The sequence below is a fragment of the Allobosea sp. LjRoot237 genome, assembly GCF_964253285.1.
In the GTDB taxonomy this organism is placed as follows: Bacteria; Pseudomonadota; Alphaproteobacteria; order Rhizobiales; family Beijerinckiaceae; genus Allobosea.
In genome coordinates this window covers 1282951-1336614 of the sequence record NZ_CAXUQP020000001.1, presented here as the reverse complement: position 1 = coordinate 1336614, position 53664 = coordinate 1282951, and the positions used below count along the sequence as shown (strand labels likewise).

Genomic DNA, 53664 nt, shown 5'->3' with positions numbered 1-53664 from the left:
CGACAGTCGGCACCACGCCCTCGGCTGCTCAGCCGGCACCGCAATCGCCGCTGGCGACAGCGGCCGCCGCAACGGCCCAAGCATCGACGGCCCCCGCCACTTTGCAGGTCGGCCGCACGATCCCTACCACTGTGCCGCTCGCTCCGCAGACCGTGCCCGCTTCGCCCCGCGCGATCGCCGGCCCGCTGCTCGGCCCCGCGCTCGGGCGGCAGGACAGCCTCGCCCCGCTCTTCGCCAATCTCGGCGGCCTGGCGCAGGGCTCAGTCGCGCTCACCTTGCCGAAGCCATTGATGACGCTGGTCGACCAGATCCTCGCCCAGCGCCTGCCGGCAGGCGGAAAGCCCGTCACAGCCGAAGCGCTGAAGGCCGCCATTGCCCGCTCCGGCGTCTTCCTCGAAGCGCGTCAGGCGGCGGGAGAAGCTCCGACACCGCGGACCGACCTCAAGGCGGCGCTGCAGAGCCTGCGCGACCTGCTCAAGCCTGCTGTCGAGGGCGCGCCGGCAGCAAAGCTTCCTCTTCCCGGCGAGAGCACAACTGACGCGGCGCCGCAGCCCAGGCGTCCGGCCATGCCCGGAGCGCCCGAGCAGGACGCCGCGGCCCAGATGCCGGCCAAGGCGCGCCCTGCCCCGCCGCGCGATGGATTACTGACGCCGCAACCGGCCACCGAAGCAAGCCTGACCAGCGCCGCCCGTCCGGCCGTGATCGCGCAGGCACTGTTCAGCCAGGCGGAAGCGGCGCTCGATCGCATCGCGCTCGCCCAATACGCCTCGCTGCCGCAGGAAGCCGCGCGGCTCGACCAGCAGCCGCCGGCGCGCTGGCTCACCGAGATCCCGCTCGCTTTGCCGAATGGCACGGCCGTGCTGCCGCTCGAGATCGAGCGTGACCCGCCGCAACCCGGCTCGGCGACGCCCGACGCGCCACTCTGGCGGGTGCGCTTTGCGCTCGATGTCGAGCCGCTCGGCGCGCTTCAGGGCGTAGTGACGTTGCAGGGCCGCGCCATCGGCGTCTCCTTCTGGGCCGAGCGCGAGGACACCAGCCGCCTGCTGCGTCAGGCGACCCCCGATCTGGAGACCTCGCTGCTCAGGTCGCGCTTCGACAGCGCCGAGTTCGAGGTCTTCACCGGCCATCCGCAGCAGGCCAAGGCGAGCGCAGGCCAGTTCCTGGATCGCCGCTCATGACCCAGCCGCTGCCGCTCGCCGTCGCGCTCGAATATGACGGCCAGGGCGCTCCGCGCGTCACCGCCAAGGGCCACGGCATCGTCGCGGAGAAAATCATCGAGACCGCGCGCGAGCACGACATCGCGGTCGAGCAGAACGCCGTGCTGGCGCAGGCGCTTTCGGCGGTCGAGCTTGAGGACACGATCCCCGAGGAACTCTATCTTGCGACCGCGCAGGTGATCGCCTTCGTGCTCGGCCTGCGCCGCCGCGGTGGCGGCCCGCCGCGCCCATGACCTCAGCTGTCGCGGTCCGCCGCCTGCCGGCCGGGACCTATGGCACAACCTTCGCCGAAGCCTTCGCCGATCTCTGCCGCCGCGCCGAGGCGCCTAATCTGCATATGGCCCCGGCGGCTGTCGCGGCTGCACTGAACTTCGGCATTCCAAGCGAGGATGTCGTCATCCTTGCGGCTCACGAAGCAGGCGAGCAGCGCCTGCTCGGACTCTGGGCCCTGCGCCGAACCCGCAGCTTCCACAGCGGCTTCGCGCCTGTCCTCGAAGCGCCCTTGGTACCGCTCTATGAGGTCTCCTCGGCCCCGGTTCTCGACCGCGAACGCGCCGGCGACGTCGCCGTGGCGCTGGTGCAGGCGATCGTCGAAGCGCCCGATCTGCCGAGCATCCTGAAGCTGCCTCTGTTACCCATGCAGGGTAACGTCTTTGCCGCCATCGAGTCCGCGCTGGCGGCAACCGGCAGCGCCATCACCACCTTCGAGCGCTGGCAGCGGCCGATGCTGACCCCCGAGCCCGGCGACGATGCCGAGCGCTATCTGCGCCGCGCCCTCGGTCAGGGCTACAAGAAGCGCATGCAGCAGCATCGCCAGCTCGAGAAGGCCGGCACGCTCGCCTTTGAACGCCATCGCGGCGCGAACGCCGTCGCCGCGCTGGAGGATTTCCTCGCGCTCGAAGCCGCCGGCTGGAAAGGCCGCAGCGGCACCGCGCTCGCTGGCCTGCCGCGGCACGGCGCCTATATCCGCGAGATCGTCGGAAATTTCGCCGCCATCGACGGCATCCGTATCGACCTGCTCCGACTGGATGACGCGCTGATCGCCGGTGGGCTGCTGCTCGATCTCGCCGGGCAGTCGCATTTCCTCAAGATCGCCTATGACGAGGACAAGGCCCGCCTCTCACCCGGCCGGGCACTCGCCATCGAGATGCTGCGCGCCGACTTCGCCGCCGGTCGCCCGTTCCAGCTCGACAGCGGCGCCAGCGACCGGGTCGATCCATCAGCCTATCCCTGGGGCGAGCGGCAGGAGATGGCGAACGCGATCGTCGCGCTCGCAGGCGGCTCCGCCATCTTGCCCCGGCTCGCAGCGACGGCGCGCCTGCGGCTGAGGCAGTGGCGCGACCGCGGCCCGCGTTGACCGGGGCGGCAAGCTGCTCGATAGACGTACCCTGAAACAGCGCGATTGGCGCGAGGAGGAACATGCGCGTTCTGGTGACGGGGGCTGCCGGTTTCATCGGCAATGAGACAGCCCGGGTTCTGCTCGAACGCGGCGACGAAGTCGTCGGCATCGACAATCTCAACGCCTATTATGACCCCGCCTTGAAGCAGGCGCGCCTCGCCCGTCTTGCCGGCCATAACCGCTTCAGCTTCGAGACGCTCGACCTCGCCGACCGCGACGGCATGGCCAGGCTCTTCAGCGAAGGCCGCTTCGAGCGCGTCGCCCATCTCGGTGCCCAAGCCGGCGTGCGCTTCTCGATCGACAATCCGCAGGCCTATCTCGATTCCAATCTCACCGGCTTCGGCCATGTCCTCGAAGGCTGCCGCCGCAACGGCGTCGAGCACCTGGTCTATGCCTCGTCGAGCTCGGTCTACGGCGCCAACACCCGCACGCCCTTCCGCGTCGAGGACAATGTCGACCACCCCGTCAGCCTCTATGCCGCGACCAAGAAGGCGAATGAGGGCATGGCCCATGCCTATGCCCATCTCTACGGGCTGCCGACCACGGGCCTGCGCTTCTTCACCGTCTATGGTCCCTGGGGCCGGCCCGACATGGCACCGATGATCTTCACCAAGAAGATCCTCGCCGGCGAGCCGATCGAGGTCTTCAACGAAGGCCGGCACGAACGCGACTTCACCTATGTCGACGACATTGTGGAAGGGGTTACCCGCGTACTCGACCAAATCGCCGCGCCCAACCCCGCCTGGTCGAGCGACGAGCCCAGCCCCGCGACCTCCTCGGCGCCCTGGCGGCTGTACAACATCGGCAACTCCGATCCCGTGCCGCTGATGGATTTCATCGCCACCATCGAGCAGGCGGTCGGCAAGAAGGCGGTGATGGAGATGAAGCCGCGCCAGCCCGGCGATGTGCTGCGCACCGCCGCCGACGTCTCGGCGCTGGAGGCGGCGGTCGGCTTCCGGCCACATACCCCGCTTGCCGAGGGCATCGGGCGCATGGTGCGCTGGTATCGCGACTTCTACCGGGTTTGAAACGTCGCTCCGATCAACAAGCCCTCATCCTGAGGAGCCGCGCAGCGGCGTCTCGAAGGATGCTCCAGGAGGCTCCGGAACTATCTGGAGCATCCTTCGAGACGCAAGCTGTGCTCGCTCCTCAGGATGAGGGCTGAGAAAAGTTCCGAACAGGCATAAAGGAGTGGCTATGGCGTCCCCAGCGAAGATCGGCATCGTCACCGTCTCCGACCGCGCCTCGGCCGGCGTCTACGCCGACGAGGGCGGTCCCGCCATCCTCGACTATCTCGCCAAGGCGCTGACCAGTCCCTGGCAGGCGATCACGCGCGTCATCCCCGATGAGCGCGGCGGCATCGCGCAGACGCTGATCGAGCTCGCCGACACGGAGGGCTGCTGCCTGATCGTCACCACCGGCGGCACCGGCCCCGCCCCACGCGACGTCACGCCCGAGGCGACCGAGGACGTGATCGACAAGCTGATGCCCGGCTTCGGCGAGTTGATGCGCCAGGTCAGCCTCGCCAAGGTGCCGACCGCGATCCTCTCGCGCCAGCTCGCCGGCATTCGCGGCAAGTCGCTGATCGTCAACCTGCCCGGCCGCCCGCGCGCCATCGCCGAATGCCTCGACGCGGTGATGCCGGCGATCCCTTACTGCATCGACCTGATCGAGGGGCCATATCTGGAAACCGATCCGGCGGTGATCGTCGCCTTCCGACCGGGGCAGAAGCCGAAAGAGTGAACGATACCTCGAAGGACACCACCGGCCTCCCCCTATGCGCGTTTATCGGATAGTAGCTTCGGTGCTGTAGAAATCAGGGGTCAAATCCCGCCGGAAACCCGTTCATGGCAGCAAAGATCGTTCCCCTCGTCATGGCCGGCGGCTCCGGCACGCGCCTCTGGCCGCTTTCGCGCGACACCATGCCGAAGCAGTTCATCCCGCTGCTGGAGGATGGTCTCTCGACTTTCCAGGCGACGCTGCAGCGTCTGGTCGACCCGGCCTTCGGCGCGCCGATCGTCATCACCAACAATGATTTCCGCTTCATCGCCGCCGAGCAGATGCTGGCGCTCGGCATCCAGGGCGAGATCGTGCTCGAGCCCGAGCGGCGCGATTCTGCTGCGGCCATCGCGGTCGGCCTGGTCATGGCGGAAAAGCGCGATCCCGATGCGGTTTGCGTTGCCCTCGCCTCCGACCATGTGGTCGGCGATGCCGAGGCTTTCCGCCAGGATTGCAAGCGCGCCGCCGGCCTCGCCGCCACCGGGCTGATCATGACGCTCGGCATCAAGCCGACGCAGCCTTCGACGGCTTATGGCTATCTCGCCCCCGGCGAAGCGCTGCCCGAGATCGGCGCCAGCCGCCTCGCCCGCTTCGTCGAGAAGCCCAAGCTCGATCTGGCCAAGCAGTACCTCGCCGACGGCTATCTCTGGAACAGCGGCAATTTCCTGTTCTCGGCCGGCACCATGCGCGAGGAATTGGCGCGCCACGCGCCGGCGGTGCTGTCGGCCGCCGAAGCCGCGGTCGGCCGCGCGAAGCGCGACCTCGATTTCCTCCGGCTCGACCCCGAGAGCTTCGGCCGCGCCACCAAGATCTCGATCGACTATGCCGTGATGGAGCGCACCGCCCATGCCGGCATGCTCTCCGCCTCCTTCGACTGGTCCGATGTCGGCTCCTGGGACTCGATCCACGCGATCAAGCCGCAGGACGACAACGGCAACGTGCTGGAGGGCCCGGCGGTCGCGCTCGACACCCGCCGCTCGCTCATCCGCAGCGAGGACGTGCTGACCACCGTGGTCGGCCTCGACGACGTCGTCGTGGTCTCGACCCGCGATGCCGTGCTCGTCGCCTCGATGGCAGCGGCCGGCAAGGTCAAGACCCTGGTCGAGCAGATGAAGGCGGCGGGGCGTCCCGAGGCCAGCGAGCATTTGCGCATCTACCGGCCCTGGGGCTGGTACCAGCGCATCGACATCGGCAGCCGCTTCCAGGTCAAGCACATCCACGTCAAGGAGGGCGGCCAGCTCAGCCTGCAGAAGCATTTTCACCGCGCCGAGCATTGGGTGGTGGTCACGGGCACGGCCGAGGTCACGCTCGACGGAACGGTCAGGTTCGTCCACGAGAACGAGTCGGTCTACCTGCCGATCGGCTGCACCCACCGGCTGAAGAACCCGGGCAAGATCGGGCTCGAGCTGATCGAGGTCCAGGTCGGCAGCTATACCGGCGAGGACGACATCATCCGCATCGAGGACATCTACGCGCGTAGTTGAGGAGCGCGCCTCTCCCTTCTCCCCTTGCGGGAGAAGGTGGCGCGAAGCGCCGGATGAGGGGTCGCTCAGGTCGGCGTCGATGGCGGCTTTTGTCCAAGAGCTGGCAGCGTCGCGAGACCCCTCACCCTAGCCCTCTCCCGCAGGGGGAGAGGGGATAGCGCGCTGGAGCCTTTTCGCTCAGCCCTTCTCCAGCTCCTGCCCGATCGCGCGGATGAGGTCCGGCGATAGCGGATCGCTGCCCGAGCTGAAGCTGCCGATCAGGCTGCCGTCGCGGCCGATCAGGTATTTGTGGAAATTCCAGCTCGGCAGCTCGGTCGGGCGCTGGTTCGCCGCCCAGCGATAGAACGGATGGGCATCCGGCCCGCGCACGACGTTCTTCTGGGTGATCGGATAGTTCGCGCCATGGCTCTGGCGCACCGCCTCGGCGATCGCGGCGCCATCGAGCGGCTCCTGCCCGCCAAAGTCGTTGCTCGGCACCGCGATCAGGACGAGGCCGCGGTCACGATAGCGCTGCCAGAGCTGTTCGAGCCCGGCGAACTGCCCGGCAAGACCGCATTGCGTCGCCGTATTGACGATCAGGATCGGCTTGCCGCGATAGGCCGAGAGCGGAATGCGCCCGCCTTCGGCCCGGTCGAAGCTGAAGGCGTAGGCATTGCTCTCCCCCTGCGCGGCCAATGCCGGAGCAGCTGGTGCGAGGGCGAGCAAGGGGAGAATCTGGCGACGATTGAAGCGCATGGGCAGGCTCCGCGGCTGCGACAAGCTAGCCCTTTACCGAGCTCCCCGCCAAGTAAGATATCCGCGAGCGGAAACGAAAACGCCCCGGAGCGGGCCGGGGCGTCGATCGTTCGCGAGGATGCCGGCCACTCAGCAGGCCAGCACTTTCTTCACGCGGACCTCGAGATCGCGCAGCTCATAGGGCTTCACGACGTAATGGTCGGCGCCGTTGGTGGTCGCCTCGTCCATCTTGTCGACCGAGCGCTCCGAGGTCGCCATGATGATCTTGATCTGGTTGAGCTCCGGCACCGAGCGGATGGCGCGCAGGAGGTCGATGCCGCTCATCCCGTCCATGTTCCAGTCGAGCAGCAGAAGATCGTAGCGCTTGGTCTGCATCTTCATCAGGGCCTCGCGGGCGTTCTCGGCCTCGTCGATGTCCTGAAACTCGATCTGCTTGAGGAAATAGGTGGCAAGGCCGCGCATGCTCTTCTGGTCGTCGACCACAAGGATGCGATACTCGCTTCTCGCCTTTGACATGGCACTCTCCCTAAGCATCGGACCGAAAAGTGGAATCCACTTTTCGGAAAAATCCGATGCGATAACAATGCGATAGATCATCGTGACCGCGTCCGTTCGGACGCGCGATGATCTATGCGGTGCGCTGCTGCGGGCGCTCGCCCAGCAGTCCCGCGATGGCGCCTCCGATCTGGTCGAGCGGCACGACCCGGTCGGCGGCGCCCAACTCGAACGCGGCTTTCGGCATCCCGTTTACCACACAGGTCTCGCCACTTTGGATTAACGTCGCAGCACCGGCTTTGCGCATGGCTAACAAACCGTCAGCACCATCGCGACCCATGCCGGTGAGCAGCACGCCGATGGCGTGAGCGCCGAGCGCGCGCGCGACCGAATGGAACATCACGTCGACCGAGGGGCAGTGCCCGCTGACCGGCGGCGCGTCCTTGAGATGGCAGATGAGTTCGCCGCGCCGTTCCTCGATCTCGAGATGCTTCAGGCCGCCCGGCGCCACCACCGCCATGCCCGGCCGCAGGCGCTCGCCATCGGCGGCCTCGCGCACATCGAGCCCCGTCGCGGCCGAAAGCCTCGCCGCGAACTTGGCCGTGTAGCCCGCCGGCATGTGCTGGACCACGGCGATCGGCAGGCGCAAATGCGCCGCATCGCGCATCACGGTCTGCACCGCCGGCACGCCGCCGGTCGAGGCTCCGATCGCGATCAGCGCGACCTTGCCGTGGTTGGCAGGCGTGTGCATCGCGACTGGCCGGGCCGGAGCGCTCTGGGGCCGCTGCTGCGTGACCATCTCCTTCGCAGCCGCCATCAGGCGCCGGCTGGCCGAGGCGCGCTGCAGCGCCGCGGCGACATGCTTCATGAAGCCTTCGAGCGTGTGCGTCGCCCCATCCGGCTTTTCGATGAAGTCGATCGCGCCGAGCTCCAGCGCCTGGATGGTGTTGTCGGCACCCGGCCCGCCAAAGGCCGAGACGATCAGCACCGGCAGCGGATCCTGCTTCAGCACCCGGGCCAGCAGCTTGAGCCCGTGACGGCCGGGCAGCTCCATATCGAGCGTCAGGATATCGGGCCGCAGGTCCTGGATCGCGTCCCAGCCCTCCTCGGCGCTGCCGGCGACGCCGATCACCTGGAAGCCGGGCGTCGAGTTGACGATCTGCGTCATCAACTTCTGCATCAGGATGGAATCGTCGACGACGAGGACTTTGACCGGGCCGCCGGAGGTCAGCATGCTCATCACCAGATCTCCACTTCGCCGGCAACAGGCTGGGTCTTGAGGCGGTTGAGATAGGCCATTTCCTGCTCGCGTTCGGGATCGCGCGCCGCCTGCTGGACATGCTGGACCCAGGCCCGCCCGGTCGCGGGCTGGTAGTGGATCCGGCGCGAGCGCGTGCCGCCGACATCCCTGGAGACGACCGGGATGCCCTCGCGGGCGAGGAACTCGTTGACGAAAATGATGTTGCCCTCGCCGATCGCCAGCATGGTGGCGCCGGAGAGCACGCGCGCCCCGCCGAAGACCTTGGCCTCGAGCTGGCCGCGCCTGGCGCCGCGCTTGAGCAGCCCGTTGATCAGCACCTCCATGGCGGTGTCGCCATAGCGCTCGCCGGCATGGGTATCGGTGCCGCCGTTGTTCTTGGGCAGCAGGAAATGATTGAGCCCGCCGACGCCGATCTGCGGGTCGCGCATGCAGACCGAGATGCAGGAGCCGAGCACGGTGGCGACGATCTCGTCCTTCGCCGAGGTGATCTCGTGCTCGCCCGGCGCGACCGTGATGATGGTGGCGTCGAAGCGCTGATCGAAATAGCGCCGTGAGGATCGGTTCAGGCTCATGGCGTGCGCTCGTAGATCGTCCGGCCGATCAGCCGCAATTGCGGGTGGGGCTGGGGCAGTGATTCAGAATGGCCGAGATAGAGGAAGCCGCCAGGCTGCAGCAGCGCGACATAGCGATCGAGGATCGCAGCCTTGGTCGGCGTGTCGAAATAGATGAAGACGTTGCGGCAGAAGATGACGTCGAACGGCCCCTTCATCGGCCAGCTCTCGATCAGGTTCAGCCGCTTGAACGCGATCAGCCGCTTGAGCTCTTCGGCGATGCGCGCTTCGCCGCGCCCGTTCTGGCCTTCCAGCTTGAGCAGCGGGCGCAGATCGGCTGGCAGCCGGTCGAACTGGTCGGTCGGGTATTGCCCGGCGGCCGCCCGGTCGAGGATGTCGGTGTCGATGTCGGTCGCCAGGATCTTGAAGTCGAGATCGGTGCGATGGCCGATCACGTCGCGCGAGATCGCGGCGGCGCTGTAGGGCTCCTCGCCCGACGAGCAGGCTGCCGACCAGATCCGGATACGACCGCGCCGGCCGGCCCGCTCCTGGATCAGGCCCGGCAGCACGTCCTTGCGCAGATGGTCGAAATGGTGGCGCTCGCGGAAGAAGGCGGTGTGGTTGGTGGTGACCGCGTTGATCAGCTCCGGAATCTCATCCACCGCCGACGCTGTCCGCAGATAGGCGCAGTACTCCGCGATCGAGCCGAGGCCCAGCACCTTGACGCGGCGCGCCAGCCGCCCGCGCGCCATCGCCTCCTTGTGCTCGCGGATGACGATGCCGGCATGCTCGTAGACGAGCTTAGCCACGAGGGCCATGTCGTCCCGGCTGAGCGTGGTGTCCGACTGGACGGTTTGAGGCGCAAGCATGCTTCGGCCTTGGCGATGAGAACTAGAACTCGGCCCACTCGTCCTTCCGTCCACCGGCGACGCGGCGGCGCGGAGTGACAGGGCGGGATTCGGTGGAATGGATGTCCTGGCGGGCGGGCGAGCGCCGCGGCTCGGTCGGCGCCTTCGCTGCGGGCGGGCGCTGCCAGGCCGCTTCGACCGAGGCTGGCCGCGCCTGGACCGGCGCCCTGCCCAGATGGAAGAAGCCGGCGAGCTCACGCAGCGCCTGTGTCTGCTCGGCGAGGTTCGCAGCCGAGCCGACGCTCTGCTCGGCCAGCGCCGCATTCTGCTGCGTCGCCTCGTCCATCGCTGCGACGGATCGGCTCATCGCCGCGATATCACTCGCCTGCTCGGCGCTTGCCTGCGAAATCTCCGAGATGGTGGCGGAGACCTGCTCCACCGCCGTGACGATGCGGCCGAGCGTCTCGCCGGTCCGGCGCACCAGGCGCACACCCTCGGCGACCTCAGCGTTGGAGTTGGCGATCACGCCCTTGATGTCCTTGGCGGCCGTGGCCGAGCGCTGCGCCAGCGTGCGCACCTCGCTGGCGACTACGGCGAAGCCCCTGCCGGCGTCGCCGGCGCGCGCCGCTTCGACCGCGGCGTTGAGCGCCAGCAGATTGGTCTGGAAGGCGATGCCGTCGATCACCGAGACGATCTCGGCAATCCGCGCCGACGACTGCTCCATCCGCCCGATCGCGCCGATCGTCTCGGCCACGGCCTGCTGACCGCTGCCGGCGACCGCCATCGCCTCGCCGGCAAGCTCGCTGGCCGCGCGCGAGCGGCTGGCGCTCTGTCCGATCGAGGCGGCGAGCTGTCCGGTGGTCGCCGATGTCTCTTCCAGCCCGGCAGCTGAATGCTCGGTACGCTCGGCGAGATCGGCCGCTCCCGCCCTGATCTCGATGGCCGTCGCCGCGACGTGAGCCGCCGCCCCCTGGATGCCGGAGACCGTCTGCGTCAGCCGTGCCAGCGTCTGGTTGAGCCCAGCCTTCAGCTCGCCGAGGCAGCCATCATAGGCGCCGTCGACGCGGCCGGTCAGGTCGCCTTCGTTGAGCCCGGACAGGACCGCGGCGAATTCGTTCGTGGCCGCCTCGACGATCGTATTGATCTCGTTGATGCCCTCGGCGATGCGCTGCAGCGCCTCCGGCTTGCCGGCGAGCGGCACGCGCCGGGAGAAATCGCCTTCGGCCGCCGCGGCGACCACTGCCGCGACCTCGTCGGCGGCACGCAGTTCCTCGGTCAGCTCGCGCCATTCGATCGTCGAGCCGAGGCGCTGGCCATCGGGCTGCGTCATCGTGGTCAGCGTCAGCGCGACCATGCGCCGGCCGAGCGGCACGCGCATGGTGCGGGCTTCGGGGACGCCCTGCGGGCCTGCGAACAGCTCCAGCACCTTGCCGAGCATGTCCTTGGCCGAGACGCCCGGGAAGGCTGCGCGGAAATCCTCCTGCGCTCCACTGAAGAAGCTCAGCAATGACTTGTTGACGTAGACGACACGGTCCTGCGCATCGCAGACCATGATGCAGGTACGGCAGCCGTCGAGCGCGGCGCGGATGCGCCCTGCCTCGATGGAGTCCTCCTGGACTTGATGCAGTGCCCGGGACAGATCGCCGATCTCGTCGCGGCGGGCGAGCCCGGGCACAGTCTCGGCCGCTCCCTCCGAAAGCTTTTCCATGCCCTCGCGCAATGCCGCCACTGGCCGCGTCAGCGAGCGGGCCGTCAGCCAGCCAAGGCCGGCGGCGATGGCAAGGCCCGCAGCGCCGAACGGCAGCGCCAGGCTCGTGAGCGCCGACATTGTTGCATCGGCCTGCTGGCTGGACAGGCCGAGCGCGCCAAGCCGGGCCGCCGCGCCCTGCTGCACGGCGAATGCGACCACACCACCTGAAACAGCGGCGGCGCCGGCAAAGAGCGCCGGCAGTTTGACCGAGAGTTTCGAGAGGGCGCCCAGCTGGTTCATCGCTCGTTTTATGTTCTCTCAGGCGGTCCTGATCATCCCTTGACGGTTCCGGCTGGGCGCTGCCGGAGGAGGCCGCCGGATGGTCAGGCGACGCGCAGCTGCTTGTCCTGGTTGTCACCGCCGTCACGGATCACCGCCGCGAGGTCGAGCAGGGCGACGATCTCGGTGTCGAGCAGGACGAGGCCTTCGATCAGCCCGTGCTCGTCACGCTCCAGGTCCGGCGCAGGCCGCACCGCGCTCACCGGCACGTCGACGATGTCCGAGACCGAGTCGACCAAGAGGCCGGCGGTCTTGTCGTCGATATCGACGACGACGATCACATGGGTCGCGGTGGCATCCGTGGTGCCGAGCCCGATCGCGGTACGCAGATCGTAGACCGCGAGGATGACACCGCGCAGGTTGAGCACGCCGCGCACATGCGGGGCCGCATGCGGCAGCGGCGTCGTCGCCTGCCAGCCCTTGATCTCGCGGACCATGCCAACATCGATGCCGAAGGTGCGGTCGCCGACCCGGAAGGTGACGATCCGGCGCACTGCGGACTCAGGCTGCGCCGAGGTGAAGTGCTTTTCGCTGAGCTGCAGGGACATGGTTCATCCAGCCAGTTTGAGTTCGGGAACGGGTTGGCGGACGCCCGAGGCCGCCACGCGCAGCATCGAGTCGACATCGAGAATGAGCGCGACGAGGCCGTCGCCCAGGATGGTCGCGGCGGAGGCGCCGTTGACCGTGCCGTAATTCGACTCGAGGCTCTTCACTACGACCTGCTGCTGCCCGACGATCTCGTCGACGGCGATGCCGACATTGCCGCCGCGCTCGGTCTCCGCGATGATGATGATATTCTCGTCGCGCGTGCCGGCCGAGCCCATCACAGCCCCTAGGCGGTGCAGCGGCGTGATCTCGCCGCGCCAGCGCAGCACTTCCTGGCCAAACGTCAGATGCTCGATCGGCGTATTGGCGAGGTGCTGGGTCTCGATCACGCTGGCGATCGGGATGACGTAGCGATCGACGCCGCAGCGGATCACCATGCCTTCGAGGACGGCGAGCGTCAGCGGCAGAGCGAGCGTGAACTTGCAGCCGCGGCCGGGCTCGGAGTCGACGCTGATGCGGCCGCCGAGCGATTCGACGTTGCGGCGAACCACGTCCATGCCGACGCCGCGACCGGAGATGTCGCTGACCGCGTCCGCCGTCGACAGGCCCGCGGCGAAGATCAGCTGGTCGATCTCCTCCGGTGCGAGCTTCTCGTCGGCGCCGACAAGGCCGCGGGATTTCGCTTTGGCCAGCAGCCTGTCGCGACCGATGCCGCGCCCGTCATCGGTGACCGAGATGACGATGCGGCCGGCGCGATGCTCGGCGATCAGCCTGATCGTGCCTTCCGGATGCTTGCCGGCAGCGATGCGCTCCTCCGGCGTCTCCACCCCGTGATCCATCGAGTTGCGGATCATGTGGGTGAGCGGATCGGCCAGTTCCTCGATGATCGTCTTGTCGACCTCGGTGTTCTCGCCCTCGAGGACGAGCTTCACTTCCTTGCCGAGCGTCTGCGCGAGCTCACGCACCAGGCGCGGCATGCGCTGGAACACCGCCTTCACCGGCTGCGCGCGCACCGCCATGACATGGTCCTGCAATTCGCGCGTCTGGCGCGACAGGGTCAGGATGCCCTCGGCAGTCTTGGCATAGACGTCATAGGGCAGCGAGCGCACGCACTCGACCAGCATGGACTGGGTGATGACGATCTCGCCGACCAGGTTCATCAACCGGTCGATGCGATCGAGATCGACGCGAACGCTGACGGCCTGGCGCTGGCGCGCAGCGACATCGTTGGCGGCAGGCCGCATCGCGGCGCGCGACGCTGCCGGAGCAGTTGCGGCTGCCGGCGCGGCGGCGATGGGAGCCACTACGGATGCAGCGACGGGCTGGATATCGGGCTGCGGCGCGGCATCGGCGCTCGGCCCCAATCGGGCAAGGATCGCCGACAGGTCGGCGGCGACGCTTTGCGGCACCTCGGCCGGGGCCGCCGGGGCGGTCTCTTCCTCGGCATCCGTCAGGACCTCGACCTCGAACTCCTCATTGGCGAGGGTGAAGTCGAATTTCGAGACGATCTCCTCGGCCGACAATGCGGTCCGCAACATCACCTCGAAGCGCATATGGCAATCGGTGACGTCGAGGACTTCAAGCGGCGGAACGTGGCTGAGATCGCAGGCGACCGAGACGATCTCCTCCGCCGGCAGGATGCCAATCGCCACGCGCGGCTCGATCACCCGGCGGAACAGGTCGGCTTCCGGCGTGATCTTGATGCGCACGTCATAGCCGAGCCTGCGGACCGGCACGGCGGCAACGGGCTCGTCATCCCAGCCATCATCCTCCTTCGCGGGCGCAGCCGGTGCCGGCGCGCCCATCTTGGAGTCGACCAGGGCGAGGAGGTTGCCGAGCGCGGCGATGCCGGGCGGTGCATCGGCCGCGGGAGCGGCCGGAGCGGGAGCTGCCGATGGGGCCGCCTTGGCCTGTCCGACCTGCTCGAGCGCCGCGAGCAAATCGGTGCGCACCGGCGCGATCTCGTCGTTACGCGCGGCGTTGACGAGATCGGAGACGGCGTCCGAGCAGCGCAGGAACAGGCTGAACGGTGCGTCCCCGAGCGCAACGCGGCCCGAGCGCAGATGGTCGAGCGCCGCCTCGAAGACATGCGCGAAACCGACGAGCTCCGTGCAGCCGAAGGCGCCTGCGCCACCTTTGATCGAGTGGATGGCGCGGAAGGCGGCGTTGACGTCCTCAGGATCGGTCGAACCTTCATCGAGCAACTGGAGCTTCTGCTCCAGCGCGCCGAGGAGTTCATCACACTCCTGGAAAAAAGTCTGCTTGAGTTCCGCCAACGGATCCATAGACCGCCTCAGTTCTGGTAGCGCGCGACGAGGCCGAGCAGGGTGTTGGGCTCGAACGGCTTGACCATCCAGGCGCTGGCGCCGGCACGGCGGCCTTCCGCCTTGATCTCGGCGCCGTTCTCGGTGGTCAGCACGATGATCGGCGTGTTCTGCCCGGCCGGCCGCGAGCGGCAGGCGCGCGTGAACTCGATGCCGTCCATGATCGGCATGTTGAGATCGGTGATGACGAGATCGGGCTTGAACTGGTCGAAGCGCGCCAGCCCCTCCTCGCCGTTCTCCGCCTCGGCGACCTCGTGGCCGGCATTGCGCAGCGTCATGCTGAGCAGGCTGAGCAGTGTCTTGGTGTCGTCAATCGCGAGGATCTTCATCGCGGCATCACTCCAGAACGAGAGCGCTTTGCGCCGGGTTGAACCCGATCGCCTGAAAGGACTGGCGGCATTCCTCGGAAGCCGCCTTGAGCGTGACGCTGAGCCCACGCGCCTGGGCGCTGGTCGCAGCCGCATGCAGCAGCTGGATCCACAGGCTCGGGAACGGGCCGGCCTCGGCGCATTCGACCGCGATGCTTTCCTTCTGCTCCAGCGCGACAAGGAGCTGATTGCGGAACGCAGCAGCCTCTGATCGACCGAGAAAAGGCGGAAGGGAGACGGTGATGACCACGGCGGCACGCCCTGTGATTGGTGACTAGGCAGAATCTGCACGATTAGTAAAAATTTCGCTAAGCTCGCGCTGTCGCGGCAAGGATTATGGCCATTCCGGGGCAGCCGACCGGCCTCAAAACAGGCTGTTGCTGATCGCGCGCGGTACCAGCGTGATCGCGCCGCTCGCTTCCTTGTACTTGCGCGGCACGTTGATGATGCCGGACAGGTGCAGCCAGAGATTATTGGGCGAGATCGGCTTCACGATGATCTCGTGCGCGCCGAGCTTGGCGGCCTGCACCACCGAGCGCCGATCGGGCTTCTCCATCATCACCAGCACCGGCGCCTTGGCGAAGGGCGAGGTCTTGAACGAGCGGATCGAGGCCAGGCATTTCAGGCTGTCGCCATCAGGCAGGTCCCAGTCCAGCATCACGATATTGGGTTGCTTCTGGATGAAGGTCGTCGCGGCGGTGGCGAGATCGGCCGCCTCGAAGACACGCTGCAGCTGCGCCTGGTAGAGCATGGTGCGGATGATCCGCCGATAGTGCGGGCTGGGATCGATCAGCAGCACCGAGAGATTGGGGAAGGATGGCGCGATATGCATGTCAGCAACTCGAAACCCGTACTCAACACAATCTCGAAAACGACGGCCGCAATCCCCGTCCGGTCCCTCAGACGCTGAGGCCGAACCGGACCCCGCCCCAGTGGCGGCCCCGGACGAAGATCGGTGCCGACAGGTCTTCCATCACCAGGAAATTGCCGCCGCCCATGTCGCGCCGGTAGGTCTGCAGCAGGAACGGTTTCTGGTTGCGTCCCGCGGCAAGGCCGGTGCGATCGTTGAAGATCCGGCGGTTGCGGCAGTTGGCGTTGTTCCAGACCGGGTCCGCCCCTTGCGGCTGCGAATATTTGCGGTTGTGCGTCGGCAGGTAGCCATTGCGGTCGATCGCCGCGCAGAAGACGATGCGCTTGTTCACCGTCAGCAGCCTCTCCTGCACCGGCGGCAACACTCGGTCTGTCAGCGCGGTGAAGCGGCTGATGAACTGCTGTGGGTCGCTGCCCGGAACCGGTCGATAGGCTTCGTCGAACAGCTCGGCCAGGCCGACCTCGCCCTTCGCGACGGCCTGCTCGAACAGGTCCGAGATCGTCGCGGCCGCCTCGACAGCGATCTCGATCATGTCAGATTGCGGCGTACGCACGCCCGAGCCCGCGATCGCGCCGAGGATCGCCTCGCTGGTCGAAACCAGCGACGCCCCTCGCCGCGCCGCGACCTCGAGATTGCGGCCGGACTGGTCGACCCCGGCAACGAGGTCCCTCAGCTCGTCGCCGACCTGGGCGAAGGCGACGGCGTTCTCGCGCGCCGGCGCCGAGATCGAGTCGATCTCGCCGATCAGGCCGACCACCGATCGGCCGAAATGGTCGAGTTCGCCGATCTGCTGCGAAATCCCCTGGCTTTCTTCGCTGGCGCGCCGGGCCGCCTGCGCATTCGCCTCGCTCTGCTTCGCCAGCTGGTCGACGGTCGCGACCAGCGCGTCAAGCTGCTTGGCGCTCGCGGAGGTGGCGTCGCGGGTCTGCTCGGCGAGCTGCTTCACCGCCGCGGCAATGACGGCAAAGCCGCGCCCGGCGACGCCGCTACGCGCCGCCTCGACGCCAGCATTGATCGACAGCAGCTGGATTTCGCGCGTGATCGTCTGGATCGCTTCGCTGGCCTCGCGGACCTTGTGCGCCCGGCTCACCGCCTCGTTCAGCGCCTGTGAGATCGACTGCGCGCCGTTCGAGAGTTCGGCGATATCGTTCTGCGCCGCATTGAGGCCCTGCCGGACCGCACCAGTGACACGTTCCAGCCCACTCTTGACCACGGACGCCGCCTCCTGGGCGGCCTCGGCAGAGTGCTGGATCGCCTGATTGGAGCGCGCCACCTGGTCGACCGAGGCGACGACGCGGTGCAACCCGTCGGTCTGCCTGTCGAGCTCGGCATTGACGTCGCCGATGCGGCCGGACATGTCGGTGATCTCGGCGCTGAGCTTGCCAAAGCGCTCGGCGATCTCGAGCACCGCGCGCGATGCGGCCTCCGCCCCGGGCGCATCCTCATTGGCAGGATCAGGCAACTTCAGGGCCTGGGCGTGCATCGACGCTGCGCATCCTTCTTGGAGTTCTGCCCAGCGAACCTAAAGGAACGCAGTAAAGCTGCCGTTAATGGCGCGGGCGCCCATTAAGGACATGCAGTTCCCTCGGCCCGGCGCCACGGTTAGGTTGCCGGCGGGACGACAGCCTGGGACGCGCCGCTTGAACAGTCGACAGCTCGAAACCTTCGCCGCGGTGATGAAGGCCGGCACGATCTCGCGTGCTGCGGAGTTGCTCGGCGTCACCCAGCCCGGCGTCAGCCGCACCATCGCCGAGCTCGAACGCTCGCTCGGCTTCCTGCTCTTCGACCGGATCCGCAACCGCATCGTCGCCACGCCCGAGGGCAAGCTGTTCTACGCCCAGGTCCAGGCTTCCTTCCTCGGCATGGACACGCTGCGTGCCACCGCCGCCCGTATCCGCGACCACGGTGCCGGCCAGCTGCGGATCGGCTCGCTCTCGGCGCTCGGCTCCTCGCTGGTGCCAAGGGCGGTGCGCCGCTTCCGCGACAGGCGCCCGGACATCGCGGTGACGCTGATGGTCCTGCCCTCGCGCGATGTCCGCGACGGCGTCGCCTCCGGCGCCTTCGACATCGGCCTCGCCGCCGACGAGATCGACACATACGGCGTACTGCACCAACCCTTCGTCCAGCCGCGCGCGCTTTGCGCCCTGCCCCTTGGCCATCCGCTCGCCGAGAAGGACCTGATCGGTCCGGCCGACCTCGATGGCGTCCCGTTCGTCGCCTATGTCCCGGAAGACCGCGCCCGCCAGCGGCTCGACCGCATCTTCGCCGAGGCCGGCGTCAAGCCGCGCATCGTCGTCGAGACCATCTACGCCGCGACCGTCTGCGCCCTCGTCGCGGAGGGGGTGGGCGTCGGCCTGGTCAGCCCCTACGCAGTCGCTGGTGCCGACCCGTCGCGACTGGTGCTGCGCCCCTTCGAGCCGGAGGTGCAGAGCCGCAGTCTGCTGATCCTGCCGCTCGACCGGCCGAAATCGCAGCTGGTGCGCGACTTCATCGACTGCCTGATGGAGGTGCGCTGACCGGAAACTTCCGCGTCATTCCGGGGCAGCCCGCAGGGCTGAGCCCGGAACCCATGACCACGCGGATCGGAAGTGGGGCACCTCGGCAAACGTGGCGACCATTCGGGACTATCGTGGTCATGGGTTCCGGGCTCGGCGCTGACGCGCCGCCCCGGAATGACGGGTTGATCTGGTCGCGAAACGCCCAGCCCATAACATCCAGGCATCGAGTCATGAGTTTCGACTGATTGTCCGCAGGGCCTTGCGGAGGGAACCTCCGTTCAAAGGAGCCCCTATGCACGACACCACCCGCTGCGTTCACCATCCGGCCGTCAACGAGGAGGGCTATGCCAGCCTGACGGTGCCGACCCACCGCGCCTCGACCATCGTCTACCCTGATGCAGCGAGCTTCTTCGCCCGCAGACATCGCGGCTTCGACGGCTATACCTATGGGCTGCACGGCACCCCGACGACGCGTACGCTGGAAGCGCAATTGACCGCGCTCCATGGCGGTGTGCGCACCGTCCTCGTCCCCTCCGGCCAGGCGGCGGTCACTATCGTCATGCTCTCGGTGCTGCTGCCGGGCGACAAGGTGCTGATCCCCGACCAGGTCTACCAGCCGGTGCGCAGCTTCTGCGAGGAGTACCTGACGCCGCGTGGCATCGACTACGGCGTCTACGACCCGCTGATCGGCGCCGGTATCGCGGCGCTGATCGACGACCGGGTCAAGCTGGTCTGGGTCGAGTCGCCGGGCTCGAACACGATGGAGGTGCAGGATGTGCCCGCCATCGTGAAGGCAGCCAAGGCCAAAGGCGTGCTCGTCGGCTGCGACAACACCTGGGCGACGCCGCTGATCTTCAAGCCACTGGCCCATGGCGCCGACTTCGCCTGCGAGGCGCTGACCAAATATGTCGGCGGCCATTCCGACCTGCTGCTCGGCTCGGTCACCGTCGCCGATCTCGGCTTGCGCGAGAAGCTGAAGGAGACGCTGCGCGGCTTCGGCGTCGGCGTCTCGCCCGACGAATGCCAGCTCGCTCTGCGCGGTCTGGAAACCCTGGCACTGCGCCTCGCCCATATGGGCAAGGTCTCCGAGGATTTCGCCCGGCGCCTTGCCCGCTCGCCCGCGGTCGAGACGGTGCTGCACCCGGCCCTGCCCTCCTGCCCCGGCCATGAGTTCTGGCAGCGCGACATGGGCCGCTCCTCGGGCGTGTTCAGCGTCGTGCTGAAGCCCGCGCCCCACGCCCTGTTCGAAGCGGCACTTTCGGCGCTCAAGGTCTTCGCCATCGGCGCCTCCTGGGGCGGCACGCGCAGCCTGATCGCGCCGTTGGCGCTGGGTGGCGAGCGCACCGTCAATCTCTGGCCCCATCCCGGTCCGGCGCTGCGCATCAGCATCGGCCTCGAGGACCCGGACGACCTCTGGAACGATCTCGACACGCTGCTGGTCGCACTGGAACGGCCGGCGGCCGCCAAGGTCGCCTGAGGCCGAGAGACCAAAGACGACGGACGCGGCGGGGCACATCTCCGCCGCGGCGGGAGAATTGTGCCTAAAAACAACAGGGGATCGACGATGAAACGGATTTTGCTTCGCCTGACCGCCGCGCTGGCACTCGCCGCCGGCTTCGCCGCGCCCGCCGGCGCCGATACGATCAAGATGATCCGCGACCGCGGCAAGATCATCTGCGGCACCAGCCCCGGCGTCGCCGGCTTTTCGACCCAGGATGCCAATGGCCGCTGGCAGGGCTTCGACATCGACATCTGCCGGGCACTCGCCGCCGTCATCTTCAACGACACCGAGAAGGCCGGTTTCGTCTCGCTGACCTCGAAGGACCGGCTGATCGCGCTGCAGGCCGGCGAGATCGACGTCCTGCCGCGCACCACCACCTGGACGCTGTCGCGCAATGCCGGCCAGGGCGTCACCTTCACCACCGTCAACTATTATGACGGCCAGGGCTTCATGGTCTCGAAGAAGCTCGGCGTCTCCTCCGCCGCCCAGCTCGGCGGCGCCTCGGTCTGCGTCGCCCAGGGCACCACCAGCGAACTCAACCTCGCCGATTATTTCCGCAAGCTCGGCATGAAATACGAGGCCGCCGCCTTCGGCACCTCGGAGGAAGCGCTGAAAGCCTACGAGTCCGGTCGCTGCGACGCCTACACCACCGACATCTCGGCGCTCTCGGCCGTCAGGATGAAGCTGCAGGACGTCGACAGCCACGTCATCCTGCCGGAAGTCGTCTCGAAGGAGCCGCTCGGCCCTTGGGTGCGCACCGGCGACGAGAGCTGGTTCAACCTCGTGCGCTGGACCGTGCTCGCTCTGATCAACGCCGAGGAGCTCGGAATCACCAGGGCCAATGTCCAGGAGATGCTGAAGTCCTCGAACCCCGAGGTGAAGCGCTTCCTCGGCCTCGACGGCAAGATGGGCGAGGCGATGGGCGTCAGCAACGACTGGGTCGTGCGCGTCATCTCCGCCGTCGGCAATTACGGCGAGAGCTTCGAGCGCCATCTCGGCAAGAGCTCGCGCCTGCAGCTGGCGCGCGGTCCCAACGAGCTCTGGAGCAAGGGCGGCATCCAGTACAGCCCGCCATTCCGGTAGGCGGCGCGGCGGGCAGACGGAACTGCCGGGCGTCCCGGCAGTTGTAGACTCCGTTGCATCACCAAGGAGTACTGACCGTGCCCGCCATCAAATCCCTCCTCGCTGGCGCCGCTGCGCTTGCCCTCGTCACCGGCACGGCCGTGGCCCAGCCGCGCACGCTCGGCCCGCAGACCGGCACGGTCAAGATCGAGCAGGTCTCCGTCGCCTTCATCGCCTCCGGCGAGCTCGGCGGCGGCACCTTCACCTATCGCGGCCGCTCCTATCCGATCTCGGTCGGTGGGCTCGGCATCGGCGGCATCGGCGCCTCGCGCGTCGTCGCCAGCGGGCGCGTCTACGGCCTGACCACACGCAACGACCTGGCCGGACCTTATGTCCAGCTCAAGGAAGGCTGGGCCGTCGGCCGCGCCGGCCAGGGCCGCGTCTGGCTCAAGAACGACAAGGGCGTGACCATCAGCCTCGACACGCGCCGCCAGGGCCTGCAGGCCACGATCGGCGCCGACGGCGTCGTGATCGCGTTCAAGTAAGATTGATCCGTCGGCGCGAGCCGCGATTGCAGCGGCCGGGCATCGCCCGGCCGTCTTGTTGTCGGCTCCCCGCTCCGACAGCCTGGCCAGAGAAGGATGATTCCGATGACGAAGATTCTGGTTCTCTACTATTCCAGCTACGGCCATATCGAGACGATGGCGCAGGCTGTCGCCGAGGGCGTGCGCGAGGCCGGCGCCGATGTGGTGATCAAGCGCGTGCCCGAACTCGTCCCCGAGGATGTCGCCCGCAAGTCCGGCTTCAAGCTCGATCAGGTCGCTCCGATCGCCACGGTCGACGAGCTCCCCGAGTACGACGCGATCATCTTCGGCGTGCCGACCCGCTTCGGCAACATGCCGGCGCAGATGAAGAACTTCCTCGACCAGACCGGCGGCCTCTGGTTCCAGGGCAAGCTCGTCGGCAAGGTCGGCAGCGTCTTCTCCTCCAGCAACACCCAGCATGGCGGCCAGGAGAGCACGATCCTCTCGACCCACACTGTCCTGCTGCATCAGGGCATGGTCATCGTCGGCCTGCCCTATGCCTTCCAGGGCCAGATGGAGATGGCCGAGATCAGTGGCGGCTCGCCCTATGGCGCCAGCACCATCGCCGGCGCTGACGGCTCGCGCCAGCCCTCGCAGAACGAGCTCGCCGGTGCCCGCTATCAGGGCCGCCACGTCGCCGGGATCGCAGCGAAGCTGGCGGCCTGAAGGCTCGGCGCAGCGCAGCTAGCCCGGCATCGGAGGGTTCACCGCGTCAATGCCGGCCTGCCTTGCCTCTTACCGCGCCACTGCTCCAGACTGCCGTTGATCCGGCGCCCGCATCCGCGGGACCTACGACTGAAAGAGGATGATCCGATGGATACCGGCGTCGTCGACCGGCCCGACCAGAACCGCTTCGAACTCGCTGTCGGCGACGAACTCGCCCTCGCCTACTACCGCCTCGATGGCGACCGCGTAGTGCTGACCCACACCGAGGTTCCCCAAGCTCTCTCGGGCCAGGGGGTAGGCTCGCGGCTGGCCAAGGGCGTCTTCGAGCAGATCAAGGCCTCGGGCCGCAAGGTCGTCCCACGCTGCCCCTTCATGGCCGGCTGGGTCAGCCGGCATCCCGAATACGACGACATCGTCGCGGGCTGAGCCAGGCCGAGCGGCCGCGCTCGGCCGGGCGCGCAATCCTACTTCACCGCGTCCGGCTGCACTGCGGCCGCCTCCGTGATCGGCCCGACGCTCTTGGTCGGCAGCGGGCGGTCGCGCTGCGGCCATTGCAGCGCGAACATCGCCGCGGCCAGTCCCAGCCCGAGCAGGTCCGTCAGCCAGTCAGGCTTCACCAGGCAGAAGGCCGCAGCGACGAGAAGCGCGCGCTCCCACGGGGCGCAGCGTCGCAGCAGGTAGCCGTGCAACCCGGCGGCGAGCAGCGCGATGCCGAAGCAGGAGGCGATGAAGCGCCAGATGATCGTCGGCCAGTCGCCGATCATCAGCAGCGCCGGCTCATAGACGAACATGAACGGCACGATGAACCCGGCCGCACCGATCTTCACCGCCGCCCAGCCGCTGGCCCAAAGATCGGCCTTCGCCAGCCCCGCCGCGGCATAGACCGCGAGCGCAACCGGCGGCGTGATCGCCGACAGGATGGCGAAGTAGAAGGCGAACATGTGCGCCGCCGGCATCGCGACGCCGAGCTTGATCAAGGCCGGCACCAGCAGCGAGGTCATCACGATATAGGCCGGGGTCGTCGGCATCCCCATGCCGAGCACGATCCCGGCGACGCCGGTCAGGATCAGAGCGAGCAGCAGATAGTTCTGCGACAGGCCGATCACGGCTTGCGTGAAGACGATGCCGGCACCGGTCAGCGCCACGACGCCGATCACGATGCCGGCGCAGGCGCAGGCGAGCGCAACCGCGAGCGCGTTGCGGGAGCCGTCGATCATCGCGTCGATGATGATCGGGATGCGCACGTTCCCGCGTGTCGAGGCACGCAGCGCCGCGACCGGGAAGCACAGCAGCGTCCCGGCCAGCGCCGCGAGCGGCGCGCTGTAGCCGGAATAGAGCACGCCGAGGATGGTGATGACCGGCAGGAAGAGATGCCCGCGCTCGCGCAGGGTCGTGCCGAGCTTGGGCAATTCGCTGCGCGGCACGCCCATGATGCCGTGGCGCTTGGCCTCGAAGTGCACCGCGGCGAAACAGGCGACATAGTAGAGGATCGCCGGGATCAGCGCCCAGATCACCACCTGGCCGTAGGAGACCGAGAGGAACTCGGCCATGACGAAGGCGGCCGCCCCCATGATCGGCGGCATGATCTGGCCGCCGGTCGACGCCACCGCCTCGACGCCGGCGGCGAAATGCGCCTTGAAGCCGGTCCGTTTCATCAGGGGGATCGAGATCGGCCCATCGACCATGACATTGGCGACCGCGCTGCCGGAGATCGTGCCGAACAGGCTCGACGACACCACCGAGACCTTGCCCGGCCCGCCAGCCGTGTGGCCGGTCAGCGACAGCGCGAAATCCATGAAGAGCTGGCCGGTGCCCGTCCGCTCCATGAAGGAGCCGAACAGCACGAAGATCATGACATAGGCGGCCGAGACGCCGAGCGGCGCGCCGAAGATGCCTTCCGTCGTCATGAACAACTGGTCGAGCAGCCGCATCGGCTCGACCTTCGCGACGAAGAGGCCATAGGCGAGGAAGACCAGCGCCGTGATCGGCAGCGCCCAGCCGATCAGCCGCCGCGTCGCCTCGAGCAGCAGCACGATCAGGATCACCGCCATCGCCATGTCGGCCGGCGTCATGTCGTCGACATAGTAGATCCGGTTGACGATGTAGTCGTAGTTCCAGAACAGATAGGTGATCGGCGCCATGGCGAGCGCGAGCAGGGCATAGTCGAGCAGCGAGGGCGCCGCGTCGGTTCCGGCCCGCCGATAGATCAGGAAGGTCAGCGTCAGCGCGAACAGGAGGTGCGTGCCGCGGAAAATGATCGCTTCCGGCGTGCCCTGCCCGCCGAGCGCCGGCGGCAGGATCACCCACATATGATAGAGCGCCATCGCGACCGCGATCACGGCGGTCACCAGCCGCACGACGCCGGCATGGCTGAAATCGAACCTGAATTCGGGCTTCGGAACGCTGATGTCCACTGGCATGTCCCGGCTCTAGGGCCGATCCACCGCAAGGCGGCAAGCCGCGAGCCTGCGCGGCTGGATCGGGGCATTCTTGAGGAGCGCGCGCCGGAGGCCCGGCGCGCCGGGTGTCAGTCCGTCTTCAAGGGAACCGCCGACCGCTCACTTCGCGGCGACGGTGATGCCCTTTTCCTTGTAGAAGCGCGCCGCGCCGGGGTGGAACGGCACGCCGACATCCTCGGCCATGATCTGCGGCGTCAGGCCATCCATCGTCTTGCTGGTCGCCGCGAGCGATGGGACGTTGTCGGCGATCGCCTTGGTCATCGCGTAGATCTGGTCGGCCGGCAGCTTGCAGGAGGCGACGATATGGGTGGCGTAGCCGATCACCTTCACATCCTCGCCCTGCTTCGGATAGGTGCCCTTCGGCACGGTCACCAGCGTGTAGCCGGGATTGAGCTTCCGCATCCCGTCGAGATCGGCCGAAAGGTCGAGGAGCTTGATGTCGCGCGCCGAGGCGAGGTCCATCACCGCGCCGGACGGGATCGCGGTGCCGAGCGTGAAGGCCTGGGCATGGCCGTCCTTCACCTGCTCGACCGAGTCCGTATAGGAGACGAAGGACACCTTGACGTCGCTGTAGCTCAGGCCATGCACCTTCAGGAGCTGGCCGGTGATGAGCTCGCCGGTATTGCCGCGCGGCTGGGTGGTGATCGCCTTGCCCTTCAGGTCCTTGACCGTCTTGATCCCTGAATCCGCCGGCACCAGCATCTGGAAATACTGCGGATAGAGCGAGGCGATATTGCAGATGTTCTCGTGCTTCTTCGGGAACGGCGCGTTGCCGGCGAGCCCGTCGACCGTCGAGATCGAGTTGCCGAAGCCGACCTCCGCCTTGCCGTCTTCGATGGCGCGTACATTGGCGATGCCGGCGCCCGGCAGCGACTGCACGCTGAGGCCCGGAACCGCTTTCTCCCAGATGTCCTTGAGTTGTCCGCCCAGCGGCACCCAGACCCCGCCCTGAGGGCCGGTCATCAGCCGCATATCGGCAGCGGCGGCCGGCGCGCAAAGCGCAGCCGTAGCGGCAAGACACAAAGCTGCACTGCTCAGTCTCGTCATCGGATTTCCTCCCTCTGAAACGATTGAACCTCGCCGCCTCTTGAGGGCGGTCGGATCAACGCCGGCAGAACCGGCGCCTACAACCATCGCGTCAAAGCTAGCGATTGGGGGCTGGCTGGCAAGTCTGGTTGTGGAGGAGGTCAGGTGGCGATAGCGCGGGAGAGGCGTCTCGCCTCGCTCCGGCTTGCAGCCGTAGCCCGAAGGGCCAAGGCTGGTGGGCCGGGCCGGAGCGCCCACCACCGCTTCAAACATAAGCCCCGCCGACGTTTGCATCGGATAAGCGTGAACGAATGTCACACAGATCTAGCTGATCGTGGAGTGGCGGGCCCACTACCCCCGGAATCGACGATCAGGTATACCGAACCAAGCGATTATCTGATGCTAGGTGCAGCGTCTTGCCGCTCCCACGGTAGATTCAGTTGAAGGCAGACATTCTTTGATTGCGAGACCCGCCGTATTGCACCACACATCCTCTAACGTCGTGCTTGTTTTGCACGCCATTGTCGCCGTGGCGGAACGCGATTGATTTAAGCCGACAGAGGTCTAACTATCCGAAAAGCTTATCCGGGGGATTCGTGTGTGCTTCTGCAAGTTCACAGCTACGGATGCGCCTGGGTTCCAATTGGTAGTGACGGAGCGTGACAATCTCCGCGATGAATGGTTCCAAGCAGCTCTCGTCGAGGGCTCGTGGACCAAGCCGCCAGCGCTTGTTCATGTTGACTGGCCCGATCTCCCGTTGGAATAGCGCTGCTGCGTTTTCACCTCACAAACTTCCCTGCCCTCGGCAATCATAATTCGGTTAAGGACTATGTCTCAGCAGGATTTACCAAGCTTACTCTGGGAAATTAACTATATTATTCCCGTCGAGGATGGCGACCCGTACAAGGCTAGCTTTTTTCAGGGCTTCGCCAGATCACTGATACGGAACACACCGATCATTCGGCTAATAAATACGCTACCTAGCGACCTTCTGGAACTCACCCCTGAAGGGCAAGACGTCCGTTTGGCTCGCCGGATGTCGGGACAGGCGGCAGTTATGTGGCATGGACAATCCCTCAAAGCGCTTACCGCGATGGTTACACCAGCATTTGCGCCTTGGACTGTACTTTTTATTGGCCCAGATCATAGTATTGAAAAGTATCGTCAATGGATCGATGCCCACTCATTCCCGCTTACGGTCGTAGCGGAAGCAGGTGGAACGGTTACATATGATAATTTCAATGTAGAGACGCTTCGCAAATCATTTATAAATATTTGCGATGCTTTACAGGGATTCGTAAGATTAGACGACATCAAAGTAGCGCAGTCACTTCTGTCTAAATGGAAAATGCAGCCGGAACGCAGTATCGGCTACCAATTAGGTGGACATAACTCCATTCATCCAAACGTCCTAGCGCTGAATTCCGCAGGGTACACAGGCCTAATTTATGGTCTGTTTAAAAATATCGACCATGGAATCGAACCCTATGTAGAACAAATTTGCAAAACAACTGAGTCAATTTTGAACGAACGTAGGATTGTAGGCGAGCGAAATGCCAACCAATACATTCGGCGCCCGCCAGGGCTTAACCTTTTTGCTCCTGCAATTTATCCGCACGTGAGAGAAATCCCGTTAAATGGCAGCATGACAGGGGAGGACAAGCGCAGGCTCATAGGTGTTCGTAATGCTCTTGAAAGACAGGAGGGCTACACCTTTGAAGCCAAGACCTCGGCACAAGCCAACGCATTCCTCGGCATTGACTCCGAGGGGAACCACCGCCCGCATTTCCTGATGCAGGAGCGAGCCGGAGAGCTGCGGCTTGCAACCGAGTGCATAGGAACCTTAGCGGCATCAGAAATATCAGCTGTCATTCGCCTGCCAAACCGAGTAAATCGTAGTGCAGGACAGGTTCGTCAATTTGCTCAGCAGTATCATTCCAAGAATAACACAGATCGGAAACGGATTGAACTCTTTAGAAAAACACAGGAATCAATAACAAATTCTATTCCACAGGATTTTTATAGATTTATTGATGATTCTGAAGATGGAATCCGCCTCGTATGCGATTCACATCTCGAATGGGCGGATATAAGAGGGCTTCCTTTATGTTTGCAGAAAGATACTATCCGCATTCCCGTTACGCCGGGGAATCTATTCATCGATCAAATATCTCCAAAACCATATGAACACCTCAGAGTTTCTGATTTTTCTGAGATACTTATACTAAGCGCGCTTGCAAGCAAAGATCCTATCAGTCAATTATTTGATATTGCCCTATCAACATTTCGACCACATTTTGCTGATAAGATAAAGATTAGAGCCGTTCAAGTTAGGAATAAAAAAGATTTCATCGACGCTCTAAACTCATTCGACGCAGCAATGCTAATTTTCGACGGCCATGGCGGTCACGAGCCTGGAAAGGCGGCTACCCTTCAACTTCTTGATGAGGAGATAAATATATGGACTCTTCAGGCAGAGCGCCCCCGAGTTCCACCAATCGTCATTCTAAGTGCGTGCGATACCCATGCTGCAGATCGGAACCATGCTTCGACAGCAAATGGATTTCTTTCGATCGGCGCCAGGACCGTGCTCGGATCGGTTTTCCCAATTGATGCTCGCGATGCGTCAGCTTTTGTTGCGCGGCTACTTTTTAGGGTTGCCGCGTTCGTGCCCAGCGCCCACAAGATGTTTAACCGCTCACTGAGTTGGATGGAGATCATGGGCGGAATGATCCGCATGCAGCTTCTAACAGATTTCTGCAGACGGTTGGAGAGAAAGGGGATTATAGAAGAAGATGGCTATAAAGCCATTCATGTAGCAGGAAACTTAGCGATTAATAGCGGAGATAAATGGCCATTTGAAACTGTAATTTCTAAAGCTAGCGAACGTGGAATCGACCGAAGAGTGCTTATCAGAGAACTTCGTGCAGCAACGGCAAATTCTACAGCGATCAGCTATCTTCAATTAGGCCGCCCTGAAACCATTATCGTTCATCCAGATAACGGTTTCGACAGTGAAGGCGGTAGCGAAATTGCTGACTCGTTGGAAATTTAGGCACTCTCGGCCGCAACTGAATTTTAGCCTCCACCGCTTCCGCCGTATTTCTAAACAAATTTTTGGCTGGCGGATCGGGAGAGGCGCAAAGCTGCTTTCGGGTCTCGGGTCTTCAACGACATTCTCAGCGTGCTCGGCTTGTTGGTCGGATGAAGCCGCCGGGGAATCGGCCAGCGGAGATAGAAGATGCCGCTTTTGGAACGCTGCAAATAGGCCGGAGTGAACACCAGAATGCCCCACCAGAATATCCCACCGGCACAATCCTCTGGCTAAGGCATTGATCTGAAATGGAATGGTGGGCCGGGCCGGACTCGAACCGGCACCGGCGCTGTTATGAGCAGCGAGCTCTAACCATTGAGCTACCGGCCCGCAGCACGCCTAGCATCCGGGCGGCGAGACGTGCAACGGCTTTGCGGCGAGCGTGGGACTTGTCAGATGGGAACTGGCGGCCCCACCCACAATTGCGCCGGATCAGGCGCGTTGCAGATTGCGGCGCCGGCGCAAGGGGCCGAGGACATTGATCTCGAGCGCGCCGACCGTGGTCGCGGCCAACGCGGCGATGCAGACCATGAGCTTCGAGGTCTCCTCCATCGCGCCTTCGATCAGGATGGCGTGAACCACACCGGCGCTGACGATCGCCACGGCCAGGACGCTGTGGGCGATGCGCCAGTTCCGGTGGGAGAGGCGCAAGCGCCGGCGCATCGCGGCGAGGATGGCCGTGAGGACGAGGCACCACAGGCTGATCACGCCGTAGAGCGAGAACGGCGTCGGCGCGACCAAGAGCAGCGCGTCCATCACGTCCTCGGGACTATAGGCGTAGAGCGCCCCGATATGCAGCGCGACTGCAGCGACGATCGCGATTCCGCCCCAGCGATGCCAGCGCAACCCGCGCGCGGCCGGCATCAGGACCGGAGCGGTTGCGGTCAGCAACGGCTGCACGAACAGCAGGCTGAGCGCGACGACGCCGGCCATGCCGCCAATGACCCAGAGAAACTCGCGGCCGCGCTGGAGCGGGCTCGCCGCCGCCGCGACCACGGGGATGGTGGCGACGGCCGCGATCGCCAGCCAGGCGAGGCCCCGCCGGCCCTTGTCAGCTCGACTTGCCGGCATTGCCCGCCGCGGGAGCGAGGACGAAGTCGACGGCCATGCTCTTGTCGTGGCGGCTGTTCAGCACCGGCCGCAGGAACAGGGTCGCAAAGCCGGGATCGTCATAGGCGATATGGATATGCGGCTGGCCGAACTGCGGAACGATCGGCGAGATATCGAGCCGGTAGCGACCGTTCACGTCGGTCATGACGCTGCCGCGATTGCTCGGCTCACGCTCGCCGCCACGCTCGGTCGCAGCCCAGATCTGGATGCGGAGATTGCGCAACGGCTCGCCACTGCCGGCTTTCCGGACGAGCCCTGAGGCAACGAAGCCGGTTCCGAGGTTTTCGACCAGCGGCGCGTTCGGGATATAGTTGTTGGCGCCGCCGCGCATCGTCTCGGTCGGGGCATGGCCACCGGTCTGCGCGCTTGCGGACGCAAGATGGCGCGGCAGCAGGCCGACAGCGCCGGCAGCCGCTGCGCCAAGGAGCAGGATCCTGCGGTTGGGATGGATGATCGTCACGGTCATGATCTGATCCTCGCCATTGCATCTGACGTCAGGAAAGACTTTGGGCGACACAGCCCGGAGGCAGCCACAGGCATCCCCGCCCGACGCATCGTCTTGTCTGTCCCATCTAAGGAGCGGCCATCGGCGAAGTCCATCGGCCGGGCCATCACCTTCCCGTCATGCCGGCGTGAGGTGACGGCCGGCAGCATAAAAAACGCCGCCGCTCGATAGGAGCGGCGGCGTTCTGGTGAGCCCGTCTTCGACGGCCTGGATCAAGCCGCCCTTGCCTGCTCGTGTTCGTGCTCGGCTGCCCCGCCCTCGCGGAAGCTGAAGCGGGAGATATGCTCCGTGAGCGAACGGGTCTGCTCGTCGGTGAGGGCGAGCGCGGCGTTGGTTTCCTCGACCAGCGCGGCGTTCTGGTGCGCCATGGTGCCGATGCCGTCGATTTCCCGGTTGATCGTCGAGACATCGGTCGCCTGGCCACGGGCCGTCTGCGAGATGCCGTTCATCAGCGCCGAGAGATCGTTGACCGAGGTCACGATGCTGCTGAACACGGCCGAGCTCTGCTCGACCAGGCCGACGCCGACCTTGACGTCGCCATGGGCGGCCTCGACCAGTTTCTTGACGTCGTTCGAGGCGTCGGCCGAGCGCTTGGCGAGGCTGCGCACCTCGCTGGCGACGACGGCGAAGCCCTTGCCGGCGTCGCCGGCGCGGGCCGCCTCGACCGCCGCGTTGAGCGCCAGGAGATTGGTCTGGAAGGCGATCTCGTCGATCATCGAGATCACTTCCGAGATCTTGCTGGAAGAGACGCGGATGCGGTGCATCGCTTCCAGCGCCGACGCGACGACCTGCTCGCCCTGCTGGGCGCGCTCCTCGGCGCTCTGGGCCATGCCGACCGCCTGAGCAGCGTCCTTGGCGGTCTTCTGGACATTGCTGGCGAAGGCGCCGAGCTGGTTGGTCGCCACCGTGACGGCGTTGCTCTCTTCGCTGGTACGCTCGGCGAGGTCAGTGACGCCGTCGAGGATCTCGCTGGTCGCGCTGCGCACCGCCGAGACAGTCTCCGACAGGCGCGCCAGCGTGCTTTCGAACTCGCCGGCGAGGCTGTTCGTGCCGTTCTTGAGCTCGGCGAAGGCGCCCTGGTAACGGCCCTCGACACGGGCGACCAGACGGCCGTCGGAGAGGTGGCCGAGGACTTCGCAGGTCTCGGACAGGCCGGCCTGGACCGTCTCCAGCAGCTCGTTCACCGAGCCGGCGAGCGCGTTGAGCTCGGCGTCGGCGAAGTTGGCGTCGACGCGCCGGCTGAAATCGCCCTGCGCCGCCGCGGCGACGACGACGCCGAAGGCCTCGCCGAGCTCCGCCATCATCTGCTGGCGCTGCTCGCGGGCGCGCTCCTCGTCCTCGACCTTGGCGAGCTCGGCGGCGCGCAGCGCCACCGCATTGTCGCGGAAGAGCAGCACGCTCTTCGAGATGTCGGCGATCTCGTCATTGCCCTTGGTCTCGACCTTCGTCTCGAGCTGACCGTCGGCGATTGCCCTGGTCGCGGCCCAGAGCCGGTTGAGGCGGCCGACGATCTGGCGCCGGACATAGAGCAGCGCCAGCGCCAGCGCGACGATCAGCGAGCCGAGGCCGATGATGCCGAGCCAGAGCTTGCTCGTCTCGATCAGCGTCTGCGTCGAGGCGGCAGCGGCCTGCGCCTCGCCGCGCGCGCCCTGCACAAGCGCATCGACCTCGCGGCGAAGATTCGCCGCCGCCTGGTCGACCTCCTTCAGCCCGCGGGTGATGCCCTCGCGGGTGGTGATGTCGCGATTGCGGATGTCGACGAGGCCCTCGGAGCCTTCCCCGACCGCGATCAGCGCCTCGACCGTGCTGGCCCGCGCCTTGTTGGCGGTGATCTTCTCGGCGTCGGAGAGAAGAGTCCGCAGCCGGTAGGCGATGCCGTTGAAGCGCTCGCGGGCAAGGCCGAGCTTCTCCTTGTCGTTGATCTGGGCGATCTCACGGAGCACGCCGACCATCTCGTTGACATTGGCCTGCAGCGTCCGCGCCAGGTCGAAGATGGCGAAGTCGCGGTCCATCAGGGTCTTGACCGCGCCGGTCAGCGCCTCGCCGGAGAGCACGGCGAGATCGTCGAGCCCGAAGGTCACCGCGAACTTGGCCTGCTCGGCCTCGCCGCTCGCCGCCTTGACGAAGGCCTCATAGGCCTTGCCGAGCTTCTCCAGCGCGGCTGCCGACTCCGAGGCGTTGCGCAGGCGCTCGCCGGTCAGGTCGTTGATGTCGTTGATCTGGCGCGAGAGGCCGTCGAGCGCGCTCTGCGCCTTCTTGTTGTCGACATTGCCCTGATCGCCGATCTTGCGCACCAGGTCGAACTGCCGGGCCTCGACCTTGTCGAATTCGCCGGTCAGGGCCGCGCGCTCGCGCACGGTCTGCACTTCCATGAAGCGCGGTGCCAGCGCGGTCGAGGCCGTCGCCGCCTGCGATAGTTCGAGCGCCAGCTCGACCACCGGCATCTTGCGCTCGACCATGTCGGCGACCGTGCTGCCGACCCGGCCATAGGAGAACCATGCGACCAGCGACGCCGCGATCGTCAGGACCGTCAGGACGCCGAGCGCCGCATAGATGCGGGCGGCGATGCCGACACGCGACGCCTTCTGGCGCGCAGGCTTCTCAGTCTTCGACATTGACGCGGTACTCCTGAAGACAAGCCCGGCAGCGCGGCGCTGGCCGGTAGCGGATCACGGACGATAGGCGGCGGCCGACGATGGTCAGCCGTGAACTGGGTGCGCTTGGAAAAATGCGGGGCAAGGGCTCGCCGGCTCGACCGTGCCGCGTGCGAGCGGCGGCGCGAGCCGGACCACGCCGGCCGACATGCGACGGCGATCGATCATGCAGGACCTCCCAGCCCCAGGCTGACCGATCCCGGTGGACCGATCGACGGCAGAATTGCGGAGGTTCGCTTAAAGAACGCTTAAGTTGCCGGATTCTTCTGAATCACTCGGCGATGGGGCGGGTTCATAAGTTGTTAGGGACTGGCGTCTTCGCAGTCCGAAGGGAGCGGCAGAGCGAACATCCGCGGGGAACCCCTCTCCCGGATGGGAGAGGGGCAGGGGTGAGGGACCGCCGCTGATTGTTTGAGCGATGCGGCGCCGTTGCGCCTTCTGTGGATAGGGCAGGCCCTCATCCCTGCCCTTCTCCCACACGGGAGAAGGGTTCCCCGCGCTCTTCATCGGTGTCTGACCTCTTCCGGGAAGGAAGCGCTCGAGCGCCCCCCTACTCCGCCGGCACCGGCCGTGGCCGGCCGTCATCGTCGATCGCGACGAAGGTGAAGCTCGCGTCGGTGACCTTCTCGTGCAGCGTGGTGCGGAAGCGCTTGGCCCAGGCCTCGACCTGGATCTTCATCGAAGTCCGGCCGACCGACTTGACCGAGGTGTAGACGCTGAGCACATCGCCGACCTTGACCGGGCGGATGAAGGTCATCGCCTCGACCGCGACGGTCACCACGCGGCCCTGCGCCCGCTCGACCCCGGCAATGCCGCCGGCCTGGTCCATGCGCGACATCACCCAGCCGCCGAAGATGTCGCCATTGGCGTTGGTGTCCGCCGGCATGGCGATGGTGCGCACGGTCAGCGTGCCGCATGGCTCCTCGACGGGATTGACGCCAGGCTCAGTCATCGTTGCCCTTCCCTTCCTCGATATGGAAGGAGTGGAGCACACGATGCAGGATCGGCGCCAGCACGAAGCCGGTGGCGATCACCACAAACAGGCCCGAGAAGATCGCATAGGCACCTGCGAAGATCTTGCCGCCGACGGTCTTGAGCTCGGCGACCGGCCCCATGCCGGACAGGATCATCGCCGCATTGACGAAGGCGTCGACCGCACTCATGCCCTCGCTGGCGGCATAGCCCGCCATGCCGATGGCGAGCCCGACCACGGTGAGCGCCAGCCAGAGCAGAATCGCTCGTCCCAAACGCAGGGCGAACTGCTGCGGCGGCAGGAGCGCCTCGCGACGATGCTCGAAGCGGGTGAGGTGGTGCATCGGCGCTCAGGCTCTGCCGAGTTCCCGCCGCACCAGCGCAGCACCGGCCGCGAGCGCCGCCAACTTGCCATAGGCGACATCGAAGGGCATCGGCGCCAGGCCGCAATTCGTGCAGGGGTAGAGCTTCTCGGGAGCGACGAAGGCGAGTGCTGCCCGGATCGTCGCCGCCACCTCTTCCGGGGTTTCGATGGCGTTGCTGGCGACGTCGATCGCACCGGCCAGCACATCCTTGCCGTCAAGCAGCCTGATCAGCTCGAGCGGCACCTTCGAATTGCGGCATTCGAGCGAGACCTGGTCGATCGAGCTCCTGGCAATCACCGGAAAGGTCTCCTCATAGTGACGCCATTGCTCGCCGAGGGTCGCCTTCCAGTCGATATTGGCCTTGATGCCGTAGCCATAGCAGATGTGCACGGCGGTGGTGACCGAAAGCTCCTGTGCCGCCCGCTCCAGGCAGGCGATGCCCCACTCGGCCACCGCACCCATATAGACGTTGAAGGCCGGCTCATCGAACTGGATGACGTCGACCCCGATGGCCTGCAGTTCCTTCGCCTCCTCGTTCAGAACGGCGGCGAAGGCCATGGCGAGGTCCTCCCGGCGGCCGTAATGCTCGTCGGCGATGGTGTCGACGATCGTCATCGGCCCCGGCAGGGTGAATTTGAGCTTGCGCTTCGTGTGCGCCCGTGCCGCTTCCGCCTCCATCCGGTGGACCGGGCCCTTGCGCCGGATCGGCCCGGTCACGGTCGGCACCTCCGCGTCGTAGCGGTTGTTGCGGATGCCCATGATCGTCTTCTTGTCGAAGTCGATCCCGTCGAGATTGGCGAGGAAGCCGTGAACGAAGTGGACGCGCGCCTGCTCGCCATCGCCGACGATGTCGAGCCCGGCATCCTCCTGCAGCTTGACCGAGAGGATGGTTGCGTCGCGCTTGCCCGCCTCCAATGCCTCGCCCGAGAGCACCCAGGGCGCCCAGAGCCTCTCCTGCTCCGCGAGCCAACGCGGCTTCGGCAGGCTGCCGGCGAGCGTGGTCTGGAGCATGGCGTTCCCTTTCGTCATTGAGCCGAGATTGACGCGCGCGCATGCTGCGTCAAGTCATGTTCGCCGAAGGAGGAAGCGATGACCATGCCACCGCCGATGATCTGCATCTCGCTGCGCTATGCGAACGCGCCGCGCATCTATGACTGGCTGATCGAGGCCTTCGGCTTCGAGAAGCACGCGGCCTACTATTCCGAGGACGGCAAGACGCTGCTGCATGGCGAGCTGCGCATGGGCCAGAGCTTCGTCATGCTCGGCTCTTCCGACAACAACGAATTCGGCAAGCTCGTCTCGCGCCCGGCCGAGCTCGGTGGCACCACCGCCTCGCCCTATATCGCGACGACCGACATCGATGCGCTCTGCGAACGCGCCCGCAAGGCCGGCGCCGAGATCTGCATGGAGCCGACCGACCAGCCCTATGGCAGCCGTGACTTCATCTGCAAGGACCCGGAGGGGCATGTCTGGTGCTTCGGCACCTATAGGCCGGGGGCTGCCTCGGCCTGACCGAGAGCCGGAACAAGTGGAGCCCTCATCCTGAGGAGCCGCGCAGCGGCGTCTCGAAGGATGCTTCAGGAGGCTCTGGAACCAGCTGGAACATCCTTCGAGACGCAGACTTACGTCTGCTCCTCAGGATGAGGGCTAGGGGTGTCACGCCGTCGCCAGCTTCGGCCGCGCCTTCAGCATCAGCCAGCAGACGATCGCGAGATTGATCAGGTTCCAGGCGAGGCCGTTGAGGAAGGCGAGCCGGTAGGACGAGGTCGCGTCGAAGATCCATCCGGAGACCCAGCCGCCGAAGGCCATGCCGAAGATCGTCGCCGACATCACCACGCCGATGCGCGCCCCCGCCTCGCGCGGCGGCATGTAGTCACGGATCGCCACCGCATACATCGGCACGATCCCGCCCTGGAACAGGCCGAAGATGCCGGTGACGACGAAGAGCGAGCTCAGCCCGTCGAACCAGAGATAGAGGAAGAGCGCCATGCCCTGCATCAGCGAGGACAGAGCGAGAGTCGCGGTGCCGCCGATCCTGTCGGCGACGAAGCCGGAGCCGACGCGGCTGACGATGCCGAGCGCCATCATCACGGTCAGCATCTCGGCGCCGCGCGCCACGCCATAGCCGAGGTCGCTGCAATAGGCGACGATATGGACCTGCGGCATCGACATCGCGACGCAGCAGCAGAAGCCGGCGACGACCAGCAGCAGCTGCAACTGGTTCGGCGAAAGTCCGAGGCTGCCGCGTGCGCCGGCGCTGGTCGCCTCCGCCGCCGCGAAGCTTGCCGCATTGGGGCGGCGGCGGAACAGCGGCGCCAACGGCATCATCACCGCGAACGCCGCGATGCCGAGCCACAGATGCGTCGTGCGCAGGCCATGCGTCTCGACGCCCCAGTTGATCAGCTGCGGCCAGAACATGCCGGCGAGATAGCTGCCGGAGGCCCCGAAGACGACGGCGAGGCCGCGATAGCGCTTGAACCAGTGCGACAGGTCGGCGATCAGCGGCGAGAACCCGGTCGCGGCGCCGAGCCCGATCAGGAAGCCATGCGCCAGCGCGAACTGCCAGAGCGAGGCAGACACGGATGCGAGCGCATAACCGGCGGCGAGCAGCACTGCGCCGAGCACGATCGGCCAGACGATGCCGAACCGGTCGACCAGGCGGCCCATGACGATATTGCCGATGCCGAAGCCGATCATGGCGAAGGTGTAGGGTAGCGTGGCATCGGCGCGCATGACGCCGAATTCCTGCTGCACCGCCGTCACCACCACGACAGCCGACCAGGAGCCGACGCAAGCCACCGTTCCGATCAGCAGGGCAAGCGCCAGCCTGAACCAGGCATAGGGCGAATCCGGCGCGTAGCGCGCGTCCTGGGCGTCCATGTTTCCTCGCGAGCGCGACGGAGAACGATCTTCTCTCTGCCCGAGCATTAGGCAGCGTTGAGCGCCGCCACAAGCGCGCGGGCGCCGGGGCGATGCAGCGTGGATGTAGGATCAGCTTCCGCTGTATTCGATCGGCTTGCATCATACGGCGGCGACGGCATGCTCGGCATCCGAATGGAGGAGCGATGGCGAGGATCTGCATCTACGGCGCCGGATCGATCGGCTGCTATCTCGGCGGACGGCTCGCGGCCGGCGGCGCCGAAATCGGCTTTATTGGCCGCCCCGGGATCGGCGAAGAACTCCGGGCACATGGCCTGACACTGACGCATTATGATGGCGGCAGCTGGCGGGTCGCGCCGGATGCCATCGCCTTCTCGACCGATCCGAACGCAGCAGCGACCGCCGATCTCATTCTGGTCACTGTGAAATCCGGCGCCACGGCGCAGGCCGCGGCCGAGCTTGCGGCGGTAGTTTCGCCGGGCGCGGCCGTGATCAGCTTCCAGAACGGCATCGGCAATGCCGATACGCTACGCGCCGCCTTGCCCGGCCGCACCGTGCTCACCGGCATGGTGCCGTTCAATGTGGTCAGGCGCGGCCCCGGTGCCTTTCATCAGGGCTCCGAGGGAGAACCCGAGGTCGAGGAGGCAAAGGCACTGGCTCCGTTCCTCGCCGACTTCGCCCGCGCCGGTTTCGCCCTGCGCCGGCACCGCGACATGCTGCCGGTGCAGTGGGCCAAGCTGCTCTTCAATCTGAACAACGCCGTCAACGCCCTTTCAGGCCTGCCATTGCAGCAGGAGCTGGCGCAGCGCGACTATCGCCATTGCCTTGCGCTCGCCCAGGCCGAGGCGCTCGTGCTGCTCTCGCAAGCCGGGATCGCGCCCGCCAAGCTGACGCCGCTGCCGGCGCGCTGGATCCCGGCGCTGCTGCGCCTGCCCGACGCGCTCTTCACGCGCCTCGCCCGCAAGATGCTGGCGATCGACCCGCTGGCCCGCTCTTCCATGGCCGATGATCTTGCTGCCGGCCGCCCGACCGAGGTCGACTGGATCAATGGCGAGATAGTGCGCCTCGCACAACGGCTCGGCCGCAGAGCTCCTGCGAACGAGCGACTGGTCGCGCTCGTCCATGCAGCCGAGGCGAGCGGCGGAAGACAGAACTGGAGCGGCGAGGCCTTGCTCGCCGAGCTCTCGGCAAGTCCCAAGCGCAGCTAGCTCAGCCCCTGCGCCCGGTCAGCTCGGCATATTGCTCGGCGGGCAATGGCCGCCCGAGCATGTAGCCCTGCATGTAGTTGCAGCCCTCGTCGATCAGGAAGTCGAGCTGCTCGCGCGTCTCGACGCCTTCCGCCACGACCTCGATGTCGAGCGCATGGCCGAGCGCGATCACCGCGCGCGTGATCGCCGCCGCCTCCGAGGCGACACCGAGATTGGCGACGAAGCTGCGATCGATCTTCAGCGTCGAGAGCGGGAACATGTGCAGATAGGAGAGCGAGGAATAGCCGGTACCGAAATCGTCGAGCGCGATGCGCACGCCAAGCGCCTTGATCCGGTGCAGCACCAGCATGGTGCGGTCGAAATCGGTGATCATCACCCCTTCGGTGATCTCGAGCTCGAGCCGCTCCGGCTCGAGGCCGGTCTCGACCAGGATCTCGTCGATCAGCCCCGGCAGGTCGCCATGGCGGAACTGCAGCGGCGAGACGTTGACGGCGATGCGCAGCGGCTTTTCCCAGCTCGCCGCCTCGGTGCAGGCCTGGCACAACAGCTCCCGCGCCAACGGCAGGATCAGCCCGCTCGCCTCCGCTGCCGGTATGAACTCGGACGGCGGAACGACGCCACGTTCGGGGTGGATCCAGCGCGCCAGCGCCTCGAAGCCGGTCAGGATGCCCGCCGCCGAGAAGACCGGCTGATAGTGCAGATGCAGCCGCTTCTGCGCGATCGCCGCCTCGAGATCTTCGGCGAGATCATGCCGCTCGCTCGCAGCATTGGGACCGGCCTGCGCGCCCGATGTGACGTCGACGAGCAGACTGATCGCGCCGGTGAGCTTGCCCGTGGAATCGTAGAGCGGTGTCGGCAGCGGCATCAACCGCACGCGGCTGCCGTCGGGCCGCTCGACCAGCGCCTCGACGCCACGCACCTCGCGCTCCTCGCGCAGCGCGACCGCCATTGGACAGTCTTCAAGCGGCAAGGGCGAACCGTCGGTCCGGAACAGCTTATGGCTTATGCACCAGCGATCGCGGCCGAGCTCAGGCTCGCGTCCGACGAGCCGGGCAGCGGCCTGATTGAAATAGGTGACGTGCCCGTCGGCATCGGTCGTATAGAGCGCCATCGGCAACTGCGCCACGACCTCGCGAAACCAGCTACCGCCGCCGCAGCCGGCCCCCATATCCTGGGATGTGTCCGGCTTCTGATCACCGGGGCGCATGGGGGGCATGAAAACGGTCTCGATCCGACAAGCGAGGTGACGGTATCAAAGCCTGAAAAACCGAATAAAGTTTTAAATGGCAGGAGCCCGTCCCGATGCCTCAGCCAAATCCCTAGCGGGCTCATCGAGAAACAATTCACAATAATGGTATAATTCAAGTCAAAATCTTGGAGTATCCTAAGGGTACGCCGATATTCACTCAGATATAAAAATTTTAATCGATTTCTCTGGATATCAACGCAAAACATTTCTCACAATGGAGCAGAGATTTTCATAAGCCCCTATTTGAACAAGCGTTCGCCTTGCTCATCGATCAACTGCCTGGCCTTGGTGATGGCGAAATCCGCCGCCTCCTCGGCACCCGGGAAGCGATCGGCCCGGATGAAGCGGTGGCTTTTCACCTCCCCGTCGATCTCCTTCTCGATCACCCCAGCAAGCTGCTGCTGCCCGCCCTCGGGGAACGGCGTCGCATGGATGGTGAAGCCCTTGTACTCGGTGCTCTTCAGCGGCGCGGCGGGACCGGCCGGCTTGGCGTCCTTGCGGCCGAACAGGGATTTGAGAAAGGACATGGCAGGCTCCATCTGACCCGCGCTGTATAGCCCAGATCGGGGCCGCTTGGCCAAGGGGCAAAGAAGCCAAGCCATTCCTCGCGGGCCTGAAGAATGGCAATGGTGACCCGCCTCAGGAGCTTGCGCATCTGCTGCGCTACAGGCGACTGGCGAAACGGCGTGAGCATCACCATATTTCTTGAAGACAGGGCGGAATAGAGGCCCGCCCACCTTTCGCGCTCTTCTTGGCCCGCTCTGTCGCAGGAGCAGCCATGACGCGCTTCTTCAAATCTCTTCTGCCGTTCTTGCTGGTATTGCCACTTCTGTCCGGCAACGCCCGCGCGCAGGCTCCCGCCGGTCTTGCCTGTGCCGATCGCAGCCTGGCGACGACGCAACTGCACGAGCTCTATGGCGAGCACCGGATCGGCTATGGCCTTGCCGCGAACGGCAACGTGATCGAGCTCTTCGCCGCCCCGAACGGCTCCTTCACCCTGTTCGCGACCTTGCCGCATGGCCTGAGCTGCCTGATCGCCTCCGGGCAATCCTGGGAGCCGCCGCCTGAGTACGAGCATTATGCCGGCCGCTAGAGCACGCGCCGATCAGGTTGCTACGCAATCTGATCGGATAACGCGTTCTCTTTCAATGATTTAGAGACGGATTCACTGATCAGGTTGTTTCAACCTGATCGGATCCGGCTCTAAGAGCTCGGCAGGTCAAGCGGACGAATAGCGCGACGTTCCCGGCGTGAGCGGGACAGCCACCCTTTTCCCCACATCGCCTCCCCGCTGGGGTGCTTGCGTGCCTCGTCAGAATAGTACCATACTAGATGGTACTATTTTTGGAGGTCAGCATGAACATCTGGCTCGCTCTTGCCGCCGCCATTGCGGCTGCCACCACGTTGATCCACGTCATTCTTGGTGGCAGGCACGTCGCCGCGCCGCTGCTGGCGACCGAGCGGCTGCACGCCGCACCTAAATTCACCATGTATTATTGCTGGCATCTGGTCACGATCGTGCTCGCCGCACTGGCGCTCGCTTTCGGCCTCGCGGCGACCGGCCGGGGCAGTCGCGACCTTGCCCTCTTCGCCACTGTCGGCGCCACGCTGTTCTGTCTATGGGGCCTCGCCATGGTCGGGCTGTTCCGCCTGCGGATCGCACATTTCCCGCAATGGGCGCTGTTCGCAGCGATCGCCGTCAGCGGGACGATCGGCCTGTGGCAGTGACCTCCCCTGCTCCGCGCCGGTTCCGCCAAACCGACTGGCTCGCTCTCGGCCTAACCGCTCTCGCCGAGCAGGGGCCTTCCGGGCTGACGATCGAGGCGCTGTGCCGGCGCGCCGGCAAGACCAAGGGCTCGTTCTACGCGCATTTTCCCGCGATCGAAGCCTACCTCGCCGCGCTCGCCGGGCATTGGCGCGAGACCCATACGCTTCGCCTGATGCAGGAAGTCGACAAGGGCGGAGCGGCGCAGGACCGGCTGATCGCGCTCGACCGGATGGCTCTTTCCCTCGATATGCGTGCCGAGCAGGGCATGCGCCGCCTTGCCCAGCTCGATGCCGGCGTGGCCACGATTTGCGCAGAGGTGGACCGCGAACGCGTCGGCTATCTTGAGAAACTCCACGGTGAGAGCGGGCGCTTCACGCCCGAGGAAGCCCTCGCCCTCGCCCGCGTCGAATACGCCGCCTTCATCGGTTTCCAGCAACTCGATCTCGGTCTGTCGCAGGACGACCTGCACGAGTGCTACGCCACGTTCATGCGGCTGGTGGCTCCGCCGTCTTTCCGGGGCAGGCCGTAGGCCTGAGCCCGGAATCCAGAACCGATGCCGCTCCTCGGCCAAGCAAAGCGATCGGAGCAACTTCTCGAGCCAGGGAATCGGTTCTGGATTCCGGGCCCTTCGCTACGCGAAGTCCCGGAATGACGGCGCAGTGCCTGTCTACCCCAGATGCAGCACGACCTCGCGCCGATGCGGGCTGGTGCGATGCTCGAACAGGTAGATCCCCTGCCAGGTGCCGAGCGCGAGCCGGCCACCGCTCACCGGGATCGAGAGCGAGACCGGCAGCACCGCCGCCTTGATATGGGCCGGCATGTCGTCCGGCCCCTCGGCGCGATGGGTCAGATAGGCCATCGCCGGATCATCCGCCGGCGGCACGAGCCGGGCGAAGAAGGCGGCGAGATCGCGCCTGACATCCGGATCGGCATTCTCCTGGATCAGCAGCGAGCAGGAGGTATGGCGCACGAACAGCGTCAGCAGCCCGACATCGACCGCCGCCTCGCGCACGAAGCGGGCGACGGCGTCGGTGAACTCGTAGAGGCCAGCTCCACGCGTCTCGACGCTCAGGCGGGTCTGCTTGCCCGCCATCAGCGCTCGGTCAGCGCCAGCTTGACACCCAGCGCGACGAAGGCGGCGGCGAAGGTGCGCCGGAGCCAGGCCATCACTGCCGGCCGGCTCACCACCTTGTCACGCATCGCCGCAGCAAACAGGCCGTAGAGCGCGAAGACGATGAAGGTCATCGCCATGAACACACCCGAGAGCTCGAGCATGCGCGCCATCGGGCTTGCCTCGTTGGCGGCGATGAACTGCGGCAGGAAGGCGACGAAGAAGATCGAGAGCTTCGGATTGAGCACGTTGATCGCGATGCCGTCGACCAGCACGCGCCAGGCCGAGCGCTTGTCGGCCTTGGTCTCGACGCTGAGCGCCCCCTGCTCCTTCAGCGTCTGCCAGGCCATCCAGAGCAGATAGGCGACACCGGCATATTTGACGATCTCGAAGGCGAGCGCGCTGGCGTGCAGCAGGGCCGCGAGGCCCATCATCGCCGCCAGCAGATGCGGCACGATGCCGAGCGTGCAGGCGAAGGAGGCGAGCACGCTGGCCTTGGCCCCGCGCGCCAGGCCGGCGGCGATGGTGTAGATCGCGCCGGTCCCGGGCGAGGCGACGATGATCAGCGAGGTCAGCAGGAATTCGGGGGACATGCGTGGCTCCACTTCCTGCGACGATGCCGGAACAGCATCGATATCCCGGTCGCGGGCGCCTTGCTAGCCCAGCCCCTCGAAGATGCCACCGATCACCGTGACCACCGCCTCGCCGGTCGCGACCACAACGGTCCCCGCGCCTTCGATCACAGTCCCGACCACGTCGACCGCGACACCGACCGCCTCGACCGTGACGTTGCTGGCGACGTCGAGAACACCTCCGACGACGTCTCCGGCGGCCGAGCCTTCATCCTCCTGCTTCTTCGCCTGGGGTGGAAGGTTCGCCTGCAGGGCCGCCTTGGCAGCCTCGATCTCATCGGCAGTCGGGATACCGGTCATTGATGCTCCTCCAGGGGAAGCCCCGATTGTGAGGCTTACCTTAGCAGAACTGTGGTGGGCTGAGCGGATTCTGCTTGCCTCATGCACGAACTGGTCGTAACCGCGGCGAGTACGTCCCTTCGGGCTGCCGTAAGCGTCTCACGTCAGGCAACGCATCCACTCGGCTAGCGCCGCCAGGATGCAATGAAGCCATGACGGTGCGGCCTGCCTTTACGGATGTTTCCATGAACCTTTTCCGCAAGCTGCCGGCGCGCTATGGCGCGCTCGTCACCCCTTTGATCCTGTCGGGCCTGATGACCCTGATCGTCTCGGGCATCTCGACGCTGCGCCTGCTCGGCCCGACGCCGGCCTTCCTGCAGAACTGGCCCGGTGCCTGGGGCCTGAGCTGGCTGATCGCCTTCCCGGTGCTGCTGCTGGCGCTGCCGATGGCCCGCCGGCTCACCGCGCTGCTCGTCGCCCCGACAGGCTGATCGCCAAAACAAAAGGGCGGCTCGCGCCGCCCTTTTGAAGGTTTCTCCAGCCGCTTCCGGGCTCTCAATTGTCGAGGAAGCTCCTGAGCTTCCGGCTGCGGCTCGGATGCTTGAGCTTGCGCAGCGCCTTCGCCTCGATCTGCCGGATGCGCTCGCGGGTGACGCTGAACTGCTGGCCGACCTCTTCGAGGGTGTGGTCGGTGTTCATGCCGATGCCGAAGCGCATGCGCAGCACGCGCTCCTCGCGCGGGGTGAGCGAGGCCAGCACGCGCGTGGTCGTCTCGCGCAGATTGCTCTGGATCGCCGCGTCGATCGGCAGGATCGCGTTCTTGTCCTCGATGAAGTCGCCGAGATGGCTGTCTTCCTCGTCGCCGATCGGGGTCTCCAGCGAGATCGGCTCCTTGGCGATCTTCAGGACCTTGCGGACCTTCTCCAGCGGCATGGCGAGCTTCTCGGCCAGCTCCTCCGGGGTCGGCTCGCGGCCGATCTCGTGCAGCATCTGGCGCGAGGTCCGGACGATCTTGTTGATCGTCTCGATCATGTGCACCGGGATGCGGATGGTGCGGGCCTGGTCGGCGATCGAGCGGGTGATCGCCTGCCGGATCCACCAGGTCGCGTAAGTGGAGAACTTGTAGCCGCGGCGGTACTCGAACTTGTCGACCGCCTTCATCAGGCCGATGTTGCCTTCCTGGATCAGGTCGAGGAACTGCAGGCCGCGGTTCGTGTACTTCTTGGCGATCGAGATCACGAGGCGCAGATTGGCCTCGATCATCTCCTTCTTGGCCTGCCTGGCCTCGCGCTCGCCCTTCTGGACCATCAGCACGATCTTGCGGAATTCCTGGATCTCCAGGCCGGTCTCAGACGCCAGGGTATGGACGTCCTCGCGCAGCTCGCGGATGCGCTCCTTCTCCTGCGCGACGAATTCCTTCCAGCCGCGCGAGCCGAGCTTGGAGACGCGCAGCAGCCATTTCGGGTCGAGCTCGGCGCCGATATGCTGCTTCAGGAAGTCCTCGCGGCCGACGCCATAGCTCTCGGCCAGGCGCAGCAGGCGGGTCTCGTGCGAGATCAGGCGCTTGTTGATGTCGTAGAGCTGCTCGACCAGCGCCTCGATGCGGTTGTTGTTGAGCGAAAGCGACTTCACCGCGGTGATGATGTCGTCCTTCAGCTTCTTGTATTTGCGGTCCTGCGACGGCGAGAGCTTGGTGTTCTCCAGCCGGTTGGCGATGTCCTGGTCCTGCAGGCGGCGCAGCTTGGTGTAGTTGCTGGCGATCGAGTCGAAGGTCTCGAGCACGCGCGGCTTCAGTTCGGCTTCCATGGCCGAGAGCGACACGTTGTTCTCGAGATCGTCGTCGTCCATGCCCTCGGGCGGGGTCTCGCCCTCGGGCGTTGCCTCTTCGGCTGCTTCGGCACCCTCTTCGCCCTCGCCCGGCAATTGCTCGGGGTTCTTGCCGTCAGGACCGGCATAGGTGGCTTCGAGATCGATGATGTCGCGCAGGAGGACCTTACCCTCCATCAGCTCGTCGCGCCAGATGATGATCGCCTGGAAGGTCAGCGGGCTCTCGCAGAGGCCCGCGATCATCGCCTCGCGGCCGGCCTCGATGCGCTTGGCGATCGCGATCTCGCCCTCGCGCGAGAGCAGCTCGACCGAGCCCATCTCGCGCAGATACATCCGCACCGGATCGTCGGTGCGCTCGGTCGGCTCGAGATTGCGCTTGGTCTCGACCGGCAGCGACGGGCGCGAGGCCTCGACCATGTCGCCGCCTTCGGCCTCGTCCTCCTCGCCTTCCTTGCCGCGGGCAGCGCGCTCCTCGCCGGCCGCTTCCGGGTCCTCGTTGTCGACGACGTTGATGCCCTGCTCGCTGAGCTGGCCGAGCACGTCCTCGATCTGCTCGGAGGAAAACTCCTCCGAGGGCAGAACCTCGTTCAATTCGTCATAGGTGACATAGCCGCGCTTCTTGGCGAGCTTGATCATCCGCTTGACGGCCTGATCGGTGAGATCCAGCAGGGGGCTGTCCGTGCTCGGGGGCGCTTCGGGGGAACCCGCTTCGGACTTGTCCCGCTCGCTCACTTTGGTCGCCATCAATCAGCGCTCCACCATCTTGCGCGCCGGATGCTGCCGCTCCGACGCAGAAAAGGGCGCCGCGGCTGCCGTTGCTGCCGCGCACCCCAACCTACTCATCCATCACAGATAGTGCCGACCATCGTTGATGAATCGTGCACCATCTCGAAAGTCACCCCGGATCTGCCGACGAACGAGGAAAGCACCCAGCCTGGTCAGTCCTCAGGATTGGCCTCGGTCCCCTCGACAGCTTCGAGGCGGGCCTTGACGTCCTTCATCCAGGCGAAATTGGCTTCCGTTGGTTCGTCAGCCAATGCGCGTTCGGCTGCCTTCAGCTCGCTATGTAGCGTTCGTGCGCGATGATGCAAGACGAGAGCCTGACGAATCGAATCAAAAACCGATTCCAGATCAGCCGTTTGCAAGAGTTTCAGCCGCTCGGCCGGCTGGGTTACGGCGAGCAGCGCCGCCCTCGCCTCGGCCACACGGGTCTGCTCCAGCCTGCGCCCGAACGCCTCCTGGTCGAAGCTGCCATCGAAGGCCGCCTCGAGCAGCGCCTGGCGGAAACGCTCGGCCGACGGGCCGTCGAGCGCGAGCTCGGCGATCTCGTCGACGCAGCGCATGACCAGATCCGCATGGCTCGCCAGGGCCAGCAGGATGAAGGCCTCGCGGGGGTTCTCGCCATGCCGGCGCTGCAGCATCGCTGAATTGGTCAGCTGCTGGCTCGGCCGCACCAGCGACAGCGGCTGCCTCTCCGGACCACGTTGAAAACGGCCTCCGCCGCGTGCATTGCCGCCGAACCCGCCTTGCCGGCGCCCCTCGAAACGCTCCTGCTGTGGCGGCGGGGCGAAGAGCTGACCAAGCCGCTCGTCGATCTCGCGGCGATAATGCCGGCGCGTCGCCTCGTCGCGGATCAGGCCGAGCGGCTCCTTCAGCCGGCGCTCGAAGGCGGCGCGCCGCTCGGGCGTATCGAGCTGGCTCGCCTCAAACTCGCGGGCCCAGAGCATGTCGACCAGCGGTTTCGCCGACCCGATCACCTCGGCGACCGCCTGCTTGCCGCCGGAGCGGGCGAGATCATCGGGGTCCTGCCCCTCCGGCAGCAGCGCGAAGGAGAGCGAGCGTCCCGGCTCGAGCATCGGCAAGGCGAGGTCGATCGCCCGTCCCGCCGCCTTGCGGCCGGCCTTGTCGCCATCGAGGCAGATCACCGGCTCGCCCGCCATGCGCCAGAGCAGCGCAAGCTGATCCTCGGTCAGCGCCGTGCCGAGCGGCGCCACCACCTGCGGAAAGCCGGCGAGCGTCATGGCGATGACGTCGACATAGCCCTCGACCACGATCACCTGGCCGGTGTCGTGCGCAGCTTTCCGTGCATTGTGGTGGTTGAACAGCAGCCCGCCCTTGTGGAAGAGCGGCGTCTCCGGCGAGTTCAGGTATTTCGCCGGGACATCGGCGCTCATCGCCCGTCCGCCGAAGGCGACGACCCGCCCGCGCGCATCGTGGATCGGGAACATGATCCGGTCGCGGAAGCGGTCATAGGGCACGGCGATCTCCTCGCCATGCACCAGGAGCCCGGTCTCCATCATCGCGTCGACGCCGACGCCCTTGGCCGCGAGATGGTCGCGCAACGCGAAACGGTCGGGCGGCGCATAGCCCATGCGGAAGAGCTGGCGCGCCTGCGCTTCCAGCCCGCGCCCAGAGAGGTAGCGCCGCGCCAGCCCGCCGCGCTCGGACTGCAATTCGGCCTCGAAGAAGCGCGCCGCGAGCTCGACGACCTCATGCAGACCCTTGCGCTTCTCCTCCTGTACCTGCGCCTCGACGGAGACTTTCGGCAGGACGACCCCGGCCTCCGAGGCGAGCTTCTCGACCGCCTCGGGGAAGGACAGCCCCTCGGTCTCCATCACGAACTTGAAGATGTCGCCGTTCTTGCCGGAGGAGAAATCGAAGAACGAGCCCTTCTGGTCGTTGACGAAGAAGGACGGCGTCTTCTCGGCATTGAAGGGGGAGAGCCCCTTCCACTCGCGGCCGGCCTTGGCGAGGCGCACGCGCTTGCCCACGACCGCCGAGACTGGCAGCCGCGCCTTGATCTCCTCAAGGACGGAGGGCGGGAACTTCATGGCTTCCTATCTGGCCGCTGCGGGCCTGCTTGCCAACCGCCGAAGCCGCCATCGCCGGGCTTATGGCCCATATCCACAGCAACCCCCACATGATAAAGAAAATCGCCAGAAAGGAAGAAAGCCGTGGCGCTCAACATCAAGGATCCTGAAACCGAGAAAGCAGTGCGACTACTGGCACGTCGGCGCGGGCTCAGCTTGACCGAGGCCGTGCGCATGGCCGTCAGGAGCGAGCTCGGCAAGGAAGAATTGTCGGAGGACGAAAAGGCGCGGCGGGTCGCTGCGGCACATGAGCGGATGGCGGAATTCTATAAGAAGTACAACATCAAGCCGGCCAAACGCTCCATGACCAAGGAGGAGATGGACGACATCATCGGCTATGACGAGAACGGCATGTGGTGAACCTCGTCGTCGACACCTCCGCAATCGTGGCGATCGTCATGGAGGAGGCCGAAGCCGCGGACTTCATCGCTGCACTCGCGTCGGCTCGGACACGAGCCCTGACCAGCGTCAACTTGCTCGAAGCTCAGATCGTCCTGACATTCGGCAAGGGCATGCCTGCTGAGACCGCCGCGGACTTGGTTGCGCGCGAAAATATTGAGATCATCCCCTTCGACGAGGATCTTTCCAACCTTGCCTTCGACGCCTATCGCCGCTTCGGCAAGGGCCGCCATCCCGCCAAGCTGAACATGGGCGACTGCGCCGCCTATGCACTGGCCAGGTCCCGCGGCTGGCCACTGCTCTACAAGGGCGAGGACTTCACGCAGACCGACATCGAGCGGGCTTGATGCCGCCGCTGATCGAGACGCGGCTGCTGCGCCAGTTCATCGCCGTCGCCGAGGAGCTGAATTTCCATCGCGCGGCCGAGCGGCTGCACATGGCGCAGCCGCCGCTCAGCCAGGCGATCCGCAAGCTCGAACAGGCACTGGACATCATGCTGTTCGCGCGCAGCAACCGCAGCGTCGCGCTCACGCCGGCCGGCGCCGCCTTCCTCGTCACTGCCCGGCGCGTCCTCGCCCAGCTCGATGACGGCATAAGGGAGGCGCAGGCCGTCGCCGCCGGCCAGGCCGGCCGGCTCGCGATCACCTTCGTCGGCACCGCCCATGACCTGCTGCCGCTGGCGCTGCGCCGTTTCCGTTCCGAATTCCCCGGCATCGAGCTTATCCTGCGCGAGGCGACCACCGGCGAGCAGCTCGCGGCGATCACCGCGGGCGAGGCCGATATCGGCCTGATGCGCCAGCCCGGCATCATGGTCGCGCAGCTCGCCAGCGAATGCCTGCTGCGCGAGCCGATCCTGGCTGCCCTGCCCGACGACCACGCACTCGCCGAGCGCAAGACCTTCTCCCTCGCCGCTCTCGCCGGTGACGACTTCATCGGCACGCCGCGCCAGCTCGGCATCGGCTTTCACGACCAGATCATCGGGCTCTGCCGGCTCGCCGGCTTCTCGCCGCGCATCGTCCAGGAAGCACGCCAGATGCAGACTGTCGCCAGCCTGGTCGCGAGCGGGCTCGGCGTCGCGCTGATTCCCGCCTCGCTGGCGCTGATGCCGCGCGCCGGCGTCGCCTTCCGGCCGATCGCAGTCGAGGCGCCGCCGGAGATGGCACATGTCGACCTGATCGCCGCCTGGGATGCGACCCGCAATTCCCCGGCGCGCGACAATTTCCTCGCCGTGCTCCGGCAGGCAGCTGCCGATATGCAGGGCATATCAAACTAGGACAAACACTATATTTTACTGAGAGCAGCCAGGCAGGCAGGCTCCTCGCACAGCAATAGCCGAGGAGCTTCAGCTCATGCACCGCCCCATCCGGCGATCAGCCTTGCTTGTGGCCGCGCTCGCCGCGGCAGCCGCCTTCGCCATCCCTGCCTCAGCGACCGAGCGAGCGACCATGATCGAGCAACTGCGCATCTACGAGATTTTTGAAAGCAACAAGGATGCCTTCCACGCCCGCTTCCGCGACCATGCCGCCCGCATCATGAAGACCCACGGCTTCGACATCGCGGCAATGTGGGAAGCCAAGAGCAAGGACCGCACCGAGTTTGTCTACGTGCTGCGCTGGCCCGACGAGGCGACGATGCGCGAAAGCTGGGCCCGCTTCATGCAGGACGCGGAGTGGTCGAAGATCAAGGACCGCACCTCCGCCGAGCATGGCCGCCTGGTCGGCGCGATCGAGGAGCGGGTGATGCAGCGCACGAGCTATTCGCCGTAAGCAGCCGGCTCCTCACGGGCAGCGCAGCGGATCATCCGCCAGGGCCGTCGCCACGCCCTCCGTCGGCAGCAGCACCGAAGCCTCGGCGGCGCGCAATTCAATCCGTTTCGCCTCGCGCAGGCTCGCCACCACCGGCTGCATCTGCGCGAGACCAAAGTCGCGGACAGGCGTCCAGGTCAGTTCGACCTCGTCGATGCCCGCCTGAGCCTTGACCGGCACCCGCGTCGCCCTGCCATCGGTCACGATCTCGATCGCCGACGGCAAGGCGTCCTTGAGCTGCGTCTTGGGCAGAACCGCCATCAGATAGGGGCCGCCCACAATCGCCGGGTTGGCGCGAGCCGCCGCCGCATCCCCGCAATAGAAGGTGAGCCGCGTCCCGTCGGCGCCGCTCACCCCGGCAAAGGACGTGCCCATCTGGTAGCCGGTGCTCCAGCCCTGTGACTGGGCGAGGGCTGCCGGGCCTTGCAGGGCGAGGCCGAGCGCCAGGACAATCATCACCTGTTTCGACATCGGAAGCCTACTTTGCCGAAGCGCTGCCCCGTCGATATGGCGAAACTGCCGCCTGCTAATCAACCGCCGAGCAGCTGCTTTACCATAGGTGAGACCTTGGCGAAATCCATCTGGGCCACATGTTCGGCGCCGTCTAGGAGCGGTGATGCGGCGCACGAGCCATGCGCCGCAAGCAAGGCTCGCTATGGACACTGCAGCGGGTCACCCGACAAGGCCTCGACCGCCCCGTCAACCGGAAGCCTGACCGAAACATCGGCGACGCGCAGCTCGATCTGCCGCGCGCCGCGCAAATCGGTGATCACCGACTTCATCCGGCCGAGATCGAATTTCGGATCGGGCCTCCAGACAAAAGCTACAGCGCCATCGTACTCAATGAACTCGACAGGAATCTGGACAGCCCTGTTGTCGATCAGAATCTCGAGCGCGGATGATGGATCCGCGCGTTTCGCTGATGGCAGCAGCCCCATCAGGTGCGGGCCACGGAACGGAGAAGGTGCGGAATCGCCGTAACAGTTGAAGGTCAGCTGCGCGCCTTCGCCAGTAACCACACCAGCAGCGGGACCTCCCATATGGGAGAACTTGGCCCACCGCCATTCGCCGGCCTTCACACGCCAAGCAGGGTTTGCCAGGGCGAAACTCAGCGCGGCGAGCGCCGCGATAAATCTCAGCTTCGACACCGGCCGGCTCCGCTGCATGGCAAGATTGCGTCTACCGATCAGCCGCCCAGCAGCTGCTTCACCATCGGCGAGACCTTGGCGAAGTCCATCTGGCCGGCATAGGCACCGCGCAGGGCGCCGATGACCTTGCCCATGTCCTTGACGGAAGCCGCGCCGGTCTCGGCGATGACCTCCTCGATCGCAGCTTTGATCTCCTCGTCGCTCATCTGCTTCGGCAGATAGGCGGAGATCACCGCGACCTCGGCGCGCTCACCCTCGGCGAGCTCGGGCCGGGCATTGGCGTCGTAGATCGCGATCGATTCCTGGCGCTGCTTGATCATCTTCTGCAGCAAGGCGAGGATTTCATCCGGCGTCGCCTCGCCCTTGCCGGCCCCGCGCGCCTCGATGTCCTTGTCCTTCAGCGCCGCCTGGACCAGGCGGATGGTCGAGACCTTGCCCTTCTCACCGGCCTTCATCGCGGTCTTCAGGTCGGCAGCGAACTGCTCGCGCAGAGTGGACATGAGTTTACAAACCTTCTTCGTTCATTGACTGGGCGCGGGCGCCTGATTAAGGCTCGCGCTCCAGACCGGCAGCGCCACTGCGCGCAGCCTTCACGCTTGCCGCAGCTTCCAGCGGCCTGGACGAGACATAGACATGACCGCTCATGAAGGAAACCCCGCCGCGCAAGGCTGGCAAGAGGGCTGGGTCGAGCCGCGCGCGACCGCGGTGCTGGTGCTCGCCGACGGCACGGTGCTCGAAGGCTTCGGCCTCGGCGCCATCGCCGAGGCTCCCGGCGAGGTCTGCTTCAACACGGCGATGACCGGCTATCAGGAGATTCTGACCGACCCGTCCTATGCCGGGCAGATCATTACCTTCACCTTCCCGCATATCGGCAATGTCGGCGTCAACGAGGAGGACACCGAGACGGTCAATGCCGCCGCCTCCTCCGGCGTACGCGGCATCGTGCTGCACGCCGAGGTCACGCAGCCCTCGAACTGGCGCGCGGCCAAGCATCTCGATGCCTGGCTCAAGGCCCGGGGCATCGTCGGCATCTGCGGCGTCGACACGCGGGCGCTGACCACGCTGATCCGCGAGAACGGCATGCCCAACGCGGTTATCGCCCATGACCCGGCCGGCAATTTCGACATCGAGCGCCTGAAGAAAGAGGCCGCCGCCCTGCCCGACATGGCCGGGCTCGACCTCGTCCCGCTCGTTGCCGCGACCCAGCGCTATGACTGGGACGAGACGCCCTGGCAGTGGCCGCGCGGCTACGGCAAGCGTGAGAGCACGGCGCATCGCGTCGTCGCCATCGACTACGGCGTCAAGCGCAACATCCTGCGCCTCCTCGCCAAGGCCGGCTGCGAGGTCGAGGTCGTGCCCTCGACCGCCAGCGCCAAGGACATCCTCGCGCTCAATCCCGACGGCGTCTTCCTGTCGAACGGCCCGGGCGACCCGGCCGCGACCGGGCAATACGCCGTGCCGGTGATCAGGGAGCTGCTGGACAGGAATATCCCGACCTTCGGCATCTGCCTCGGCCACCAGATGCTGGCGCTCGCCATCGGCGGCCAGACCCTGAAGATGAAGCAGGGCCATCACGGCGCCAATCATCCCGTCCAGGACAAGACCACCGGCAAGGTCGAGATCGTCTCGATGAACCATGGCTTCGCCGTCGATCCGGCCACGCTGCCGGCGAACGCGACCGAGACCCATGTCTCGCTCTTCGACGGTTCGAACTGCGGCATCGCCCTGACCGACCGCCCGGCCTTCAGCGTCCAGCACCATCCCGAGGCCTCGCCCGGCCCGCAGGACAGCCATTACCTCTTCACCCGCTTCGTCGCGCTGATGGAAGCGGAGAAGGCGAAGAAGGCCGCCTGACAAGGAGCTCGCCATGATCCACCAGTTGCGCATCAACGAGATATTCGAGCGCAACAAGGCGGCGTTCCACGCCCGCTTCAGAGATCACGCCAGCCGGATCATGGCCCGCCACAGCTTCCGCATCCTGGCGATGTGGGAGACAAGGAGCGCGGGCCGCACCGAATTCGCCTATCTCCTCGCCTGGCCCGACCTCGAGACCAAGGCGGCGTGCTGGGCGAGCTTCATGGCCGA

The 53664-nt window shown here is 65.9% G+C and carries 57 protein-coding genes and 1 tRNA gene (2 of these 58 cut by a window edge); 25 read left to right on the top strand and 33 right to left on the bottom strand.

Going from position 1 to position 53664, the window contains the following annotated elements:
* The 6 genes from ACSQ24_RS06470 to ACSQ24_RS06445 form a co-directional block, all read left to right on the top strand.
* Window positions 1-1178, top strand: partial view of a flagellar hook-length control protein FliK gene (locus tag ACSQ24_RS06470; RefSeq protein WP_436093892.1) — the 3' portion only. It extends 364 nt beyond the left edge of the window; only the last 1178 of its 1542 coding nucleotides appear in the window; its start codon lies beyond the left edge, outside the window; its stop codon occupies window positions 1176-1178.
* A complete protein-coding gene (locus ACSQ24_RS06465; protein WP_436093891.1) occupies window positions 1175-1450 on the top strand; it encodes an EscU/YscU/HrcU family type III secretion system export apparatus switch protein in 276 nt (91 codons plus the stop codon). The genes ACSQ24_RS06470 and ACSQ24_RS06465 overlap by 4 nt, the downstream gene beginning before the upstream one ends.
* Window positions 1447-2574: a GNAT family N-acetyltransferase gene (locus ACSQ24_RS06460; RefSeq protein ID WP_436093890.1), complete on the top strand. Its 1128-nt coding sequence runs from the start codon at window positions 1447-1449 to the stop codon at window positions 2572-2574. Before ACSQ24_RS06465 ends, ACSQ24_RS06460 begins: the two co-directional genes overlap by 4 nt.
* Before the next feature lie 62 nt (window positions 2575-2636).
* A complete protein-coding gene (locus ACSQ24_RS06455; RefSeq protein ID WP_436093889.1) occupies window positions 2637-3644 on the top strand; it encodes an NAD-dependent epimerase in 1008 nt (335 codons plus the stop codon).
* 169 nt (window positions 3645-3813) lie between these two features.
* Window positions 3814-4359 (top strand): molybdopterin adenylyltransferase, encoded by a 546-nt coding sequence (mog, locus tag ACSQ24_RS06450; protein WP_436093888.1) that lies wholly within the window; start codon window positions 3814-3816, stop codon window positions 4357-4359.
* Between the two features lie 104 nt (window positions 4360-4463).
* A complete protein-coding gene (locus tag ACSQ24_RS06445) occupies window positions 4464-5879 on the top strand; it encodes a mannose-1-phosphate guanylyltransferase/mannose-6-phosphate isomerase (RefSeq protein WP_436093887.1) in 1416 nt (471 codons plus the stop codon).
* Window positions 5880-6056: 177 nt separating this feature from the next.
* Here the strand turns inward: ACSQ24_RS06445 and ACSQ24_RS06440 are convergent, their stop codons facing one another.
* The 12 genes from ACSQ24_RS06440 to ACSQ24_RS06385 form a co-directional block, all read right to left on the bottom strand.
* The gene (locus tag ACSQ24_RS06440) at window positions 6057-6614 is read right to left on the bottom strand and encodes a glutathione peroxidase (protein WP_436093886.1); all 558 of its coding nucleotides are present in this window, start codon (window positions 6612-6614) and stop codon (window positions 6057-6059) included.
* 129 nt (window positions 6615-6743) lie between these two features.
* The gene (locus tag ACSQ24_RS06435) at window positions 6744-7130 is read right to left on the bottom strand and encodes a response regulator (RefSeq protein WP_110488895.1); all 387 of its coding nucleotides are present in this window, start codon (window positions 7128-7130) and stop codon (window positions 6744-6746) included.
* 112 nt (window positions 7131-7242) lie between these two features.
* Complete coding sequence (cheB, locus tag ACSQ24_RS06430) at window positions 7243-8349, bottom strand: chemotaxis-specific protein-glutamate methyltransferase CheB (protein ID WP_436093885.1); 1107 nt, start codon at window positions 8347-8349, stop codon at window positions 7243-7245.
* Complete coding sequence (locus ACSQ24_RS06425; RefSeq protein WP_436093884.1) at window positions 8349-8942, bottom strand: chemoreceptor glutamine deamidase CheD; 594 nt, start codon at window positions 8940-8942, stop codon at window positions 8349-8351. Before ACSQ24_RS06425 ends, cheB begins: the two co-directional genes overlap by 1 nt.
* The gene (locus ACSQ24_RS06420; RefSeq protein WP_436093883.1) at window positions 8939-9790 is read right to left on the bottom strand and encodes a CheR family methyltransferase; all 852 of its coding nucleotides are present in this window, start codon (window positions 9788-9790) and stop codon (window positions 8939-8941) included. Before ACSQ24_RS06420 ends, ACSQ24_RS06425 begins: the two co-directional genes overlap by 4 nt.
* A 22-nt stretch (window positions 9791-9812) precedes the next feature.
* Entirely contained in the window at window positions 9813-11759 is a 1947-nt protein-coding gene (locus ACSQ24_RS06415; RefSeq protein ID WP_436093882.1) for a methyl-accepting chemotaxis protein, read from the bottom strand.
* An 83-nt stretch (window positions 11760-11842) separates the two neighbouring features.
* Window positions 11843-12346, bottom strand: a complete 504-nt coding sequence (locus tag ACSQ24_RS06410; protein ID WP_436093881.1) for a chemotaxis protein CheW — start codon at window positions 12344-12346, stop codon at window positions 11843-11845.
* Window positions 12347-12349: 3 nt separating this feature from the next.
* Window positions 12350-14629: a chemotaxis protein CheA gene (locus tag ACSQ24_RS06405; protein ID WP_436093880.1), complete on the bottom strand. Its 2280-nt coding sequence runs from the start codon at window positions 14627-14629 to the stop codon at window positions 12350-12352.
* An 8-nt stretch (window positions 14630-14637) separates the two neighbouring features.
* Complete coding sequence (locus tag ACSQ24_RS06400; RefSeq protein WP_137879763.1) at window positions 14638-14997, bottom strand: response regulator; 360 nt, start codon at window positions 14995-14997, stop codon at window positions 14638-14640.
* A gap of 7 nt (window positions 14998-15004) precedes the next feature.
* Window positions 15005-15286, bottom strand: a complete 282-nt coding sequence (locus tag ACSQ24_RS06395; protein WP_436093879.1) for an STAS domain-containing protein — start codon at window positions 15284-15286, stop codon at window positions 15005-15007.
* Between the two features lie 114 nt (window positions 15287-15400).
* Window positions 15401-15868: a response regulator gene (locus ACSQ24_RS06390; protein ID WP_436093878.1), complete on the bottom strand. Its 468-nt coding sequence runs from the start codon at window positions 15866-15868 to the stop codon at window positions 15401-15403.
* Window positions 15869-15935: 67 nt separating this feature from the next.
* A complete protein-coding gene (locus tag ACSQ24_RS06385; protein ID WP_436093877.1) occupies window positions 15936-17390 on the bottom strand; it encodes a methyl-accepting chemotaxis protein in 1455 nt (484 codons plus the stop codon).
* Window positions 17391-17547: 157 nt separating this feature from the next.
* Here ACSQ24_RS06385 and ACSQ24_RS06380 point away from each other — a divergent pair, with 157 nt between their 5' ends.
* The 6 genes from ACSQ24_RS06380 to ACSQ24_RS06355 all read left to right on the top strand — a co-directional run bounded on the left by ACSQ24_RS06380 (window position 17548) and on the right by ACSQ24_RS06355 (window position 22644).
* Window positions 17548-18423 carry a LysR substrate-binding domain-containing protein gene (locus ACSQ24_RS06380; RefSeq protein WP_436093876.1) on the top strand — a complete coding sequence of 292 codons (876 nt, stop codon included), beginning with the start codon at window positions 17548-17550 and terminating at the stop codon, window positions 18421-18423.
* Between the two features lie 274 nt (window positions 18424-18697).
* Entirely contained in the window at window positions 18698-19882 is a 1185-nt protein-coding gene (gene metC / locus ACSQ24_RS06375; RefSeq protein WP_436093875.1) for a cystathionine beta-lyase, read from the top strand.
* An 87-nt stretch (window positions 19883-19969) separates the two neighbouring features.
* Window positions 19970-20989 (top strand): amino acid ABC transporter substrate-binding protein, encoded by a 1020-nt coding sequence (locus ACSQ24_RS06370; protein ID WP_436093874.1) that lies wholly within the window; start codon window positions 19970-19972, stop codon window positions 20987-20989.
* 77 nt (window positions 20990-21066) lie between these two features.
* A complete protein-coding gene (locus tag ACSQ24_RS06365) occupies window positions 21067-21513 on the top strand; it encodes a hypothetical protein (protein WP_436093873.1) in 447 nt (148 codons plus the stop codon).
* 105 nt (window positions 21514-21618) lie between these two features.
* Window positions 21619-22218 (top strand): NAD(P)H:quinone oxidoreductase, encoded by a 600-nt coding sequence (wrbA, locus tag ACSQ24_RS06360; protein ID WP_436093872.1) that lies wholly within the window; start codon window positions 21619-21621, stop codon window positions 22216-22218.
* Window positions 22219-22365: 147 nt separating this feature from the next.
* Window positions 22366-22644, top strand: coding sequence for a GNAT family N-acetyltransferase (locus ACSQ24_RS06355; RefSeq protein WP_436093871.1), 279 nt, complete (start codon window positions 22366-22368; stop codon window positions 22642-22644).
* 38 nt (window positions 22645-22682) lie between these two features.
* Here the strand turns inward: ACSQ24_RS06355 and ACSQ24_RS06350 are convergent, their stop codons facing one another.
* Entirely contained in the window at window positions 22683-24638 is a 1956-nt protein-coding gene (locus ACSQ24_RS06350; protein WP_436093870.1) for a TRAP transporter permease, read from the bottom strand.
* Window positions 24639-24776: 138 nt separating this feature from the next.
* Window positions 24777-25724 (bottom strand): TAXI family TRAP transporter solute-binding subunit, encoded by a 948-nt coding sequence (locus ACSQ24_RS06345; RefSeq protein ID WP_436093869.1) that lies wholly within the window; start codon window positions 25722-25724, stop codon window positions 24777-24779.
* A gap of 808 nt (window positions 25725-26532) precedes the next feature.
* On the opposite strand from ACSQ24_RS06345, the gene ACSQ24_RS06340 reads away from it, so the two are divergent.
* Complete coding sequence (locus ACSQ24_RS06340) at window positions 26533-28758, top strand: CHAT domain-containing protein (RefSeq protein ID WP_436093868.1); 2226 nt, start codon at window positions 26533-26535, stop codon at window positions 28756-28758.
* 50 nt (window positions 28759-28808) lie between these two features.
* Here ACSQ24_RS06340 and ACSQ24_RS06335 read toward each other — a convergent pair whose 3' ends face one another.
* The 8 genes from ACSQ24_RS06335 to ACSQ24_RS06300 all read right to left on the bottom strand — a co-directional run bounded on the left by ACSQ24_RS06335 (window position 28809) and on the right by ACSQ24_RS06300 (window position 35414).
* Window positions 28809-28985, bottom strand: a complete 177-nt coding sequence (locus ACSQ24_RS06335) for a DUF6538 domain-containing protein (RefSeq protein WP_436093867.1) — start codon at window positions 28983-28985, stop codon at window positions 28809-28811.
* 66 nt (window positions 28986-29051) lie between these two features.
* Window positions 29052-29127: transfer RNA gene (locus tag ACSQ24_RS06330), tRNA-Ile, on the bottom strand.
* A gap of 102 nt (window positions 29128-29229) precedes the next feature.
* A complete protein-coding gene (locus ACSQ24_RS06325; protein ID WP_436093866.1) occupies window positions 29230-29868 on the bottom strand; it encodes a ferric reductase-like transmembrane domain-containing protein in 639 nt (212 codons plus the stop codon).
* On the bottom strand, window positions 29849-30373 hold the full coding sequence (locus ACSQ24_RS06320) for a twin-arginine translocation pathway signal (RefSeq protein WP_436093865.1): 525 nt from the start codon (window positions 30371-30373) through the stop codon (window positions 29849-29851). The genes ACSQ24_RS06325 and ACSQ24_RS06320 overlap by 20 nt, the downstream gene beginning before the upstream one ends.
* A gap of 251 nt (window positions 30374-30624) precedes the next feature.
* Window positions 30625-33027 (bottom strand): methyl-accepting chemotaxis protein, encoded by a 2403-nt coding sequence (locus ACSQ24_RS06315; RefSeq protein ID WP_436093864.1) that lies wholly within the window; start codon window positions 33025-33027, stop codon window positions 30625-30627.
* A 589-nt stretch (window positions 33028-33616) separates the two neighbouring features.
* A complete protein-coding gene (locus tag ACSQ24_RS06310; protein WP_436093863.1) occupies window positions 33617-34018 on the bottom strand; it encodes an acyl-CoA thioesterase in 402 nt (133 codons plus the stop codon).
* Window positions 34011-34382: a hypothetical protein gene (locus tag ACSQ24_RS06305; protein WP_436093862.1), complete on the bottom strand. Its 372-nt coding sequence runs from the start codon at window positions 34380-34382 to the stop codon at window positions 34011-34013. The genes ACSQ24_RS06310 and ACSQ24_RS06305 overlap by 8 nt, the downstream gene beginning before the upstream one ends.
* A 6-nt stretch (window positions 34383-34388) precedes the next feature.
* On the bottom strand, window positions 34389-35414 hold the full coding sequence (locus tag ACSQ24_RS06300) for a methionine synthase (RefSeq protein WP_436093861.1): 1026 nt from the start codon (window positions 35412-35414) through the stop codon (window positions 34389-34391).
* A 78-nt stretch (window positions 35415-35492) separates the two neighbouring features.
* Between ACSQ24_RS06300 and ACSQ24_RS06295 the strand changes: the two genes are divergently transcribed.
* Entirely contained in the window at window positions 35493-35915 is a 423-nt protein-coding gene (locus ACSQ24_RS06295; RefSeq protein WP_436093860.1) for a VOC family protein, read from the top strand.
* A 144-nt stretch (window positions 35916-36059) separates the two neighbouring features.
* On the opposite strand, the gene ACSQ24_RS06290 is transcribed toward ACSQ24_RS06295, so the two are convergent.
* The gene (locus tag ACSQ24_RS06290) at window positions 36060-37283 is read right to left on the bottom strand and encodes an MFS transporter (RefSeq protein WP_436093859.1); all 1224 of its coding nucleotides are present in this window, start codon (window positions 37281-37283) and stop codon (window positions 36060-36062) included.
* Between the two features lie 185 nt (window positions 37284-37468).
* On the opposite strand from ACSQ24_RS06290, the gene ACSQ24_RS06285 reads away from it, so the two are divergent.
* Window positions 37469-38491: a 2-dehydropantoate 2-reductase gene (locus tag ACSQ24_RS06285; RefSeq protein WP_436093858.1), complete on the top strand. Its 1023-nt coding sequence runs from the start codon at window positions 37469-37471 to the stop codon at window positions 38489-38491.
* 1 nt (window position 38492) lies between these two features.
* Here ACSQ24_RS06285 and ACSQ24_RS06280 read toward each other — a convergent pair whose 3' ends face one another.
* Window positions 38493-39707, bottom strand: coding sequence for an EAL domain-containing protein (locus ACSQ24_RS06280; RefSeq protein ID WP_436093857.1), 1215 nt, complete (start codon window positions 39705-39707; stop codon window positions 38493-38495).
* 272 nt (window positions 39708-39979) lie between these two features.
* The gene (locus tag ACSQ24_RS06275) at window positions 39980-40267 is read right to left on the bottom strand and encodes an HlyU family transcriptional regulator (RefSeq protein WP_436093856.1); all 288 of its coding nucleotides are present in this window, start codon (window positions 40265-40267) and stop codon (window positions 39980-39982) included.
* Between the two features lie 251 nt (window positions 40268-40518).
* Here ACSQ24_RS06275 and ACSQ24_RS06270 point away from each other — a divergent pair, with 251 nt between their 5' ends.
* The 3 genes from ACSQ24_RS06270 (at window position 40519) to ACSQ24_RS06260 (ending at window position 42037) form a co-directional block, all read left to right on the top strand.
* Window positions 40519-40833: a hypothetical protein gene (locus ACSQ24_RS06270; RefSeq protein WP_436093855.1), complete on the top strand. Its 315-nt coding sequence runs from the start codon at window positions 40519-40521 to the stop codon at window positions 40831-40833.
* A 263-nt stretch (window positions 40834-41096) separates the two neighbouring features.
* On the top strand, window positions 41097-41468 hold the full coding sequence (locus ACSQ24_RS06265) for a hypothetical protein (RefSeq protein ID WP_436093854.1): 372 nt from the start codon (window positions 41097-41099) through the stop codon (window positions 41466-41468).
* Window positions 41459-42037: a TetR/AcrR family transcriptional regulator gene (locus ACSQ24_RS06260; protein WP_436093853.1), complete on the top strand. Its 579-nt coding sequence runs from the start codon at window positions 41459-41461 to the stop codon at window positions 42035-42037. Before ACSQ24_RS06265 ends, ACSQ24_RS06260 begins: the two co-directional genes overlap by 10 nt.
* Before the next feature lie 138 nt (window positions 42038-42175).
* On the opposite strand, the gene ACSQ24_RS06255 is transcribed toward ACSQ24_RS06260, so the two are convergent.
* The 3 genes from ACSQ24_RS06255 to ACSQ24_RS06245 all read right to left on the bottom strand — a co-directional run bounded on the left by ACSQ24_RS06255 (window position 42176) and on the right by ACSQ24_RS06245 (window position 43551).
* Window positions 42176-42601, bottom strand: a complete 426-nt coding sequence (locus ACSQ24_RS06255) for a secondary thiamine-phosphate synthase enzyme YjbQ (protein WP_436093852.1) — start codon at window positions 42599-42601, stop codon at window positions 42176-42178.
* Window positions 42601-43212, bottom strand: coding sequence for a LysE family translocator (locus ACSQ24_RS06250; protein ID WP_436093851.1), 612 nt, complete (start codon window positions 43210-43212; stop codon window positions 42601-42603). The genes ACSQ24_RS06255 and ACSQ24_RS06250 overlap by 1 nt, the downstream gene beginning before the upstream one ends.
* Window positions 43213-43275: 63 nt before the next feature.
* Entirely contained in the window at window positions 43276-43551 is a 276-nt protein-coding gene (locus tag ACSQ24_RS06245) for a hypothetical protein (protein ID WP_436093850.1), read from the bottom strand.
* A 224-nt stretch (window positions 43552-43775) separates the two neighbouring features.
* On the opposite strand from ACSQ24_RS06245, the gene ACSQ24_RS06240 reads away from it, so the two are divergent.
* Window positions 43776-44021 (top strand): DUF2798 domain-containing protein, encoded by a 246-nt coding sequence (locus ACSQ24_RS06240; protein ID WP_436093849.1) that lies wholly within the window; start codon window positions 43776-43778, stop codon window positions 44019-44021.
* A 64-nt stretch (window positions 44022-44085) separates the two neighbouring features.
* On the opposite strand, the gene rpoD is transcribed toward ACSQ24_RS06240, so the two are convergent.
* Together rpoD and dnaG are read right to left on the bottom strand one after the other, a co-directional pair.
* The gene (gene rpoD, locus ACSQ24_RS06235; RefSeq protein WP_436093848.1) at window positions 44086-46101 is read right to left on the bottom strand and encodes an RNA polymerase sigma factor RpoD; all 2016 of its coding nucleotides are present in this window, start codon (window positions 46099-46101) and stop codon (window positions 44086-44088) included.
* Between the two features lie 194 nt (window positions 46102-46295).
* Window positions 46296-48188: a DNA primase gene (gene dnaG, locus ACSQ24_RS06230; protein WP_436093847.1), complete on the bottom strand. Its 1893-nt coding sequence runs from the start codon at window positions 48186-48188 to the stop codon at window positions 46296-46298.
* 123 nt (window positions 48189-48311) lie between these two features.
* On the opposite strand from dnaG, the gene ACSQ24_RS06225 reads away from it, so the two are divergent.
* From ACSQ24_RS06225 to ACSQ24_RS06210, 4 genes are all read left to right on the top strand, one after another.
* On the top strand, window positions 48312-48587 hold the full coding sequence (locus tag ACSQ24_RS06225) for a type II toxin-antitoxin system VapB family antitoxin (protein ID WP_436093846.1): 276 nt from the start codon (window positions 48312-48314) through the stop codon (window positions 48585-48587).
* Window positions 48584-48973 carry a type II toxin-antitoxin system VapC family toxin gene (locus tag ACSQ24_RS06220; RefSeq protein WP_436093845.1) on the top strand — a complete coding sequence of 130 codons (390 nt, stop codon included), beginning with the start codon at window positions 48584-48586 and terminating at the stop codon, window positions 48971-48973. The genes ACSQ24_RS06225 and ACSQ24_RS06220 overlap by 4 nt, the downstream gene beginning before the upstream one ends.
* Window positions 48973-49899, top strand: a complete 927-nt coding sequence (locus tag ACSQ24_RS06215; RefSeq protein ID WP_436093844.1) for a LysR substrate-binding domain-containing protein — start codon at window positions 48973-48975, stop codon at window positions 49897-49899. The genes ACSQ24_RS06220 and ACSQ24_RS06215 overlap by 1 nt, the downstream gene beginning before the upstream one ends.
* 76 nt (window positions 49900-49975) lie before the next feature.
* Window positions 49976-50392 carry an NIPSNAP family protein gene (locus tag ACSQ24_RS06210; RefSeq protein ID WP_436093843.1) on the top strand — a complete coding sequence of 139 codons (417 nt, stop codon included), beginning with the start codon at window positions 49976-49978 and terminating at the stop codon, window positions 50390-50392.
* A 12-nt stretch (window positions 50393-50404) separates the two neighbouring features.
* On the opposite strand, the gene ACSQ24_RS06205 is transcribed toward ACSQ24_RS06210, so the two are convergent.
* From ACSQ24_RS06205 to ACSQ24_RS06195, 3 genes are all read right to left on the bottom strand, one after another.
* Entirely contained in the window at window positions 50405-50902 is a 498-nt protein-coding gene (locus ACSQ24_RS06205; protein WP_436093842.1) for a hypothetical protein, read from the bottom strand.
* Window positions 50903-51084: 182 nt separating this feature from the next.
* On the bottom strand, window positions 51085-51579 hold the full coding sequence (locus tag ACSQ24_RS06200) for a hypothetical protein (protein ID WP_436093841.1): 495 nt from the start codon (window positions 51577-51579) through the stop codon (window positions 51085-51087).
* Between the two features lie 38 nt (window positions 51580-51617).
* Window positions 51618-52079: a GatB/YqeY domain-containing protein gene (locus tag ACSQ24_RS06195; protein WP_436093840.1), complete on the bottom strand. Its 462-nt coding sequence runs from the start codon at window positions 52077-52079 to the stop codon at window positions 51618-51620.
* A 133-nt stretch (window positions 52080-52212) separates the two neighbouring features.
* Between ACSQ24_RS06195 and carA the strand changes: the two genes are divergently transcribed.
* Together carA and ACSQ24_RS06185 are read left to right on the top strand one after the other, a co-directional pair.
* Window positions 52213-53433, top strand: a complete 1221-nt coding sequence (gene carA, locus ACSQ24_RS06190) for a glutamine-hydrolyzing carbamoyl-phosphate synthase small subunit (protein WP_436093839.1) — start codon at window positions 52213-52215, stop codon at window positions 53431-53433.
* A gap of 13 nt (window positions 53434-53446) precedes the next feature.
* Window positions 53447-53664 carry the 5' portion of an NIPSNAP family protein gene (locus tag ACSQ24_RS06185; RefSeq protein WP_436093838.1) on the top strand. Its footprint extends 109 nt past the window's final position, so the window shows 218 of its 327 coding nt (coding positions 1-218); it begins with the start codon at window positions 53447-53449; the stop codon falls past the right edge of the window.

What these genes read in the sequence shown, in the direction of transcription:
- ACSQ24_RS06420 (WP_436093883.1), bottom strand. Translation starts at nt 9,790, where the DNA reads ATGCTTGCGCCTCAAACCGTCCAGTCGGACACCACGCTCAGCCGGGAC.
- ACSQ24_RS06320 (WP_436093865.1), bottom strand. Translation starts at nt 30,373, where the DNA reads ATGACCGTGACGATCATCCATCCCAACCGCAGGATCCTGCTCCTTGGC.
- mog (WP_436093888.1), top strand. Translation starts at nt 3,814, where the DNA reads ATGGCGTCCCCAGCGAAGATCGGCATCGTCACCGTCTCCGACCGCGCC.
- ACSQ24_RS06355 (WP_436093871.1), top strand. Translation starts at nt 22,366, where the DNA reads ATGGATACCGGCGTCGTCGACCGGCCCGACCAGAACCGCTTCGAACTC.
- metC (WP_436093875.1), top strand. Translation starts at nt 18,698, where the DNA reads ATGCACGACACCACCCGCTGCGTTCACCATCCGGCCGTCAACGAGGAG.
- ACSQ24_RS06460 (WP_436093890.1), top strand. Translation starts at nt 1,447, where the DNA reads ATGACCTCAGCTGTCGCGGTCCGCCGCCTGCCGGCCGGGACCTATGGC.
- ACSQ24_RS06465 (WP_436093891.1), top strand. Translation starts at nt 1,175, where the DNA reads ATGACCCAGCCGCTGCCGCTCGCCGTCGCGCTCGAATATGACGGCCAG.
- ACSQ24_RS06400 (WP_137879763.1), bottom strand. Translation starts at nt 14,997, where the DNA reads ATGAAGATCCTCGCGATTGACGACACCAAGACACTGCTCAGCCTGCTC.
- ACSQ24_RS06280 (WP_436093857.1), bottom strand. Translation starts at nt 39,707, where the DNA reads ATGCCCCCCATGCGCCCCGGTGATCAGAAGCCGGACACATCCCAGGAT.
- ACSQ24_RS06315 (WP_436093864.1), bottom strand. Translation starts at nt 33,027, where the DNA reads ATGTCGAAGACTGAGAAGCCTGCGCGCCAGAAGGCGTCGCGTGTCGGC.
- dnaG (WP_436093847.1), bottom strand. Translation starts at nt 48,188, where the DNA reads ATGAAGTTCCCGCCCTCCGTCCTTGAGGAGATCAAGGCGCGGCTGCCA.
- cheB (WP_436093885.1), bottom strand. Translation starts at nt 8,349, where the DNA reads ATGAGCATGCTGACCTCCGGCGGCCCGGTCAAAGTCCTCGTCGTCGAC.
- ACSQ24_RS06240 (WP_436093849.1), top strand. Translation starts at nt 43,776, where the DNA reads ATGAACCTTTTCCGCAAGCTGCCGGCGCGCTATGGCGCGCTCGTCACC.
- ACSQ24_RS06255 (WP_436093852.1), bottom strand. Translation starts at nt 42,601, where the DNA reads ATGGCGGGCAAGCAGACCCGCCTGAGCGTCGAGACGCGTGGAGCTGGC.
- ACSQ24_RS06390 (WP_436093878.1), bottom strand. Translation starts at nt 15,868, where the DNA reads ATGCATATCGCGCCATCCTTCCCCAATCTCTCGGTGCTGCTGATCGAT.
- ACSQ24_RS06245 (WP_436093850.1), bottom strand. Translation starts at nt 43,551, where the DNA reads ATGACCGGTATCCCGACTGCCGATGAGATCGAGGCTGCCAAGGCGGCC.
- wrbA (WP_436093872.1), top strand. Translation starts at nt 21,619, where the DNA reads ATGACGAAGATTCTGGTTCTCTACTATTCCAGCTACGGCCATATCGAG.
- ACSQ24_RS06205 (WP_436093842.1), bottom strand. Translation starts at nt 50,902, where the DNA reads ATGTCGAAACAGGTGATGATTGTCCTGGCGCTCGGCCTCGCCCTGCAA.
- ACSQ24_RS06415 (WP_436093882.1), bottom strand. Translation starts at nt 11,759, where the DNA reads ATGAACCAGCTGGGCGCCCTCTCGAAACTCTCGGTCAAACTGCCGGCG.
- ACSQ24_RS06455 (WP_436093889.1), top strand. Translation starts at nt 2,637, where the DNA reads ATGCGCGTTCTGGTGACGGGGGCTGCCGGTTTCATCGGCAATGAGACA.
- carA (WP_436093839.1), top strand. Translation starts at nt 52,213, where the DNA reads ATGACCGCTCATGAAGGAAACCCCGCCGCGCAAGGCTGGCAAGAGGGC.
- ACSQ24_RS06270 (WP_436093855.1), top strand. Translation starts at nt 40,519, where the DNA reads ATGACGCGCTTCTTCAAATCTCTTCTGCCGTTCTTGCTGGTATTGCCA.
- ACSQ24_RS06440 (WP_436093886.1), bottom strand. Translation starts at nt 6,614, where the DNA reads ATGCGCTTCAATCGTCGCCAGATTCTCCCCTTGCTCGCCCTCGCACCA.
- ACSQ24_RS06215 (WP_436093844.1), top strand. Translation starts at nt 48,973, where the DNA reads ATGCCGCCGCTGATCGAGACGCGGCTGCTGCGCCAGTTCATCGCCGTC.
- ACSQ24_RS06425 (WP_436093884.1), bottom strand. Translation starts at nt 8,942, where the DNA reads ATGAGCCTGAACCGATCCTCACGGCGCTATTTCGATCAGCGCTTCGAC.
- ACSQ24_RS06385 (WP_436093877.1), bottom strand. Translation starts at nt 17,390, where the DNA reads ATGCACGCCCAGGCCCTGAAGTTGCCTGATCCTGCCAATGAGGATGCG.
- rpoD (WP_436093848.1), bottom strand. Translation starts at nt 46,101, where the DNA reads ATGGCGACCAAAGTGAGCGAGCGGGACAAGTCCGAAGCGGGTTCCCCC.
- ACSQ24_RS06370 (WP_436093874.1), top strand. Translation starts at nt 19,970, where the DNA reads ATGAAACGGATTTTGCTTCGCCTGACCGCCGCGCTGGCACTCGCCGCC.
- ACSQ24_RS06290 (WP_436093859.1), bottom strand. Translation starts at nt 37,283, where the DNA reads ATGGACGCCCAGGACGCGCGCTACGCGCCGGATTCGCCCTATGCCTGG.
- ACSQ24_RS06265 (WP_436093854.1), top strand. Translation starts at nt 41,097, where the DNA reads ATGAACATCTGGCTCGCTCTTGCCGCCGCCATTGCGGCTGCCACCACG.
- ACSQ24_RS06195 (WP_436093840.1), bottom strand. Translation starts at nt 52,079, where the DNA reads ATGTCCACTCTGCGCGAGCAGTTCGCTGCCGACCTGAAGACCGCGATG.
- ACSQ24_RS06410 (WP_436093881.1), bottom strand. Translation starts at nt 12,346, where the DNA reads ATGTCCCTGCAGCTCAGCGAAAAGCACTTCACCTCGGCGCAGCCTGAG.
- ACSQ24_RS06210 (WP_436093843.1), top strand. Translation starts at nt 49,976, where the DNA reads ATGCACCGCCCCATCCGGCGATCAGCCTTGCTTGTGGCCGCGCTCGCC.
- ACSQ24_RS06310 (WP_436093863.1), bottom strand. Translation starts at nt 34,018, where the DNA reads ATGACTGAGCCTGGCGTCAATCCCGTCGAGGAGCCATGCGGCACGCTG.
- ACSQ24_RS06275 (WP_436093856.1), bottom strand. Translation starts at nt 40,267, where the DNA reads ATGTCCTTTCTCAAATCCCTGTTCGGCCGCAAGGACGCCAAGCCGGCC.
- ACSQ24_RS06295 (WP_436093860.1), top strand. Translation starts at nt 35,493, where the DNA reads ATGACCATGCCACCGCCGATGATCTGCATCTCGCTGCGCTATGCGAAC.
- ACSQ24_RS06350 (WP_436093870.1), bottom strand. Translation starts at nt 24,638, where the DNA reads ATGCCAGTGGACATCAGCGTTCCGAAGCCCGAATTCAGGTTCGATTTC.
- ACSQ24_RS06445 (WP_436093887.1), top strand. Translation starts at nt 4,464, where the DNA reads ATGGCAGCAAAGATCGTTCCCCTCGTCATGGCCGGCGGCTCCGGCACG.
- ACSQ24_RS06405 (WP_436093880.1), bottom strand. Translation starts at nt 14,629, where the DNA reads ATGGATCCGTTGGCGGAACTCAAGCAGACTTTTTTCCAGGAGTGTGAT.
- ACSQ24_RS06340 (WP_436093868.1), top strand. Translation starts at nt 26,533, where the DNA reads ATGTCTCAGCAGGATTTACCAAGCTTACTCTGGGAAATTAACTATATT.
- ACSQ24_RS06345 (WP_436093869.1), bottom strand. Translation starts at nt 25,724, where the DNA reads ATGACGAGACTGAGCAGTGCAGCTTTGTGTCTTGCCGCTACGGCTGCG.
- ACSQ24_RS06325 (WP_436093866.1), bottom strand. Translation starts at nt 29,868, where the DNA reads ATGCCGGCAAGTCGAGCTGACAAGGGCCGGCGGGGCCTCGCCTGGCTG.
- ACSQ24_RS06300 (WP_436093861.1), bottom strand. Translation starts at nt 35,414, where the DNA reads ATGCTCCAGACCACGCTCGCCGGCAGCCTGCCGAAGCCGCGTTGGCTC.
- ACSQ24_RS06305 (WP_436093862.1), bottom strand. Translation starts at nt 34,382, where the DNA reads ATGCACCACCTCACCCGCTTCGAGCATCGTCGCGAGGCGCTCCTGCCG.
- ACSQ24_RS06285 (WP_436093858.1), top strand. Translation starts at nt 37,469, where the DNA reads ATGGCGAGGATCTGCATCTACGGCGCCGGATCGATCGGCTGCTATCTC.
- ACSQ24_RS06435 (WP_110488895.1), bottom strand. Translation starts at nt 7,130, where the DNA reads ATGTCAAAGGCGAGAAGCGAGTATCGCATCCTTGTGGTCGACGACCAG.
- ACSQ24_RS06250 (WP_436093851.1), bottom strand. Translation starts at nt 43,212, where the DNA reads ATGTCCCCCGAATTCCTGCTGACCTCGCTGATCATCGTCGCCTCGCCC.